The 57,671-nt window shown below is 27.9% G+C and carries 47 protein-coding genes and 2 tRNA genes (1 of these 49 running past the window's edge); 37 read left to right on the plus strand and 12 right to left on the minus strand.

Annotated features, from left to right (window positions below; genetic code table 11):
* The first annotated feature begins 40 nt into the window (after positions 1–40).
* Positions 41–116 (plus strand) — tRNA-Phe (locus BUB01_RS20055).
* Between the two features lie 97 nt (positions 117–213).
* Here the strand turns inward: BUB01_RS20055 and BUB01_RS20060 are convergent.
* A complete protein-coding gene (locus BUB01_RS20060; RefSeq protein WP_072992659.1) occupies positions 214–1,932 on the minus strand; it encodes a Cof-type HAD-IIB family hydrolase in 1,719 nt (572 codons plus the stop codon).
* A gap of 688 nt (positions 1,933–2,620) precedes the next feature.
* Positions 2,621–3,082 carry a peroxiredoxin gene (locus BUB01_RS20065; RefSeq protein ID WP_072992662.1) on the minus strand — a complete coding sequence of 154 codons (462 nt, stop codon included), beginning with the start codon at positions 3,080–3,082 and terminating at the stop codon, positions 2,621–2,623.
* 156 nt (positions 3,083–3,238) lie between these two features.
* Between BUB01_RS20065 and BUB01_RS20070 the strand changes: the two genes are divergently transcribed.
* Positions 3,239–3,985, plus strand: a complete 747-nt coding sequence (locus BUB01_RS20070) for a peptidylprolyl isomerase (protein WP_072992665.1) — start codon at positions 3,239–3,241, stop codon at positions 3,983–3,985.
* Between the two features lie 73 nt (positions 3,986–4,058).
* Here BUB01_RS20070 and BUB01_RS20075 read toward each other — a convergent pair whose 3' ends face one another.
* Together BUB01_RS20075 and BUB01_RS20080 are read right to left on the minus strand one after the other, a co-directional pair.
* The gene (locus BUB01_RS20075; RefSeq protein ID WP_072992668.1) at positions 4,059–4,715 is read right to left on the minus strand and encodes an HAD family hydrolase; all 657 of its coding nucleotides are present in this window, start codon (positions 4,713–4,715) and stop codon (positions 4,059–4,061) included.
* A 77-nt stretch (positions 4,716–4,792) separates the two neighbouring features.
* Positions 4,793–5,308, minus strand: a complete 516-nt coding sequence (locus BUB01_RS20080) for a phosphatase PAP2 family protein (RefSeq protein WP_084109069.1) — start codon at positions 5,306–5,308, stop codon at positions 4,793–4,795.
* A 428-nt stretch (positions 5,309–5,736) separates the two neighbouring features.
* Here BUB01_RS20080 and BUB01_RS20085 point away from each other — a divergent pair, with 428 nt between their 5' ends.
* Complete coding sequence (locus tag BUB01_RS20085; RefSeq protein ID WP_072992671.1) at positions 5,737–7,125, plus strand: N-acetylmuramoyl-L-alanine amidase; 1,389 nt, start codon at positions 5,737–5,739, stop codon at positions 7,123–7,125.
* Between the two features lie 33 nt (positions 7,126–7,158).
* On the opposite strand, the gene BUB01_RS20090 is transcribed toward BUB01_RS20085, so the two are convergent.
* Positions 7,159–7,234 (minus strand) — tRNA-Pro (locus tag BUB01_RS20090).
* Positions 7,235–7,356: 122 nt separating this feature from the next.
* Between BUB01_RS20090 and BUB01_RS20095 the strand changes: the two genes are divergently transcribed.
* Positions 7,357–7,662 (plus strand): hypothetical protein, encoded by a 306-nt coding sequence (locus BUB01_RS20095; RefSeq protein WP_072992675.1) that lies wholly within the window; start codon positions 7,357–7,359, stop codon positions 7,660–7,662.
* 127 nt (positions 7,663–7,789) lie between these two features.
* Here the strand turns inward: BUB01_RS20095 and BUB01_RS20100 are convergent, their stop codons facing one another.
* Positions 7,790–9,127 carry a peptidoglycan bridge formation glycyltransferase FemA/FemB family protein gene (locus tag BUB01_RS20100; protein ID WP_072992679.1) on the minus strand — a complete coding sequence of 446 codons (1,338 nt, stop codon included), beginning with the start codon at positions 9,125–9,127 and terminating at the stop codon, positions 7,790–7,792.
* A 321-nt stretch (positions 9,128–9,448) separates the two neighbouring features.
* Here BUB01_RS20100 and BUB01_RS20105 point away from each other — a divergent pair, with 321 nt between their 5' ends.
* From BUB01_RS20105 to rsmI, 3 genes are all read left to right on the plus strand, one after another.
* Positions 9,449–10,723 carry a C40 family peptidase gene (locus tag BUB01_RS20105; protein WP_084109072.1) on the plus strand — a complete coding sequence of 425 codons (1,275 nt, stop codon included), beginning with the start codon at positions 9,449–9,451 and terminating at the stop codon, positions 10,721–10,723.
* A 218-nt stretch (positions 10,724–10,941) separates the two neighbouring features.
* Positions 10,942–11,724: a tRNA1(Val) (adenine(37)-N6)-methyltransferase gene (locus tag BUB01_RS20110; RefSeq protein ID WP_423231132.1), complete on the plus strand. Its 783-nt coding sequence runs from the start codon at positions 10,942–10,944 to the stop codon at positions 11,722–11,724.
* A gap of 8 nt (positions 11,725–11,732) precedes the next feature.
* Positions 11,733–12,572, plus strand: coding sequence for a 16S rRNA (cytidine(1402)-2'-O)-methyltransferase (gene rsmI, locus BUB01_RS20115; RefSeq protein ID WP_072992686.1), 840 nt, complete (start codon positions 11,733–11,735; stop codon positions 12,570–12,572).
* Between the two features lie 136 nt (positions 12,573–12,708).
* Here rsmI and BUB01_RS20120 read toward each other — a convergent pair whose 3' ends face one another.
* Positions 12,709–12,948, minus strand: a complete 240-nt coding sequence (locus BUB01_RS20120; RefSeq protein WP_072992689.1) for an AbrB/MazE/SpoVT family DNA-binding domain-containing protein — start codon at positions 12,946–12,948, stop codon at positions 12,709–12,711.
* An 840-nt stretch (positions 12,949–13,788) separates the two neighbouring features.
* On the opposite strand from BUB01_RS20120, the gene BUB01_RS20125 reads away from it, so the two are divergent.
* Complete coding sequence (locus BUB01_RS20125) at positions 13,789–14,382, plus strand: DUF1836 domain-containing protein (RefSeq protein ID WP_072992692.1); 594 nt, start codon at positions 13,789–13,791, stop codon at positions 14,380–14,382.
* 535 nt (positions 14,383–14,917) lie between these two features.
* On the opposite strand, the gene BUB01_RS20130 is transcribed toward BUB01_RS20125, so the two are convergent.
* A complete protein-coding gene (locus BUB01_RS20130; RefSeq protein ID WP_159433284.1) occupies positions 14,918–15,658 on the minus strand; it encodes a M15 family metallopeptidase in 741 nt (246 codons plus the stop codon).
* A gap of 276 nt (positions 15,659–15,934) precedes the next feature.
* Between BUB01_RS20130 and BUB01_RS20135 the strand changes: the two genes are divergently transcribed.
* Both BUB01_RS20135 and BUB01_RS20140 read left to right on the plus strand, forming a co-directional pair.
* Complete coding sequence (locus BUB01_RS20135) at positions 15,935–18,295, plus strand: helicase C-terminal domain-containing protein (RefSeq protein WP_072992695.1); 2,361 nt, start codon at positions 15,935–15,937, stop codon at positions 18,293–18,295.
* A gap of 94 nt (positions 18,296–18,389) precedes the next feature.
* Complete coding sequence (locus BUB01_RS20140) at positions 18,390–20,402, plus strand: PAS domain S-box protein (RefSeq protein ID WP_072992698.1); 2,013 nt, start codon at positions 18,390–18,392, stop codon at positions 20,400–20,402.
* 76 nt (positions 20,403–20,478) lie between these two features.
* Here the strand turns inward: BUB01_RS20140 and BUB01_RS20145 are convergent, their stop codons facing one another.
* Positions 20,479–21,357, minus strand: a complete 879-nt coding sequence (locus tag BUB01_RS20145) for an aldose 1-epimerase family protein (protein WP_072992701.1) — start codon at positions 21,355–21,357, stop codon at positions 20,479–20,481.
* A gap of 330 nt (positions 21,358–21,687) precedes the next feature.
* On the opposite strand from BUB01_RS20145, the gene BUB01_RS20150 reads away from it, so the two are divergent.
* Entirely contained in the window at positions 21,688–22,524 is an 837-nt protein-coding gene (locus BUB01_RS20150) for a YihY/virulence factor BrkB family protein (protein ID WP_072992704.1), read from the plus strand.
* 41 nt (positions 22,525–22,565) lie between these two features.
* Here BUB01_RS20150 and galE read toward each other — a convergent pair whose 3' ends face one another.
* Entirely contained in the window at positions 22,566–23,546 is a 981-nt protein-coding gene (galE, locus tag BUB01_RS20155) for a UDP-glucose 4-epimerase GalE (RefSeq protein ID WP_072992707.1), read from the minus strand.
* A 181-nt stretch (positions 23,547–23,727) separates the two neighbouring features.
* Between galE and BUB01_RS20160 the strand changes: the two genes are divergently transcribed.
* Entirely contained in the window at positions 23,728–24,084 is a 357-nt protein-coding gene (locus BUB01_RS20160) for a single-stranded DNA-binding protein (RefSeq protein WP_072992710.1), read from the plus strand.
* 44 nt (positions 24,085–24,128) lie between these two features.
* Here BUB01_RS20160 and BUB01_RS20165 read toward each other — a convergent pair whose 3' ends face one another.
* On the minus strand, positions 24,129–26,771 hold the full coding sequence (locus BUB01_RS20165; RefSeq protein WP_072992713.1) for an FAD-dependent oxidoreductase: 2,643 nt from the start codon (positions 26,769–26,771) through the stop codon (positions 24,129–24,131).
* 500 nt (positions 26,772–27,271) lie between these two features.
* Here BUB01_RS20165 and BUB01_RS20170 point away from each other — a divergent pair, with 500 nt between their 5' ends.
* The 19 genes from BUB01_RS20170 (at position 27,272) to BUB01_RS20260 (ending at position 47,764) form a co-directional block, all read left to right on the plus strand.
* Positions 27,272–28,228, plus strand: a complete 957-nt coding sequence (locus tag BUB01_RS20170; RefSeq protein WP_072992716.1) for an AAA family ATPase — start codon at positions 27,272–27,274, stop codon at positions 28,226–28,228.
* Between the two features lie 9 nt (positions 28,229–28,237).
* The gene (locus BUB01_RS20175; RefSeq protein WP_072992719.1) at positions 28,238–29,371 is read left to right on the plus strand and encodes a DUF58 domain-containing protein; all 1,134 of its coding nucleotides are present in this window, start codon (positions 28,238–28,240) and stop codon (positions 29,369–29,371) included.
* The gene (locus tag BUB01_RS20180; protein ID WP_072992722.1) at positions 29,361–30,572 is read left to right on the plus strand and encodes a hypothetical protein; all 1,212 of its coding nucleotides are present in this window, start codon (positions 29,361–29,363) and stop codon (positions 30,570–30,572) included. Before BUB01_RS20175 ends, BUB01_RS20180 begins: the two co-directional genes overlap by 11 nt.
* A gap of 232 nt (positions 30,573–30,804) precedes the next feature.
* Complete coding sequence (locus BUB01_RS20185) at positions 30,805–31,134, plus strand: DUF6514 family protein (protein WP_072992725.1); 330 nt, start codon at positions 30,805–30,807, stop codon at positions 31,132–31,134.
* A 138-nt stretch (positions 31,135–31,272) separates the two neighbouring features.
* On the plus strand, positions 31,273–31,641 hold the full coding sequence (acpS, locus tag BUB01_RS20190; protein WP_072992728.1) for a holo-ACP synthase: 369 nt from the start codon (positions 31,273–31,275) through the stop codon (positions 31,639–31,641).
* A 191-nt stretch (positions 31,642–31,832) separates the two neighbouring features.
* Complete coding sequence (locus BUB01_RS20195) at positions 31,833–32,438, plus strand: germination lipoprotein GerS-related protein (protein WP_072992732.1); 606 nt, start codon at positions 31,833–31,835, stop codon at positions 32,436–32,438.
* A gap of 43 nt (positions 32,439–32,481) precedes the next feature.
* Positions 32,482–33,642 (plus strand): alanine racemase, encoded by a 1,161-nt coding sequence (gene alr / locus BUB01_RS20200; protein WP_072992736.1) that lies wholly within the window; start codon positions 32,482–32,484, stop codon positions 33,640–33,642.
* 119 nt (positions 33,643–33,761) lie between these two features.
* On the plus strand, positions 33,762–34,004 hold the full coding sequence (locus BUB01_RS20205; RefSeq protein WP_072992740.1) for a hypothetical protein: 243 nt from the start codon (positions 33,762–33,764) through the stop codon (positions 34,002–34,004).
* Between the two features lie 7 nt (positions 34,005–34,011).
* On the plus strand, positions 34,012–34,365 hold the full coding sequence (locus BUB01_RS20210; RefSeq protein ID WP_072992743.1) for a type II toxin-antitoxin system PemK/MazF family toxin: 354 nt from the start codon (positions 34,012–34,014) through the stop codon (positions 34,363–34,365).
* 526 nt (positions 34,366–34,891) lie between these two features.
* Complete coding sequence (locus tag BUB01_RS20215) at positions 34,892–35,716, plus strand: transketolase (RefSeq protein ID WP_072992747.1); 825 nt, start codon at positions 34,892–34,894, stop codon at positions 35,714–35,716.
* Entirely contained in the window at positions 35,716–36,657 is a 942-nt protein-coding gene (locus BUB01_RS20220; RefSeq protein ID WP_072992750.1) for a transketolase family protein, read from the plus strand. Before BUB01_RS20215 ends, BUB01_RS20220 begins: the two co-directional genes overlap by 1 nt.
* A gap of 155 nt (positions 36,658–36,812) precedes the next feature.
* Positions 36,813–37,679, plus strand: a complete 867-nt coding sequence (locus tag BUB01_RS20225; RefSeq protein ID WP_072992753.1) for a YitT family protein — start codon at positions 36,813–36,815, stop codon at positions 37,677–37,679.
* 65 nt (positions 37,680–37,744) lie between these two features.
* Complete coding sequence (locus BUB01_RS20230) at positions 37,745–38,599, plus strand: YitT family protein (RefSeq protein WP_072992756.1); 855 nt, start codon at positions 37,745–37,747, stop codon at positions 38,597–38,599.
* Positions 38,600–38,973: 374 nt separating this feature from the next.
* On the plus strand, positions 38,974–39,660 hold the full coding sequence (gene ftsE, locus BUB01_RS20235; RefSeq protein WP_072992759.1) for a cell division ATP-binding protein FtsE: 687 nt from the start codon (positions 38,974–38,976) through the stop codon (positions 39,658–39,660).
* Positions 39,650–40,540 carry a permease-like cell division protein FtsX gene (gene ftsX / locus BUB01_RS20240; RefSeq protein WP_072992763.1) on the plus strand — a complete coding sequence of 297 codons (891 nt, stop codon included), beginning with the start codon at positions 39,650–39,652 and terminating at the stop codon, positions 40,538–40,540. Before ftsE ends, ftsX begins: the two co-directional genes overlap by 11 nt.
* Positions 40,541–40,707: 167 nt before the next feature.
* Positions 40,708–41,982 carry a S41 family peptidase gene (locus tag BUB01_RS20245; RefSeq protein ID WP_084109078.1) on the plus strand — a complete coding sequence of 425 codons (1,275 nt, stop codon included), beginning with the start codon at positions 40,708–40,710 and terminating at the stop codon, positions 41,980–41,982.
* A 13-nt stretch (positions 41,983–41,995) separates the two neighbouring features.
* Positions 41,996–43,252 (plus strand): PDZ domain-containing protein, encoded by a 1,257-nt coding sequence (locus tag BUB01_RS20250; RefSeq protein ID WP_072992767.1) that lies wholly within the window; start codon positions 41,996–41,998, stop codon positions 43,250–43,252.
* 144 nt (positions 43,253–43,396) lie between these two features.
* Positions 43,397–45,370, plus strand: a complete 1,974-nt coding sequence (gene uvrB, locus BUB01_RS20255) for an excinuclease ABC subunit UvrB (protein WP_072992849.1) — start codon at positions 43,397–43,399, stop codon at positions 45,368–45,370.
* Between the two features lie 396 nt (positions 45,371–45,766).
* A complete protein-coding gene (locus BUB01_RS20260; protein WP_072992770.1) occupies positions 45,767–47,764 on the plus strand; it encodes a methyl-accepting chemotaxis protein in 1,998 nt (665 codons plus the stop codon).
* Positions 47,765–47,847: 83 nt separating this feature from the next.
* On the opposite strand, the gene BUB01_RS20265 is transcribed toward BUB01_RS20260, so the two are convergent.
* Complete coding sequence (locus BUB01_RS20265; RefSeq protein WP_072992773.1) at positions 47,848–48,618, minus strand: hypothetical protein; 771 nt, start codon at positions 48,616–48,618, stop codon at positions 47,848–47,850.
* A gap of 260 nt (positions 48,619–48,878) precedes the next feature.
* On the opposite strand from BUB01_RS20265, the gene uvrA reads away from it, so the two are divergent.
* The 6 genes from uvrA to murB form a co-directional block, all read left to right on the plus strand.
* Complete coding sequence (uvrA, locus tag BUB01_RS20270; protein ID WP_072992776.1) at positions 48,879–51,701, plus strand: excinuclease ABC subunit UvrA; 2,823 nt, start codon at positions 48,879–48,881, stop codon at positions 51,699–51,701.
* 216 nt (positions 51,702–51,917) lie between these two features.
* Positions 51,918–52,364, plus strand: a complete 447-nt coding sequence (locus tag BUB01_RS20275) for an FHA domain-containing protein (RefSeq protein WP_072992779.1) — start codon at positions 51,918–51,920, stop codon at positions 52,362–52,364.
* 13 nt (positions 52,365–52,377) lie between these two features.
* Positions 52,378–53,622 carry an FtsW/RodA/SpoVE family cell cycle protein gene (locus tag BUB01_RS20280; RefSeq protein ID WP_072992782.1) on the plus strand — a complete coding sequence of 415 codons (1,245 nt, stop codon included), beginning with the start codon at positions 52,378–52,380 and terminating at the stop codon, positions 53,620–53,622.
* Entirely contained in the window at positions 53,622–55,097 is a 1,476-nt protein-coding gene (locus BUB01_RS20285) for a peptidoglycan D,D-transpeptidase FtsI family protein (protein ID WP_072992785.1), read from the plus strand. The genes BUB01_RS20280 and BUB01_RS20285 overlap by 1 nt, the downstream gene beginning before the upstream one ends.
* Positions 55,098–55,148: 51 nt before the next feature.
* A complete protein-coding gene (uvrC, locus tag BUB01_RS20290; protein WP_072992788.1) occupies positions 55,149–57,020 on the plus strand; it encodes an excinuclease ABC subunit UvrC in 1,872 nt (623 codons plus the stop codon).
* A 190-nt stretch (positions 57,021–57,210) separates the two neighbouring features.
* Positions 57,211–57,671, plus strand: the 5' portion of a protein-coding gene (gene murB / locus BUB01_RS20295) for a UDP-N-acetylmuramate dehydrogenase (protein WP_072992790.1). 460 nt of this gene lie beyond the right edge of the window; the window shows 461 of its 921 coding nt (coding positions 1–461); the start codon lies at positions 57,211–57,213; its stop codon lies beyond the right edge, outside the window.

Consider the following 57,671-nt stretch of genomic DNA (forward strand, 5'->3'; position numbering starts at 1 on the left):
GGGAGACTGTGTGGGAGAGTAAGTGGTTGCCAGGTCATGTGGCTCGATAGCTCAGTCGGTAGAGCAGAGGACTGAAAATCCTCGTGTCGCTGGTTCGATTCCTGCTCGAGCCACCAAAAAAGAAGATTATACAATTAAAAGTTGACTCCTGTATTTTACAGGAGTCAACTTTTTTAAGTTCTATTAACATTATTTCAAAATAAATTTTTAGATTTAAATCATAAATTTTTCTATTATATGGGCTACTCCATCTAGTGAATTAGCTATTGTAATATAATTAGCTTCTTTAATAATATCTTTATGAGCATTTGCAACAGCTACTCCAAGACCTGATTCTCTTATCATGTCTAAATCATTAAAGCTATCTCCTACAGCAATTACTTTATTTTTTCTAACGCCTATTCTTTCAGTCAATTCTGTTAATGCTCGACCTTTATTGATATTCTCGTTTGTAATTTCAATGTTATTAATATATGAAGAAGTAACTGTTATTCCAAATATTAAACTTAAATTTTCTTTTAATTTTGATAATATACTTCTATTGGTTGTTAAAATTTCAATCTTATAAATAGGAACTTTATTTATCAATAATTCATCAATATTAGTAATTATTTCTGAATTATTAAAAAAACTGTTGTAATACAACGTTTTTCCTTCATCAATTCTAGAAGAATCATTGTATTTATACATTGCAAAACCTTCTAATATTGTATCTAAGTATTTTGGATTATTTATATATATTTTTTTCTTAGTGTAAAATTGTACAATAACTTGGTCGAAATCTATTTTAGCAATAATTTCTTTAATATTATCCATTTTAATGATTGACTCCCAAATTATTTCGCCATTTTCATCAAATATTTGAGCTCCATTCAAGGCTATTATATCTAATTTAAGTTTACTTTTCTTTAAAAAATCTTTTATAAACCAGATATCCCTACCAGTTGCAATTACAATTCTTTTTCCATTTTTTTTGGCTATATTAATACAATTAACGGTAATATTTGAAATAGTTTTATCAGAATATAATAATGTTCCATCCATATCTGTTAATAAAAGGTCATATGAGGCTTTTTTATTTAAACTATTATTTTTCATAAGTATATTATTTAGTTCAAATAGTGAAAAATTATATAATAAGAGTATCTCATTTAAATGGTATTTTTTGTGCAAATATTTAATTTTTTCTAACCTATTATTATCAAATAATTTATAATCCATAATTTCTTTTTTAGGGTTGAAATCGGTACTTTCAATTCCAATGAGGTTTCTTTCTAATTTAAAAATTCCTCCATTTTTATAAAGATTTATTCCTAAATCTATGTCACTTTCAAAAAAGTTTTCATAATTATTGTCAAAACCTCCAACAGATAAAAGAAATTTATGTTTTGCCGAAACATTACATGTATCAAATACAACCCAAGGGGCAGGCCAATCATTTAATTCATCTCCAAGAGTAGAATATAAAATATCTCTTTGATTATTTAAATAAGAACTATAATTTTTAATATTTGGTATATTATTCTCATATTCAAATAGCATATTTAAATTTTTATTTTGACTATATGTATATCCAATAATAACATTTTTATCACTATCTTGATGAGATAATATATGGTTTTTAATAAAATCTTTTTCTAAAATCATACCTGATTGAATAAAAATACAAATTTCTCCACTTGCAGTGTGTATTGCTATATTTCTATCTATTGAAATTTTTAAATTTAAATTACCTTGATATAAATATTTAATATTTAACTGATGTTTATATTTACTTAAAATATCTAAAGTATTATCATAGGTACCATATTCACAAACTATCACTTCATATTGATTTATAAATATATTCTGCTTTATTAATGAATCTAATGTATTTTCTAATAAAATTTTTTTATTACAAGAGTTTATTATTATACTTGCCTTAATATTCATAATTAATATCCTTTCACAGTTTAATTTAATAAAATAAATTTTAAAATATTTATTTGAAGGTAACAAATAATAATATGAAAATAAATTAAGTCTTTCATTTATTGTATAGTAGAAAATCCTTAGTATTTTTATTCGAATTAATATACAAAAATGTATATTTTAAATAAATTATTAACTAAAAATTAATTACAATGTTTCTTTATAACTACTATATTACATGTTATTTGAATAATATCAAGTATTTACTATAAGGGCATATACTTTATATAACACTATGCTTTAAAAATATACTATATATTGAAAAAGGTAATTATGATATAATAAAATTTAAAAAGTTTATAAGTTCTTGTATTGACATTGTTATGGAAGATTTAATTAATGAAATAAAAATAAATGCAGATTATATAACTTGCTTAAATGAGGAAAATGGAGTTGGATATGCAATTAATAAGTTTGTATTGAATAATACATAAAAGTAATATATTAAATTTTCTATTTTTATATATTATATAAGAGATTAAATAAACTATAAAAATTATATTAAATTTTAGTAATTATAAAATTTATAAATAATTATGTGGATTATTGTAATAACGGGAGCAGTTTAACCTCTTTTAATAATAAAGGCGAATAATAATAAAGACAAAAAAGAATATTAAACTTTTTTGCCTTTACGGATAAATCAATTTTATTTTAAAAGGTTAAGAATTTCTTCAACATGACCTTTAACTTTAACTTTTCTGAATTCTTTAATCAATATACCATCCTCATCGATTATAAATGTACTTCTTTCGATTCCTAATACTTTTTTGCCATACATATTTTTCTCTTTTATTACATCATATAGTTTGCATAATTCTTCATTTTCATCGCTTAAAAGAATAAAAGGAAGACCTAATTTACTTATAAATTTATCATGTGATGCTAAAGAGTCCCTTGATACTCCAAGAACTATTGCATTTAAATCTTTAAGGTTTTCAAAGTATTCTTTAAAATCACAAGCTTCAGTAGTACAACCTGGTGTATTATCTTTAGGATAAAAATAAAGGATTACTTTTTTACCTCTATAATCAGTTAATTTATGAATATTATTATCTGAGCCGATTAATGAAAACTCAGGGGCTTTTTTGTTAATTTCAATAGATGACATAAGTTATACCTCCATAATTATTATTATAAAATTATTATATAATAATAATTATTAATTATCAAGTTTTTACTTAATAATATATAGAAAAAATGTATTTTATATATATTATCAATGTGTTATTATAAAGTAGTATTAAATTATAAAAGGAGATATATTATGGACAATAAGGTATTAGCAATTGTAGGAGGACAAGAAATTACAGAAAGTGATTTACAAGAAATATTAGCTAGATATCCTCAGCAACAACAAGCTATGTTAGGGACTGAAGATGGTAAAAAACAATTATTAGAACAAGTAATAGGCTTCGAGCTAATGTACAAATTTGGTAAAGAAAATGATTATGAAAATCTTGAAGAGTATAAAATTCAAATTGAAAAATTGAAAAAAGAAATTTTAACTCAAGTAGTTGTTAATAAAATATTATCAAAGGTTACAGTTTTAGATAATGAAGTTTTAGATTTTTATAATGAAAATAGTCAAATGTTTAAAGAACAAGAATCAGTAGTTGCAAAGCATATATTAGTAGATAGTGAAGATTCTTGCAATACTATAAAAGAAAAAATAGTAAATGGAGAATTAACTTTTGAAGAAGCTGCTACTAAGTATTCTAGTTGTCCATCGAAAGAACAAGGTGGTAATTTAGGATCATTCTCAAGAGGTATGATGGTTCCTGAGTTTGAAAAAGTTGCTTTTGAATTACCAGTTGGAAAAATAAGTGATGCAGTACAAACACAATTTGGATATCATTTAATAAAAGTAGAAGAGAAAAAGGAAGCTGTTGTTAAGCCATTTGAAGAAGTTAAACAAATGATAGTTAATCAATTACTTCAACAAGCTCAACAACAAAAGTACTTAGAGTTTATAAAAGAATTAAGTGAAAAGTACACAGTTGAAAGAAAATAAAGATATAGAAATGGACCTGTTTATAAAGCAGGTCTATTTTTATTATAATTTATAAATTAAATTTAGAAATCAATTATTTCAAATATATATCTAAATCAGAATAAGTATATATGAATTTTGAAGAATGAGCTTTTAATAATTCAATATGATTATGAGAAGCTTCATCATAAACTGCAACAACTTTCATGCCAGCAGATAAGGCGCCTTTTACAGCTGGTAATATATCTTCGAAGACTATACAATTTTCTGGAGCAACAGAAAGTTTCTGAGCACTTAGTAAATAAATATCAGGATAGTTTTTTCCTCTAGAGACTTCAGCAGTTGTGGTTATTACATCAAAAATATCAAAGATTCCATTACTTTTTAAGCATATTTCTAAAAGTTCAGGTGAACTACTAGTAGCTAAAGCAATTTTTATATTTCTTTCTTTTAATACAGTTAGAAGTTCAAGAGCACCTTCTTTTAATTTTATAGTATCTTTATAATGCCTATAGGCCATATCATGCCAGGTAGTTATTATATCATTAATGGTAGCATCTATTTTAAATTTATTTTTAAAATAGTAAGCTGTTTGCTCAAAGCTTAAATGACATATCTCATCCTTTAAATTATCAGGTTTTTTAAAGCCTAGTTCAGCTAAATAATCATTATCTATTTTGTCCCAGACCCACATAGAATCTATTAGAGTTCCATCTAAATCAAAAATAGCTGCTTGTACATTAGTAAACATAGAAATCCTCCTTGGTTGAATTTACGTAATTATATTATAGTATTAATTTAGATGCTTACCAAGTAATAAAAATATAATTATAAAAAACATATTAAAATAGGACAAACAGTGCCTATAAAAGCACCTATAAAAACATCCGTTGGATAATGAACGCCTAAATATATTCTAGATAGTCCTACTAACGTTGCTAAAGTTAAAAATATTATTGAAAAGTTAGAAAATGAAAAACAAAGGCAAATTGCTATAGAGAAAGCTAAGGTTGTATGACCAGATGGGAATGAATAATCATCTATACCTATTTTTTTTATATTTAAATCTTCTATTAATAAGAAGGGTCTAATCCTGTTAACTAAATGTTTCAATATATAGCATATTAAAGTGCTTAATAGTATAGAGGTCAATAGATTAAAAGTAAGATTATTTTTATAAATACTGTATTTATAAAATGAAATTATAATAACGATTATAGAAAAGCTTGGTGCGCCTAGATAAGTTAATATAGGCATTAAAATATTTAGAAGTGAACAATTGAGTTTTTTATTAAGTTTTTTTAAAAGATTAGAATCTTTTATTAATAAGTTTTGTATATTCACAAATATCACATCCTATTTATAAGTATATTTTTATTATATAGTTAGTAGTTTAAAATGCTATTAAGATTAGTTAATTGTTGTTTAAAATTAATTACTATAGAATAGTTTATCCGTATAGGAAATTTGTATAACTCAAAATTAGAATAAAAAATTTTTTTTTAGGCAATATATTAATATCTATGAATATAATTGTAGAGAAAGAGGTGGATATATATGTTATATATATTTATATTTATGATTACTTTTTTTATGGTTACGTTATGTTTTGCATTATGTAAAGCTGCAGCTAGGGAAGAAATTTTTTCAGCAGAGATTGAAGAAAAGAGGGAATAAATCAAAAAATACTTGTAAATACGTTAGTTTTTTAGCATAAATACTTCTATAAATAATATATTTTAATTGAAATTAATTTTTTATAGAGGTATTTAATGAGCGATGTAGTTTTGGATGCTGGACATGGAGGAAAGGATCCTGGAGCAATAGGTCCCACTGGAATTCAGGAAAAGGAATGTACACTTTATATAGCTAAAAAGTGTGAAGAAATATTAAAGAGTCAAGGGATAACAGTAAAACAAACAAGAATGGACGATAGCTATGTTGGTTTATCAGAGAGGGCACAAATAGCTAATAGTGAAGGAGCAAAACATTTTATTAGTATACACATAAATAGTGCTGATATTACAGCAGCAAATGGAACTGAGGTATATGCATTAGCACCAGGTGGAGAAGGAGAAAAATTAGCAGGTAGCGCTCTTAAATATTTAGTAGAGGATATTAACTTAACTAACAGAGGCGTTAAATTTGCTAATTTTGCAGTTCTTAGAGAAACTGATATGCCAGCTATATTGGTAGAGGTTTTATTTTTAAGTAATCCTAAAGAAGAAAATTTATTAAAGAGTGATAGCTTTAAAGATAGGATAGCTTTAAATATAGCAAAAGGCTATTTAGATTATATAGGTAAACCTTATACTGAAGGAGATAAGACGCAGGTTAAATCAGATACACTCACACCTATAATTGAAGAAGCAACAGAGCTAAAAGATCAGGCTAAACAATGGGCTAAGAATAAAAATGCCACAGATACATTTATTGCTTTGGCAGATTTATATTGGAAGTTGGTTTCTAATCATGGAGGAGTTAATCCAGTAGTAGCATATGCACAAGCTGCATTAGAAACTGGTTTTGGAAAATTTGGTGGAATTTTAGATGAAAGTTTCAGAAATCCATGTGGACTTAAAAATAGTATAGGTTCTGATGATAAAGTTACTTCACATGCTAAGTTTAATACTTGGGAAGAAGGCGTAAGTGCTCATCTAGATCATTTAGCTTTATATGCAGGAGCTAATGGGTATCCAAGAAATGATACAAATGATCAGAGACATTTTCCATATTTATTAGGGACAGTTAAATATGTTGAGGAGCTCTCAGGTAAATGGTCGCCGACTCAAGACTATGGTGTGAAAGTTATTAATCTAATGTTTCAGATTTCAGATACTATTATAGTTGACAATTTTAATATAGTGGATTTGGATAATGATATTAGAAAAGACAATAGTAATGTTGTAGATAAAGATGTCTTAAGTATTAATTTAAGTAGTATAAGAGAAAAACTAAATAATAAAAATGCTGAGTTAGATAAACTTAAAAACGAATATGAAGAAATTAAGAATTTATTAAATGGTGTAGACTCAGAAATAGAAAAACTTCAAAAAGAAAATAAGGAATTAAAGCTTACAGTAGATACTTTAAATCAAAAAAATAAAAAATATCAAAATGTAATAGAGGAAGTTTTAAATATTGTAAACAAATTTAAATAAAAAAAGGAATTGCTATTTGCAATTCCTTTTTTTTGGTCGGGGTGACAGGGATTGAACCTGCGACCTCATGGTCCCAAACCACGCGCGCTCCCATCTGCGCCACACCCCGAGGTACATATATTATTATATGAGGTATGCCTGCTTTTGTCAATACAATTTATAAAAAATAATCAACGTTTACTAAACATATTTGGTGGTATATAATAGAAGCTATGTAAAGGAGTTGAGAAAATGAACATAACAGCTACAACAATAGTATTGCTTATACCTAGTATTTTTATGATTTTATTAGGAATTATGTTATTATTAAATAAATCAACAATAGAAAAATTTAAAGAAGGAACTAAATATAGCAATAAACAAGAATATGTTGCCTTCAATGCAAAGTTTAACTTAATTATGGGGTTTATTGGACTAGGATTAGTTATATTAAATATATTTTTATCACAATATAAAGATATCATAGTAATAGCTTATATAGTATTAATGTTTTTAGCTTCTATATTACAAAGAATATTAAATAAAAAATATAGATAAAAATAGAGTTTGGAAATCTTCCAAACTCTATTTTTCTTATTATTAGCAGTCTAAGGGAATTTATAGAAGTTTTTAACGGATCGAATTTATTAGAGTGAAGTAAAAAACTTCTATAACTCCACCTTTTTTATTGCTTCTTATTTAATAAATTATTTCTGATTTCTTTAAATTTAGGAAAAGCTTTTTTGTATAAAGAATAAATAAATTTATTTATAACTAAATCAAATTCACCTATGAATTCAACAAAATTTCCATTAAATCCTTTTTTAAATCTATAAAGACCATATAGTGGATTTTCAGGGTTCAGATCACCAGATACGCCTCTAAAATCATATATAGAACAACCTAAGTCTATAGTATCTGTTATCATAGCCCATTGCATAGCAGAACTTGGCATAGTATCTCTAAGCACATTTTCTGATGCACCATAAAGGTACCAAGCCTTATTGCCATAGTAAAGGTATATAGAACCAGATAAATAGAATTCCTGTCCTTTAAATTGCTCTATATCTTTTATTTTATTAGTGAAACCTTCTGCTTGTCTTTCAGCCTCTTTTAATTTGGTTTCTTGGTCTGAAATTCTTTTTTGGATTCTTGCTTTTTTATCTTCGATAGTTTCTTCAAGAAGTTTTTTATTTAGTTCTTCAATTTTAGCAATAGCTTTAACTTTATTATCTTGTTGTTTACTTAACTTTTCATTTAATCTATTAAAGTCTTTTTCATAACTATATTTAACCATATATAGTCTACAATATGGGTAAATATATTCCACCATATCTCTAAAATATTCTTTATGTCTGACTATGAAATTATCTCGTTTACCGGTTGTAACCATTATGTCATGGAATTTAGTTAATATATCTTCTGTAATATTCTTTTTATCATAAACTTCTACAGAAAGACCTCTATCTTCAGCAACTTTTATATTATATCTTGTTTTTGAAGAGAAATTTTTGAAAATCATTTTCTTAATATCTTCTTTTTCACCTTCAGTAGGTAGTGGTAACCTGAAAACAAAGTTTGGTTGAATAGCTTCAAAATTTTTAGAATCAGTATTGTTATAACCTAAACTTTTTAGAAAATCTTTAATAGCTTCACCAGATTCTAAAGTATTCTCATTTTCAGATAAATGAATATCAGGATCTACTGTTAAGAAACTAATATTATTTTCCTTTGAAAAAGTCCTTAGAAATTCAGTAAATTCAATTAAAAGTTCTTTATTAGTATAATCACATATAAAGCCTCTAGGTATATATCCCATATAAGCATTTACATATGGGGCCTTCCTAAGTAAAATAGTTGCTGATAAAACCATATTATCATTTTCATCAAAGGCTCCTAAAAATTTTACATTCCAATCTTTTTTTACTTTAGACCAAAAAGATGTTTGAAATATATGACCTTTATCATTATCAGCATTAAATTTATCTATTATTGAATAATCAACTTCTTTAAAATTGTACAAAAAAATTTCCTCCCTTTAGTAAGCATAGGATTTATATTCATATTAAAAGAAAATGAACATAAATATATTGTAATATGAAAAAGTGGAAGGTTCAAGGGAAAAGAATGTTTTACAAAAAGTTAATAAAAAGAGGATTTTGATGTGAAAAGAAATAATATAATAGTATAAACTGTTGAAAATGCTAGGTTTGCTGGATGTAATATTATGTAAAATTATACGATAAAATCAAATATGGAAATTTTTTATATTAGTATTTTTGATAGTTTGATGTTATAATGCAGATATTAAGATTTTAATTCTTAAGGGGGAAGGAGGAAGTTCTTGTATACCATAATCAATACAAGGACAATTCAAAGAATGAAAAAGAGAATACTTTCTACAGTAATTGCTGTAAGTTTAATTATGGGAACAGGAATTCAATCAATTGCTGCTCCGTTAACTGATGCTCAAAAACAACAAAAGATAGAGGATACTAAAAAGTTAGATGATATAAATTCTAAGGTTAAAGATTTAGAAAAGCAAATGAACGATTTAACAGATCAAATAGAATTAGTTTATTCTCAAATAGAAAAAAATAAAAATGAAATAGCAAAAGTAAAAAATGAAATAAAATCTACTCAAAAACAAGTTGACAAGCTAAAAGAAGACCTTAAGGAAAAGGAAACTGTCTTAGGGGATAGAATGAGAGCAGTATATAAAACTGGTACTACAGAGAATTATTTAGGAGTTATTTTAAGTTCAACTAGTTTTAGTGACTTGATAACAAAGTTTCAAGCGGTTGGAAAAGTTGTAACTCTGGATAATAAAATAATCGATGAGCTAAATTCTAAAAAAGCAGAATTAGATGATAAAGTTAAAAATTTAAATACTAAAAATGAAGAATTAGATAAGCTTAACATTGAAAATAAAGCTAAGTTAGATGAATTTAATAAGAAAAAAGACGAACAAAAATCTGTTATAAGTCAATTGAATCAGGAAAAGGGTAAAATAGAAGTTGACTTAGCTGCTGTTGAGAAACCTATGGTACAACCATTTATAGATGTTATAAATAATTCAGGCAGTTCAATTGATGATTTAACGAGTGCAAGAGATGCTTTAAGAAATATTAGAACTCAAATAAAGAGTCCAGCTGTAGATGCAGATTTAGTTAAAGCTATTGAAAAGGCTAAATCACTTATAGAAGAAAAACAAAAAGTGGCAAGTTCAACATCATCAGTACCAAGTAGAGGTGGAAATGGGACAGCTAGTTCGAATTCTATATTAAATTACGCATCACAATTCCTAGGAAGGCCATATGTTTGGGGTGCTCATGGACCAGGTTCTTTTGATTGCTCAGGATTTACATCTTACGTATTTGGACATTTTGGATATGGCGTATCAGGAACAACATATGATCAAATAAATCAAGGTACACCAGTATCATATAATGATTTACAACCAGGAGATTTAGTTTTTGAAAGAGGTTCGGCTTCAGCGCCATCTCATGTAGCTATATACTGGGGAAATGGACAAATAATTCATGCTTCAAATCCAAGAGATGGTGTAAAAATAGGACCGATATCGGATTATGTTGCAGCAAGAAGAGTATTAAGATAATTATAAGAGTTAGCGTAGTTGCTAACTCTTTTTTTTAAGACTAATATAAAGGCATACATAGTTAAAATTAATTTTTATAATAAATTGAAACTTTAAGATATTAACTTAAAGTTAAATTTTAGAATGTTATCTAGGGTTGTATTAAGAAAGTACAAGCTTTGAATACTTAGGTATATGTAGATTTATCGTTGTAGGTTGGGTATAATAAAAAATATTATATGTTGATAGGAAGAGAAGAAGATATGAGCAAAGAAAAAGATTTAGACATAAAATTAGTGAAGGAAGATGAGAGTTTAGATGATCTACAACTAGATGGTATACATTTGATACAAAAAAAAGATGCTTTTAGGTTTGGAGTGGATGCGGTTCTTCTTGCTAATTTTGCAAATGTAAAGAGAAGTCATAGAGTTATGGATTTATGTACAGGAACAGGAATAGTTCCATTTATTTTATTTGGTAAAAGAAAACCTAAGGAAGTTGTAGGTTTAGAAATACAAGAAGAAATGGTTGAAATGGCATATAGAAGTGTACAAATAAATTCAACTTTTGAGACTATAAAATTTATAAATGGAGATTTAAAGGATAAAAGCTTGTTAAAATCTCTAGATAAGTTTGATGTAGTTACTGTTAATCCTCCTTATAAGCTTCAAAATGCAGGAATATTAAATCCTAAGGATAAGACTGCTATAGCAAGGCATGAGATAATGTGTACTTTAGAAGACGTTATTGAAGCTTCTAGACTGCTTCTGAAGGATAATGGTAGATTATATATTGTACATAGACCTGAAAGATTAGCTGATATATTTTGTCTTATGAGAAAATATAAAATTGAACCTAAAAGAGTAAGAATGGTTCATCCAAATACAAAAAAAGCTGCAAATATAGTATTAGTAGAAGGACAAAGAGATGGTGGAGCATTTTTAAAGTGGGAACCACCATTATATATTTATAGCGATGAAGGTAGATATAGTGATGAAATAAATAATATATATGGGAGGTAGGGAAGTTTATGGCTAAATTATATTTAGTACCAACACCTATAGGTAATTTAGGAGATATTACACTTAGAGCATTAGAAGTTTTAAAAATGGTAGATTTGGTAGCTGCTGAGGACACTAGACAAAGTTTAAAGCTTTTAAATCATTTTGAGATAAAGAAAACCTTAATAAGTTATCATATGCATAATGAGCAAGGAAAAAGTGAAGATCTTATAGCTAGAGTTAGAAATGGAGAAAATATTGCATTAGTAACAGATGCGGGAACACCAGGTATTTCTGACCCAGGCACTATAATGGTTCAAAAGTGTATTACCGAAGGGATTGAATTTGAAGTTTTACCAGGAGCAACTGCTTTTACAACTGCGTTAGTTTATTCTGGGTTAGATACAAGTAAGTTTTTATTTAGAGGCTTTATACCTAGAGAAAACAAGGAAAGAAATGAATTATTGGATGATATTAAAGATAGAACAGAAACTCTAATTTTTTATGAATCACCATATAGAGTAGTAGATACATTAAAAATTCTTAAAGATAGTTTAGGAAACAGATCTATTGCTGTATGTAGAGAACTTACAAAGCTTCATGAAGAAATATATAGAGGTTCTATAGATGAGTGTATAGTTTATTTTAATGAAAAGGTACCAAGAGGTGAATTCGTGCTTGTTTTATCAGGAAAAACAAAAAAAGAAATAGAGCAAGAAAAAATTTCAGAATGGGAATCTCTAAGTATTGAAGAACATATAGTAAAGTTTATAGATGAAGGTTTCACTAAGAAAGAAGCAATAAAAAAAGTTGCTAAAGATAGGGGTGTTCCTAAATCAGAGATTTATAAACACTCAACAGAAATATAAATCCATAAATATGATATGATTATTTTATATTAAATTTAGAAAAATTGGAAAGTTAAATAGCATAAAGCGGAAAAGCACTTTAATAAATTTAAAGTGCTTTTTCGCTATAAATATATATTATTTATAAAATTATATATTATTTTTTAAATTCTTCTAAGCAGTTTTTACAAATGTTTTTACCTTTGTAATTTATAACATCTCTTGCGTCTCCACAGAAGATACATGCTGGTTCATATTTCTTTAATATGATTTGTTCACCATCTACATAGATTTCTAAAGCATCCTTTTCAGCTATATCTAATGTTCTTCTTAATTCTATAGGAATAACAATTCTTCCTAATTCATCCACTCTTCTTACTACACCTGTTGATTTCATTACTTTCTCCTCCTTGTTTTTACACCTTTCGACAAATTACAATGTAATATTAGCAAAGTTGTAATATTAAGTCAATACCTTTAATAAATAAATTTGATTATTTACAATTTTTTTACTTAAATTTTGTTTAACAAAATGTATATATAAAATATACTACCAATTTTTTGAAAAGTCAATACCTAAAAATGTAAAGTGTTTGATAAAAAATATATAATTTTAGTAAGATATTATTAAAAAAATATGGAATAAAGTATTAAATTTATTAATTACATGATAAAAGTATAGTAATTTGTAATAAATCATAATATAAGATAGAAATAAAAATAAAAAAGTAATTTTATGGGATGTCCTATTTTTTCTGTCGAAAACATATTCAGTAATAAATTTATTGAATAATTTCTAATAACATTATATGTTAGTAATATGATTTTGGATAACTAATTTATCGAAATATGTAATAAAAAACAAATAAAGAATGAATGCTTAATTCAAAACTATTGAATAAATGTAAAAAAAGTGCATAATTTATTTTCGTGATTTTTATTCTAATTCTAAATAATTAAATATAAAGTTTAATTTTTAACAGGTAATCCACAGTAAATAAACATGTTATCAACATGCTGACTGTGGATAATGTTAATAATTTTAAAAAAAACTAATAAATTTTGGAATAAGGACAACTTTATGCACAATTAATGTTATTAAATTGTGCATAAGTGTGAATAATTATAAAGAAAAGTAATAAATTTTAATACAATGCATTAGAAAGTAACTTGTAATATGTTTATGCATACTATATAATTGAATTAATAAATACTAAAAAAATTGAGGTGTAGTCAAATGGAAGGAAAAAAAATTGATTCTAGTTATGTTATGAGACTAGCAGAAGAAATGTCAAAAAACAATATGGTTTCATATGATGATCTTCCAAAATATGATTTGTTTTTGTCTCAAGTAATAGATTATTTAAATGATAAATTTACAGAGGATAAATATACAAATAATATTGTTCAGAATTATATTAAAAGTGAAGTAATATCTAAACCAGAGGATGGTAAGAAGCGAGGTTATACAAAAGTTCATTTAGCGCAATTGGTGTTATTAAGTCATATGAGACCCATACTTACAACAGAAGAAATAAAAAAGGTTTTTGCACTAGCATTTAATGAAATTAATGATAGAGATGATGATATAATATCTTGGGAAGATGCTTATAAAGTATTTTCTGAGATACAAATGGAAAGTTTCAATGAATTTTTAACAGCACCTATTTTAAATGAGGATAAACTTGAAAAATTAATTAAAAATTCAGATTTAAAAGAAGATGATGAAGAGAAAATAAGATTATTTCTTATAGTTATGGCTTTAATAGCACAAGCTAGTGTTATTAAAAAATTAGTTCAAAAGTTGGTAAATGAGTATCATTCAGAATAATAAATGAAACTCTTCATAGGAGTATTGTTACAAAGTAAGTTGTATTAGCCAAATTAAAATTTGGATACTTAAAGGAAACTCCTTCTCATGTACATTCGAATGAGTAAGTTCGAATAACCAAATCTAAGATTTGGATTCTTACTTAAAGGAAACTCCTTCTCATGTTCATTCGAATGAGTAAGTTCAATTAACTAAATCAAAGATTTAGAATTTCACTTAAGTTCGAATAACCAAATTAAAAATTTGGATTATTACTTATAAGTAATAAATTATTTGTAATAGTATAATATAAAACGAAATTAACCTTGGAATGTAATTCTAAATATATTCCAAGGTTAATTTCGCTTTGTTATAATTATTAGATGGTATTTAAGTAGAGAGAACATTAATCATAATTTAATAAACAAATAGTAGTAACACTTATAAAAATTGCACAAAATATCATTAAAAGTTAATGCAATATACGGTGTATATGTGGATAAGTGTGAATAAATGTGGATAAAATCTGTGGATATGTTGATAAAGTGTATAATTACTATCTTAAATTTTCAAGTTCCTCAAATGTAATATTCAATATAGGATAAGAATCAGCATCAGTATCATCATAATGCCACCATTCAGTTTCTATAGTATTAAAACCATGTTTTTTCATAATACTAGTTAATAAGTCCACATTTTTTCTTGCTTCATCACTCATAGGTGCATTTCTATAAGCTTTTTCTGTGAAGGCATCAAAACCAGTAGGCATAATTAAGTTATTATTATTATTATCAACTAATGTTATATCAACAGCAGCACCTCTATTATGTCTAGAACCAGCAGCATTAGGATTTGCTATAAAACGTGAATCACTTACAAAGCTCCAAAGATATTTTTGAACATCATAAGGTCTATAAGCATCCCAAATTTTTATAGTATAACCTAGAGTTTTAAATTCTGCATTTGCTTCTTTTAGTTTTTTTGCCGTATTTTTTTGAAGAAGACATGCGGAAAATGGATAGATTTTTGTATGAGTAAAATTATCAGTGGTCGCATATCTTAATTCTTTTATTATAGATGGATCTACATCAATAACATAAACTAAACCAGATTTTGAAGTAGGAATCTTAACATATAAGCTTTCGTGATCTTTTATGTCAAATTTAGCTATATCTAATTTACTTTGATTAGGTGCAGAATTAGAAAATATTATAGAAATAAGAGCTCCTAATACTAATCCAGAGGCTATAATTAAAATAATAGCAATAAAATAAAGAGGTTTAGTAAGTCTTTTCAAAATAAATTACCTCCTTCTTAAGTAAAAACCAAATCTAAGATCTGGGTATTTGAAATTAATAGACATTTTAAATGATTTATTTTAAGTCAAAACCTAAACCGTTGATTTAGTTATTTAAAAGTACTCCTTGAATGCTAAAGAATAGAAGGTTCCTTTAATGGAAGTTATTTTGTAAAAGTATTTCTACGAATGAGCATAAGTAGAAGTTTCATTTTAAATGTCTTATACTTATTATATCGAATAGTTCGAAAAAAAATCAAACTTTAAGAGGTAAAAATGGTAAATGAAATTATTAAGATATCAGTCAGAAACTTAATAGAGTTTATTCTTAGAAGTGGTGATATAGATAGCGAGTATAGGGGTGCTAATAGAGCGGTATTAGGAACTAAGGCACATCAAAAGTTACAAAAAGCTAATGAACAATCCTTTGATGATTATAGAAAGGAAGTTTATTTAAAATGTGAGCTAAGTTATGGGAAGTTAAATTTAATTATAGATGGAAGAGCTGATGGGATATTTAGAGAAGGAGACTTTTATATAGTTGAAGAGATAAAAAGTACTAATTCTAAATTAGATTTGATAGATGAAAATTATAATGAACTACATTTGGCTCAAGTGAAGTTTTATGCTTATATGTACTGTATAGAAAATAATATTAGAGATATAAAAATTCAACTTAGCTATTTTCAGCTAAGTACAGAAGAAGTTAAAAGCTTCAGACGTGAATACAATTTAGAAGAGTTACAAGAATTTGTGATGTATGTAGTTAAGCAGTATGAAAAATGGGCTAGTTATAAATCAGACTGGGTAGATAAAAGAAATGAGTCAATAAAAGTTTTAGAGTTTCCGTACAAAAGTTATAGGCATAGACAAAGGGATCTAGCTGTAGCTGTTTATAACACTATAAAAAATGAGGGAATAATATATGCAGAAGCACCTACAGGTATAGGAAAAACAATATCAACAACATTTCCAGCTATTAAATCAATTGGAGAAGGGTTAACTGATTGTATTTTTTATTTAACATCAAAAACTATAACAAGGACTGTTGCAGAGGAAGCTTTTATTAAAATGAAAGCTAATGGTCTTAAAATTAAAAGCATAAGCTTAACTGCTAAGGATAAAATCTGCTTTAATAACGAAAAGAGTTGTAATGCTGAAGAATGTGAATATGCTAAGGGATATTATGACAGGATAAATGATGTAGTATATGAAATGATTAAGAAGGAGGATACCTTTTCTAGAGAGGTTATAGAGCAATATGCGCAAATGTATAGGGTGTGTCCTTTTGAATTATCATTGGATATTAGTTTGTTTTGTGATGCTGTTATTTGTGATTATAATTATGCTTTCGATCCAAGGGTAAATCTTAAAAGGTTTTTTCAGGAAACTGTGAAAGAGAATTATGTATTTTTAGTGGATGAAAGCCATAATTTAGTGGATAGGGCTAGAGAGATGTATTCTTCTAGTTTATCGAAAAATAAAATTTTAAAAGTAAGAGGTATTGTTAAAGCAAAATCAAAGCTATTATATAAATATTTAAATAGTATAAATAGATTTTTTAATGATTATAAAGGGGAAGTTCAAGGTACTGGTGGGAATAGTTTAATTATTAAAGAATCACCTACAGATATAATACCCCTTTTAAGAAATTTTTTAAGAGAAGCTGATGAATATTTAGTTAAAAATAAAGGAACGGAAGATTATGATTGTATCCTAGAATTATATTTTGATATAAATAATTTTATAAATATTTTTGAAATATATGATGAAGGATATTATACATATTTTACTTTTGAAAATGGAGATTTTATAGTTAAATTATTTTGTATAGAGCCTAGAAATCAGTTAGAAAAACTATACAAAAATGCGAGAGCTATAGCTATGTTTTCAGCGACCTTAACTCCTAAAAATTATTATATGGATATGTTAGGAAGAAAGGAAACGTTATATAGTTTAACTTTACAAAGTCCATTCCCTCAAGAAAATTTAAGTGTAAGTTTAGCTCCTATAGCTACTAAATTTGTATTAAGGGATAAAACTAAAAGTATAATAAAGGAATATATATATGAGTTTATCAAAAATAGAAAAGGAAATTATATGGTGTTTTTTCCCTCTTATGCATATATGAAATCTATATATGATGGATTTAGGGGTGAGTATGTAGATATAGATATAATTATACAAAAAGAATCTATGAATGAAGATGAACGTGAAGAATTTTTAAAAGAATTTGATGAGAATAATGTAAATACTAAAATAGCATTTTGTGTAATGGGAGGTGTATTTTCAGAGGGAATAGATCTTATAAGGGAGAAACTTATAGGAGCTATAATAGTAGGAGTTGCATTGCCACAGATATGTTTAGAAAGAGACCTTATTAAAAAGTATTATGATGACAAGGATTTAAGTGGTTATGATTATTCTTATACTTATCCTGGAATGACGAAAGTTTTACAGGCGGCAGGCAGGGTTATAAGAACAATGGAGGATAAAGGAGCAATATTATTAATAGATAATAGATTTTATACTAAAAAGTATTTTAATATTATGCCACAAAATTGGAACCATATTAAGCTTATAAAGAATAAGGAACACCTAAATATCGTTTTAAAAGAATTTTGGAAAAATGTGTAGTATTTTATAGAAATAATTCAAAAAAAAGGATATAATAAAAAGTATGTAATTATATAATATTATATGCTTTTTATTTTACGTTTAGGGGGCTATCATGGGTAATTTAATAAAAGGGGAAAAAAGAATAGAAGAAAGATATAGAATACTATTTGAAAATAGTATGGATTCAATTATAATACATGAAGATTTTAAAAGTATTTATCTAAATAATAATACTATTAATATGTTCGGAATTAAAAAAAGTGATAATATTGTTGGCAGGAATATTCTAAGTTTTATACATCCCTATTATCGTGAAATTTTAAAAGAAAAAATAAAAGAGAGTCATGAGGAAGAGGGAGAAGTAGAAATTTTAAAAGAACAATTGATGAAACCTAATGGAGAAATTATAGACGTTGAAATCAAAATGACATATATGAATTTAGAAGGACAAAAATATGATATATGGTTCATAAAGGATATAACAAAAAGTAAGAGTATTGATAAAAAATTAAAGAAAAGCGAAGATTATTTTAGAAAATTATTTAATAATGTAAATGATGCTATTTATTTAAATAAAATAGAAGTAGATGGACTACCTTCAAAGTATATTGAGGTTAATGATGTTGCTTGTAAGCGAAGTGGATATAAAAGAGATGAGTTTTATAACTTGACAGTTTATGATACTAATCTTTCATTAAATCAAGAAAAGGTTAAAAAGCTAATAAAGATGCTTAATGAAAGAAATAACGTAATTTATGAGAGTATAGAAAAAACTAAGAATGGAAAATTTATAGATGTTGAAATAAACAGTATGCTATTGATACTAGAAGAGGAAAAATATATATTAGCAATATCTAGAGATATCTCTGAAAGAAAGGCAAATGAAGTATTGGCTAAAAAAAGAGAAGATTCGTATAAACTTCTTATAGAAACTCTTCCTTATGGAGTGTATATATGGAGCGGGGCGCGTTTAACTTTTGCAAACAAAGTAGGATTAGATTATTTAGGCGCTAAAGATTTATTAGAAGTAAAAGATAAGGGGTATAGACATATAGTAGAGCCACATGAAGACTTTGCCGAAGAACATTATAAAGATATAAAGTTTGTGGAGAAGAATGGCTATATGCCGCTTAAGGAAGGAAAATTCATAAGAAGAAAAGATAATAAGGTTCTAGACTTAGAAACAATAGTAACAAAATATGGTTATGAAGAAGGCGAGAAAACTTATCTTATAGTTGCGAGAGATATAAGTGATAGAAAAAAAGCAGAAAGTTTAGAACGGGATATGGGTGAAAAAATAAGAATGCTAAAAGAAATTTCTGAATATGAAAAAATGAGAACAGAATTTTTTGCTAATATATCACATGAATTAAGAACTCCTGTTAATGTTATATTTAGTGCATTGCAGCTTATTAATAGTAATATTGAAACTTTTGATGATTTGGGTGAGAATATTGAAAAATATAAGAGACATATTAATACTATGAAACAAAATTGCTTTAGGCTAGTAAGGCTTATTAATAATTTAATAGATGTAACAAAAATAGATTCTGGATACTTTAGTATAAACCTAGTAAATGCAGATATAGTAAGTGTAGTAGAGAATATTACACAATCGGTAGCAGAATATATATCAAATAAAGGGATTGATCTTATATTCGATACCGAAATTGAAGAAATGGTAATAGCTTGTGACCCTGATAAGATAGAGAGAATAATATTAAATCTTATATCTAATGCTGTTAAGTTTACAAAGTCAGGAGGAAGCTTATTTGTAACTATGAGTATAAGGAATGGTAATGTATTAATATCAGTTAAGGATACTGGAATAGGTATACCAAAAGAAAAACAAGCCGTAATATTTGAAAGATTTGTGCAACTTGATAAGTCACTTACTAGAAGGAATGAAGGTAGTGGTATAGGTTTATCACTTGTTAAATCATTGGTAGAAATGCATAATGGTAAGGTAAGTATTAAAAGTGAGGAAAATAAGGGAAGCGAATTTATTATAGAACTACCAATAGTTAGGTTGGAAAATCGGGAAAATGATATATTTCAAGCGGATTATAGAATACAAGATAATGTGGAAAAAATAAATATAGAGTTTTCAGATATTTATTTTTAGAAATACTCCCATAAATTTATGATTTATGGGAGTTAATTATTTATAAAGTAAACTTACAATTGAAGTACTTTATTTTTTATTCATGTATTGTTACATTGTAATCACATTTAAAGCTTTTATTAATATTTAATTTTATTATACCTGCTTTTTCTTTGAAATCAGCATTAAAATCCACAAAATCAGCATGACCAAACCAAGGTTCTATACATACAAAAGGAGCTCCTGTTGGTTTAGACCAAAGTCCTAAATGAGGAAAATTCTTAAAATTGAATTCTACATATTTATTATGATTTTTAGATTTTAAATTTATTATACGAGAATTTAAATCATAAAAAACTAAAGCATCATTTTTAAAAACTTCTGAAGTTAAAGGAATTATATTCTCATTATTTAAGTATGGAATTTCATTATGAGTGAAGTAACCTAAAGGTGATAATTCCATTATAGATTTAGTTTCTTTCTTTTCAAATTCAAAATAATAATCTTCAAAGTTTTCATTTTCTAAAATAGGACACATAAATGCTGGATGAGCACCTATTGAGAAATAAATTTCTTTATCATCTATATTTATAACCTTATATTCAATATTGACAGTAGAATTTTGAAGAGTGTATGTTATTTCAAGAGAAAATTTAAAAGGATAAACCTTTAAAGTGTCTTTAGAATAATTAAGTCTGAAACTTATACTAGATTCTGTTTCAGCTATTTTTTCAAAATTGGAAATTCTAGCAAGACCATGTTGAGGTAATTCATAAGTTGTTCCGTTAACGGTATATTTATTATTAAGAACTTTGCCTACTATAGGAAACAGAATTGGAGAGTGATATTTCCAATATTCTGCATTACCATTCCATAAAAATTCGGTATTAGTTTGTTTTCCTTGTATGCTATGAAGCTCTGCACCAGCATCACAAACTTCTAATTTTAATAATTCATTTTGTAAAATATAATTCATATTGACCATCCTTTCATAAATGAGAATATATAAATAAAAATGTATTTAATTTTAAGGGTATTTCTAATAAAATAGTAATAGAAATTTCCTTATAAATCAATTATACCATTACAAAAACTTATATTACAAAATTTACTGGTGTTATTTTTATTGAAAATATAAATACTATTTAGAGTGTTTATATAGTATTCATTTAATATATGGTTTAATATGCTTTTTACAAATTAAATTTAGTATTACTTTATGTTTAGAAATTGTATTAATATAAATGTAAATTTTGAAATGCAACATGTATAATTAAAAAGTAATAAAAATAAAAGAGGAGGACAAATGAAAAAATTAACTTTAATTAAGATTAAAAAGTATATAAAGTTATCTAAGACTCTATATACAAAGATTTTAGAGGATGATATTTTTGCTTTGGCAGCTCAATTATCGTACAATTTAATACTTGCTTTCTTCCCATTTCTAATTTTTTTATTAACATTAATAGGTTTTAGTAGTTTAGATAGTAACTCTGTACTTGAGCTATTGAAACCAGTAATACCGCACTCATCTTATTATTTAATTAAAGAAATTGTAGTAGAAGTGGTTGATGTTCAAAGAAGTGGTTTATTATGGTTTAGTATAGGATTATCTATATGGACTGCCGCATCAGGATTTAGTGCTGTTATAAACGGATTAAATAAGGCATATTCGGTTAAAGATAAACGTTCCTTTATAAAGATAAGAATTATTTCAATAATATGTACTTTTATATTAGCAATACTTATTATTTTAACTTTATTTTTATTAGTTTTTGGAGATTTAATAGGTCAGTACTTATTAAATACATTTCATTTTGATTTAGCTATACACTTTATTTGGAATGTGTTAAGAATAATAATAATAATATCTATGATGGTAATCACGTTTGTTGCTCTATATAACTATACTCCTAGTAAAAGACTTGGATGGCGTAAGGTCTTGCCGGGAGCAATAACCACAACAATAGGTTGGATAATAAGTTCATATGCATTTGCTTTTTATGTAAATAATTTTAGTAATTATTCAAGATTATATGGAAGCCTTGGGGCTGTTGTAGTATTAATGACTTGGATATTTATAACTTCTTTAATACTAATAGTTGGTGGAGAAATAAATGCAGTTTTAGCTAATAAAAATTAATGACTTCTAAAAAGAAGTCATTAATTTTTTATTTCTTATTTTTAATAACCATTTGGATGATTGCTATGCCAATTCCAAGCAGTTTTTATTATTGTTTCTAAAGAGTCAAATTTAGGTTTCCAGCCAAGTTCAGCTATAGCTTTTTCAGAAGAAGCTATAAGTACAGCAGGATCACCAGCTCTTCTTGGTGCTACTTCAGCAGGGATTGGATGATTTGTAACTTTTCTTGCTACATCAACAACTTCTTTAACAGTAAACCCAGTACCATTTCCTAGGTTATAGATTCTACTTTCTCCACCATTTCTTAATCTTTTTAGGGCTAGAGAGTGTGCAGAGGCCAAATCAGATACGTGAATATAATCTCTTACACAAGTACCATCTTTAGTATCATAATCATCTCCAAACATCATTATCTTATCTCTTTTTCCAAGAGCAACTTGAAGAATAAGAGGGATTAAGTGAGTTTCAGGTGAATGATCTTCGCCTATTTTACCATTTGTATGAGCACCAGCTGCATTAAAGTATCTTAAAGCAGTATACTTAATGCCGTAACATTCGTCACACCATTTAAGAATTTTTTCGACTAAAAGTTTCGATTCTCCGTAGGCGTTAGTTGGTAAATTTTTATCCTCTTCTAAAATAGGAATATTATCAGGTTCTCCATAAGTTGCGGCTGTAGAAGAGAATACTATGTATTTAACATTATGATCTTTCATTGCTTCAAGAAGACTTATTGTTCCAGATACGTTATTATTAAAGTATTTTAGTGGGTTACTCATACTTTCACCAACCAAAGAATAAGCAGCAAAATCTATAACTGCATCTATTTTATTTTCGGTGAATACTTTATCTAAAATAGCTCTATCCCTTAAATCTCCATTGTAAACTTTTCCGCCAAGAATTGCATCTTTGTGGCCCTTTTCAAAGTTGTCCAAAATAACTACTTCTTCGTTATTTTCTAAAAGTTCTGCTACCATGTGGCTACCTATATATCCAGCACCGCCACAAACTAAAATTGCCATAAAATTACCTCCATAAAATAAATATACAAGTACATTATAAACCTTTTCATTAATATAGACTATATAGTTTGTAAATTAATAAGAAATAAGAATTTTATTTACAAGATAATTTTAAATAAAATGAATAATATAGAAAAATGTGGTTAGAATTAACAATGAGTAATTTCAGGAGGTATTAATTATGAATAAAATTGTTTTACTTGGAAAACTTATAAGAGACCCTGAACTAAAAGTATTAGATGATAGTGACAAGGTATACTCAAAGTTTATAATTGCAGTTGAAAGAAGTTTCAAATCAAGTGACGGAGAAAGAAAGTCTGACCTTATACCTGTAACTATATGGGGTAGGAAGGCAGAGGTTGTATGTAAATATCTTCATAAGGGTGATTTAATAAGCTTAAGTGGAAGACTTATGACTGGTAGCTACGAAGATAAGCTGGGGGAAAAGAAGTACATAGCTCAAGTAGTTGCTGAGGATTTTAGATTTGTAGGAAATAAGAGAAATGTACACCAAGATGGAGAAGTTAAAGTAGAATAGATATAAATTAAGCTGGCTTTAATTATTTAAAGCCAGCTATATATTTATGCCAGAATATTTGAAGCTAGACATTGTGATTTAGAATATTTTTTGTCTAATGCAGCAATTATTTTACCCGCATTAGATAAATCACCTATTAATATTCCACCTATTAATGTGTTATCTTTAAAGAATAATTTTTTGTACTGTTTATTTTTAATATCTTTAGAAGTTATTTCTTCTAAAGATTCATCGTTATAGTCTAAAGTTCCAGCAGAGAATACATCTGCACCTAAAGCGTTGAAGACTAAAGATGAAACAAAATTTTTAAAGTTCTTAGAAGCCATAGTAGCATTAGCGCCGGCAACTTTACCCATTTCAACTGCAGCAGGCCAGTTTCCATAAACTATATCGTTAAGTTCAGCTACATCACCGCAAGCATATATATCAGTAATATTTGTTTCCATCTTTTCGTTTACTTTAATACCTTTATTACATTCTATTCCATTATCTAATGCTAACTTAGTATTACTTCTAACACCTACTGAGAATAAAACTATAGAACAATCTATAATTTCGCCACTTTCAAGTTTAATAGCTTTCACAGAATTATTTTTAACTATAATTTCACTACAGCTTTTACTTGTAAGAATTTTAACTCCAGATGAAGAAATTATATTGTTAAATATTTCAGAACCTTCTATATCAAGCTGACGAGGTAACAATCTAGGTAAGAATTCTATAACTTTAACATTATTACCTTTTTGCTTAAGTTCCCATGCAGCTTCAAGGCCTAGAAGTCCACCACCTATAACAACTATATCTTTATTATTTTCAGCAAATGAATTAACTTCATTTACATCATTTAAATCTTTAATAGTAAATAAACCGTTTATAGATTTATAATTAAATGAGCTTAAAGTCATTAGTTCAGTTTCATTACTTGTTACTTTTAAAGGTGGTATAAAGTTGTAACTACCGTTAGCTAATATTAGTTTGTCGTAGTTAATAGAAGTACCATCTCCTAATAAAATAATTTTATTGTCTTTATTTATAGATTTAACTTCTACACCAAGTAGTTGCTCTATTCTATTTTTATGATACCATTCATTAGAAACTATATAAAATTTGGTTTCATTCATTTTTTCGCTCAATAAATCAGATAATTGAGGTCTAAAGTAAGAAGGTACTTTTTCTTTTGAAATAAGCTTTATAGAACATTTTGGGTTTCTTTCTCTAATTGTCTTAGCAGCATAGAAGCCAGCAGCACCATTGCCTATAATGACAAAAGTTTCATCAGTAGGTACTTGTTCTGTAACTTCATTTTCAACTTGTATAAATTGTTCACTTGTAGCGCCACATACGGGGCAAATTTCTGGTACAACTTCACCTTCAAAAATTTCACCACAAATTAAACATTTCCAAAGTTTAATTTCACCATCTCCACCTTTAATTTCTTCTATATTGGTTTTAGAATTTGGATTATAAGAAGCTGATTTTTTTCCTAAAACTGTTTCAGCAAAGCCTATACCAAAATTAAAGGCTGCTTTTAAATCATCTTCAGAAGGTTTAAAATTTATTTTTAATCCAGGACCATAAAGTTTCATTTTTAATTCTTGAAGTCTAGTTTCAATTCTAGGAACAGCTTCACCACTCCAACCAAAAGAGCCGAAGCCAGCAGCTATTTTTCCACCGTGAACAATTGGATTTAGCTTAGACATTAAATCTCTAATTGGTTCTAATAATTCACCAACTATAGTTGGTGAGCCAAATAAAATACCATCTGATTCACCTATATCCTTTAGTATATTATTTACGTCATTGTGAATTACATTATATAGTTTAACTTCAAAGTTACCCACTGATTTAATTCCGTTAGCTATGGTATTTGCTAATTCTTCGGTATAGCCATAAGCTGAGACATAAGAGATGGTAACTTTTTTATCACCATTAATTTCAGGACTAATTGGAGTACTCCATTCTTTATAAAGGTTAACTATCTTATGTGGATTACTTCTTAAAACGGGACCATGACCAGGACAAATAGTTTTAATTTCTAAATCTTTAATTTTATCCAAGGCTTTTAAAACATAAGGTTTAAAAGGGCCCATAATACAATCAAAATAATATCTTAAAGCCTCCATGTATTCTTTTTCATTTGGAATTAGGTCATCAAAAACTCCTTCAAAGCAATAATGACTACCAAAAGAATCACAAGTTATTAATGTTTTATCTTCTTCTACATAAGTGTACATTGAATCAGGCCAATGCAACATTGGAGCTGAAATAAATCTTAAAGTTTTATTACCTAGGCTTAAAGTATCATTATCATTTACTATTATTGAATCAAAATCTTTATTAGCTATTTCTTTCATAAATCTTATAGCTGATGCAGAACCAACAACCTTAGCTTTAGGTGAAAGTTCTAATAATTTTGCAACTGAACCTGCATGATCTGGCTCAGTATGATCAAGAACTATATAATCAATTTTATTTATATCAACGCCTAATGAGTTAAGTCTTGAAATATATTCATCAAAAAATTGTACTTTTACAGTTTCAAAAATAGCAACTTTTTCATTTCCTTTAACAACATATGAATTATAGGTTGTTCCATAAGGAGTATACATAATTATATCAAAAATCCTTAAACCATAATCTAGAGCTCCAACCCAATGAATATCTTTTATTACCTCTAATGATTGCATAGTAAAATACCCTCCTAATAACATAAAAAAATTATGAAATATTTTATTAATTAATAATTATTATTTGTTATAATATTAATTATACATCAATAATATTAAAAGTAAATATATAAAGTAATAAAATTTGTTAAAAATTTATTTAAGGTATATGTTTTTTAGTAAGTATAATATTTGTTGTTATAAATTACCAATAATATAGTTTTATATTCTAACTTTTTAAATAAGCAAAATAATAGTAAAAGTTAATTATTATTTGAATTTGGAAAATGGTTGAAGTTTTTAATTTCTATGATATAATATAAATATAGTTGATAACGTATTCAAAACCATATTTCAATTATGGAAAATAGAGATTTATGAGAGAAAAGAAGAGTTGATGGGTAGACTCTTCTTTTCTTTTTATGTACAGGAATTATATAACATTAATTTAAATTGATGGTATAATATAAGAAAATAAAATATTCTATAAAGATTATATAAATGGGGAAGGGGCTAAAATTATGGAGATAAGAAACTTTGTAGAATTTAGAAGTAAGTTGCAGAGTAACATTTCTAAAGTAATAATAGGAAAAGAAAGAGAAATTGATAAGATTATAGTAGCATTAATATGTTCGGGACATGTTTTATTAGAGGATATGCCTGGATTAGGTAAAACTAAGTTAGCAAAGAGTATATCTAAATCTTTAAATTGTGATTTTAAAAGAATACAATTTACCCCCGATATATTACCATCAGATTTAACGGGGATATATTTTTATAATCAAAAGTCAGGGGATTTTGAATTTAAAAAAGGGCCATTAGTAACTAATATAATATTAGCTGATGAAATAAATAGAGCTACACCTAGAACACAATCTGCTTTACTGGAATGCATGGAAGAAAGACAAATAACCGTAGAGGGAAATTCTATTGCATTAGAAAAACCTTTTTTTGTTATAGCTACTCAAAATCCTATTGAGCAATTTGGAACATTCCCATTACCAGAAGCGCAATTAGATAGATTTTTTATAAGGATTTCATTGGGATATCCAGAATATCAAGAAGAAAAGAAAATTATGGATACATATATAAGTAATGACCCATTAGAAATACTAGATTCGGTAATAAGTAACAAAGAAATAGATTATGTTCAAAATAATTATAAATATGTTGAAGTAAAAGATGAAATAAAAAATTATATTTTAGATATAGTTTCAGAAACTAGAAAAAATTATGAAATAGAGTATGGAGTTTCTCCAAGAGCTACCCTTGCTTTAATGAAAGCAAGTCAAGCTCATGCTGCTATAAACGGAAGAGATTATGTGGTACCAGAGGATGTCAAAGTTATGGCTACGGCAGTTTTAGCACATAGGATACAAGTGAAAATAAATAAGTTAAAAGCTGTAAGTAATCCAGAAGAGGATATAATAAATTCAATATTAAATAAAGTTACTACACCTTTAGAAAGTTTAGAATAAGGAGTTATCATGTGGAGTGTAGTAATAGCTTTAATAGCTATGTTTGTTATAGTTTTTGCAAGCGATAAAATTAGAGAGAATGCAGTAGATAACATAACTATAAAAAGAGAATTAGATAAAAGAGCAATTTTTAAGGATGATAGTTTAATGGTAACTTTAAAAATAGAGAATGCTTCTAAAATTCCTGTAGAATTCTTACACATAGAAGAACAATTTGATAAAAATATTATAAAAATAAAATCAATTTTAGATGGAAAACCTATAGGAAATTGTAACTATTACGCAACAAACCTTTCAATAAATGGAAGAGAAAGAGTGAAAAGAAAATATTATATTACTGCTTTAAAAAGAGGTGCATATATTATCTCAAATATTACAATAGAAGTTGGTGATATTTTTGGAATAAAAGAAAACAAGAAATGCATAGAAGATTTTAAGGAATTTTTAGTCTATCCAGAAATAAGAAACTTAAAACAACTCAGTATAGCAAGTAATAGTCTTTTAGGAGCGAACCTTGTTAAGCGTCTAATAAATGAGGATACCTTAATTACTAAAGGGTTAAGAGATTATACAACAAATGATAGAATGAAGGATATACATTGGAATTCTTCGCTTAAACTTAATAAACTAATGGTTAGGGAATATGACTTTACTTCAGATATTGATGCTATATTTATATTGAATGTTCAATGTTCCGAGATATTTTGGAATTCAATAGATGAGGAGGTTGTAGAAAAAGGTGTTTCTTTAATGTGTTCATTAGCTTTACAAACAATCGAACAAAGTATTCCAGTGGAACTTTGGACAAATGCGAGTATAAGAAGTTATACTGGAAATTTTAAAGGTAATGTACGATGCAATAAAGGCCAAGCTAATAAAATACTTGAATTTGGGGCGAGGATAGATAATCTCCCATATTGTGGTTTTAATGATTATTTAAAAGAAAAACTTAAAAATTTTAGAAGTAATAGTGTTTATGTAATATTGACTTCGTATATTAATAGTGAGATAGAGAATATAATTATAAATCTAACAAAGCGAGGCTATATAATAAAATTAATAGATTTGTCTAAAGATCAGGCCCTTAATATAGCTTATATAGAGAAGATAAGCTATAGTTGGGAGGAAAATTATGAACAATAAAATTATATTTAAATTTTTATATGGAATAATTATTGCATTAGGAGTATATATACCCTATTCACAAATAATAAGTGCAACTATTAAGCTAGAACCTAATGAAAATATATTTTTTTTGGTGGCATTAGTGACTTTGATTTATGTTTTTTTAGATGATAAGAATATTAAAAATAATATAATATTATTTTCACCCATTTTAATGTTTATAGTTGGAATTCTAATATTTAATAGTTCTGAATATTTAATTTATATAGGGGTACCTGTGATTCAGATAACTTTTTTAATAAAAACCAGCTACACATATATAAATAGAAATTATTTTGAAGATAACATAAAAAAGATAATATATATATTACTTTTGAGTAGTATATTATATTTAGTTGTTGAAAATGAAATGATTAGACATTTAGGTAAGTTTTATTTTATATTTATATTTTTCTCATTAATACTTTTAAGACGAGCTAGATTATATCAATATAAACTAAAGGATAAAAATATTTATAAAAAAGACATTATAGCTTTTTTGATTGTGTTGATATTAACGATTGATAGAATTTATGAAGTAATACTTGAGTTAATAGGTATTCTATTATTTAAATTGAATTTTGTTATAGATAAAATATTATATGTTATTGTATATATAGGACAGTCAATCTATGATTGGTTTATTAGTATTTTTGGTGAAACACATAAGCCAAATTATAACTTAAAAAGACAACCTACTGGTACTAGTGAGGAAAAGAAAGAGATTGCTAAACAATCTTTAGATCCAACAATATTAAAAATATTGTTTATATTAATTTTAATATTTATAATATATAAAATTGTGAAGTTTACAGGTAAAAAGAGGTTAAAGTTATATGATACTGAAGGGGAAGAGGAAGAAAGAGAGAGGTTAGAAGTTTCAAATAAAAAATCTATACTTAAAAATTTACAATACAAATTTTTAAATTATAAAAATGAAAATAAAGTTATATTTATTTTTTATAAGGTTGAAAAAGCATTTTATAAAAAAAATATTTTTAATAAAACTATGACGGCAACTCAAATGTATAAAGTTGGAAAAAACTCTATAAGTTCCAAGGAAGAATTAAAGTTAGTTGCTAATGTTTATAATGAGGTTAAATTTTCTAATCATAATATAGATGCAAGGGTAGTAGAAAATGTAGAAAAAGCTTATGAAAAAATAAAAAAAGAAATTTAACAAAAAATAAACCAAAATAAAGCAGGCTTCGACAAAGAAAATTGATTATAAATACATTAATTTCCATATAAGTTTCCAATATGGAAATTTGAAAGGATAAAAAAATAAATTAATGTCATTAAATAAGGATAAAAAAATTTTCCACTTATCAGAATTCTACACATTTTTTTTATTATGAGTGATAGTATAAATTTAAAGAGTAATATATGGTATAAATAAAAAGGGGTTTGTTATGATGATAGTAGAAGATTTATGTAGAAATAATACAATAGGCGACGTAGATTATAAGTATTCGTATAGAATTACAAAAAATAATTATAAAGATATACAGGTATATGGGATAGAAGTTGAAAGATTAGATTATAGGGGTAACCTTTTAGTTAATATAGAGAGGGATTCTGTAAGGTTAATATCTCCACAAATTAAAAAAGTACAAGACCTTTTAAAGCTTTTATATGATAATTTAATTTCACCAATACATTTAGTAGACATAATAGGAGTTTATGTAGATGAATATGTAAAGGATTTTGAGATTAATAATTTAGAGGCTATAATAAATTGAGAAATTAAAAAGAGAAAGTGAAAACTATAGTAAGTACACTTTCTTTTTTAGTTTAGGAATATATTATAAAATAGTATATATTTTATAATTAGGTTTTATCTACAGAGTGAAAAGATTTGTTTTTAAGGAGTTTTATTTATGATAATTGGAGTAGGTACAGACATTATAGAAATAGATAGAATAGAAAAAGCAATTAAGAATGAGAAGTTTCTACAAAAGTATTTTACAGAAAATGAGGTTGAATATTTTAAAAGTAGGAATTTAAGAGCTCAAACTATAGCAGGAAATTTTGCAGGAAAAGAAGCTATAAGTAAAGCTTTAGGAACTGGGTTAAGGGGTTTTTCGTTAAAAGAGATAGAGATACTTAGGGATGAACTTGGAAAACCAATAGTTTTTCTTTATGGAGGGGCAAAACAGATATTTGATGGAAATAGTTCTATTAATATACAAGTGTCCATAGCACATAATAATACTGTAGCTACAGCTTATTGTATAATTGAGTGTTAGAGAAGGTTTTTATTCATGATTTCAAGTGAAGGAAATATAAAGATAATTAATATTTTATTTGTACAAAATATTATCAATCACAGTTATGGAATAAACGTAATGTTATTAAAATAAAATTAAGTAAAATTAGAATAATTTTAGACTGATTTTAATAATAGTAGTAATGTATATTATTTAGATTTGGAGGATTTATGCGAAATAAACTATTACTAATATTATTAGCTGTTATTGTGATTGTTGTAAGTGGACTAGCTATTTATCAGTTTAAGTTTAAACATTCAATAGAGGATGATTTAAATAAGTTAAGATCTATGAAATCATATTCTACAGATGTAAGTTACACTTTCAAAAATTATAGAACAGAATTTAAGGAAGAGGGAAAGCAATACTATAATGAAAAATATGGTATGAAGTTAAACGTTGGTGATAAAGAACAAATATACAAGGAAGATAAAATATTTATAAGATATCCAAAGGATAATAAAAGTTATGAGGTAAGTCCAGATTACGATAATTTTTACAGATACACTTTTGTGAATGAACTCAATAAATTTTTAGTTCCTGGAGAAAATACTAAATATAAGTATGATACACACGAAGGCAAAAAATGTATCGTGGTAGAGTTTGAGAATCTAAATGGAAATGAGAACATGAGTAAAGAGATTTTATTTGTTGATGCTAGCAAGCTTGTTCCATTAGAAATAAATATTTTCAATAAAAAGGGAGATGATAAAGTAACCGTGTATTTCAAAAATTTCAGTACAAGTGGTACTGTACAGAAGGAGATTTTTGATTAATACTTAAACTAAAGATGATGTTAATAAATATGAGGTGAGTTTAATGAATGATAATATAAGACCAGTATGGGCAGAAATAGATTTAAATGCAATTGCACATAATATGAAAGAAATTAAAAGGTGTGTTAAAAGTAATGAAATAATTGCAGTTGTAAAAGCTGATGCCTATGGTCATGGAGCTGTTGATGTTGCACCTGTATTAATAGAAAATGGTGCTAAGAGGCTTGCAGTAGCTGTTATAACGGAGGCTATAGAACTTAGAAATGCTAATATTACAGCTCCTATAATGATTTTAGGATATACTCCGCTAACTTTTGCAGAAGATATCATAAATAATGAGATAGAACAAACAGTTTATAATTTGGAATATGCGATGGAGTTATCTAAAACAGCGATGAAATTAGGGAAAAAAGCTAGGATACATATAGCGATAGATACTGGCATGGGGCGTATAGGTTTTATGCCAAATGAGGAAAGTTTTAATGCCGTTAAGAAAATTAATTCGTTAGAGGGAATAATAATAGAAGGGATATTTACACATTTTTCATCTTCTGATGAAGCAAATAAGGATTATACTTATGAGCAATTAGAAAAATTTAATAAGTTTAATGATAAGCTTTTAAAAGAAAACATTAATATAAAACTAAAGCATGCTTCTAACAGTGCCGCTATTATAGATTTACCTAATACTCATTTGAATGCAGTTAGGCCAGGAATTATTCTTTATGGATATTACCCATCAGATGAGGTCATAAAGGAGAATTTATCATTAAAGCCAGCATTAACATTAAAAACTAATGTAGTGCATGTCAAGAAAATGGAAAAAGATATGTACATAAGCTATGGTAGAGCTTTTAAAACTGAGAAGGAAAGTATTATTGCAACATTACCTATAGGATATGCAGATGGGTATACAAGATTACTTACTGGGAAAGCTAAGGTTATAATAAAAGGAAAGTTTGCTCCAGTTGTAGGTAAAATTTGTATGGATCAATTGATGATAGATGTTACAGATATTGAAGATGTGAGAATTGGAGATGAAGTTATACTTATAGGTGGTTGTGATGATATAAGTTTTAATGCCGATGATATAGCTAAGCTTGTAGGTACAATAAATTATGAGATAATTTGTATGCTTAAAAATAGAGTTCCTAGAGTTTATGTTAAAGATGGTGAATTTGTAAAAATAAGGAATTACGTGTAGAAGGAAATAACTACTAGGTATAAAAAAGAAAAAATATTTTGACAATGTGACATAATTTGTAATATAATTAATATGGATTTATTACTCTTTTACATTTTAGAAAAAGGAGATGTAGAACTATGTCGTATTCAAACAAAATAGAAAGCACTATAATTTTTAAAGAAAAAACTAAAAAAATTAGTCAATTTAAAAGCGAAACTGTAATATCATATATAGAGGAAAAAGAAAAGGCTGAATTATATAAGTCCATGGAACAGGGTTATATGGAAATGGCATCTATCAATCTAGAGTATGCAGAAGAAAGCTTAAGTTGTGAATGGTGCGATGCTGTTGAATACGAAACATGGCTTTTCGGAGTGTGATTTTTAAATGACAGTTGTAAATGTAAAAAGAGGAGATATTTTCTATGCTGATCTAAGCCCTGTAGTTGGTTCAGAACAGGGTGGAATAAGACCAGTAATAATAGTACAAAATGATATTGGGAACCGTTATAGTCCAACTGTTATAGTTGCAGCTATAACATCTCAAATAAATAAAGCAAAGCTACCAACTCATGTTGAAATTTCATCAGAAGAATATGGGTTAAACAGGGATTCGGTAGTTTTATTAGAACAGATAAGGACATTGGACAAGAGAAGACTTAAAGAAAAAATAGGTCATATGACTGATGATGATATGAAAAAAGTTAATAAAGCATTATTAATTAGTCTAGGATTAGATTAATTAAACTAATCGCTATCATGTGAAATGGTAGCGATTTTTATTTTATAAATTAGTTATCTTTAAGTGAGTATCTAAATTTTCAATTTGGTTAATACGAACTTACTCATTCGAATGTAATGAATAGAAGTTTCTTTTAAAATTCAAAGTTAAATTATATAAATTCTGAATAATCTAGAAGTAACATAACAGATAATAAATTTATTAAAAAAATTTAAAAATTTTTTAATAATATAGCATACATTATTAATTATTCTGTTTATTTAAATATATTAAATGAAATATAACTTTTGTGAAAATGTATACATAAAAACAAGTAAAATTTTCAGAATATTATAATAGTATACCATAATAGTGTTAATGTGATATACTATTGTATATCGTGAACTTATTAAGGTTAACACAAATACTCGAAAAATATAGGAATTTTAAAAAAACTATGGTAAAATAACTTTGGAACAGGAATAAAATTAAAATGATTTTTACAATAATATGTAATGAATTAATATAAAAGCATAGGAGGATCATTATGAATAATAAGGTGGAAGAATTACAAAATATAGCCAAGACAATAAGGAAGGATATAGTGGCTATGCTAACTGAATCAGCTTCAGGACATCCAGGTGGTTCATTATCAGCAGCAGATATATTAACAGTTTTATATTTTCATGAAATGAATGTAGATCCAAAAAATCCACATAACCCAGATAGAGATAGATTTGTATTATCTAAGGGTCATGCAGCACCAGTATTATACAGTGCTTTAGCAAGAAAGGGTTTTATACCTGTTGAAGATTTAAAAACTTTAAGAAAACTTGGGTCAAATCTACAAGGTCATCCAAATATGAATGATGTACCTGGAATAGATATGTCAACTGGGTCATTAGGTCAAGGTGTTTCAGCGGCAGTAGGTATGGCTTTAGCTGGAAAATTAGATAAAAAATCTTATAGAGTTTATTCAGTTCTTGGAGATGGAGAACTTGAAGAAGGTCAAGTATGGGAAGCAGCTATGGCAGCAGCTCACTATAAATTAGATAACTTAACTTTATTTGTAGATTTTAATGGACTTCAAATAGATGGAGATATTACAAAGGTAATGAATCCTTCACCAATAGATGAAAAATATAAAGCATTTGGTTTCCATGTAATAACTATAGATGGTCATGATATAGAAGCTATAATAAAAGCTATAGAAGAAGCTAAGAATACAAAAGGAAAACCTACTTGTATACTTTGTAACACTATAAAAGGTAAAGGGGTTTCATTTATGGAAAACCAAGCATCATGGCATGGAACTGCTCCAAGTAAAGAACAATGCGAAGCAGCTATTAAAGAGATCGGAGGGGAAAACTAATGGGTAAAATAGCAACAAGAGAAGCTTACGGAAAGGCTTTAGCAGAAATAGGATTAAAAAATGAAAATATTTTAGTTTTAGATGCGGATTTATCAAAATCAACTAAAACAGCAGATTTTAAAAATGTTTGCCCTGAAAGATTTATAAATATGGGTATAGCAGAAGCTAATATGATGTCAGTAGCAGCAGGATTATCAACTTGTGGAAAAATTCCATTTGTAAGTACTTTTGCTATGTTTGCAGCAGGAAGAGCTTTTGAACAAATAAGAAATTCAATATGTTATCCAAAATTAAATGTTAAAGTATGTGCAACTCATGCTGGTTTAACAGTTGGTGAAGATGGAGCATCACACCAAGCTATAGAAGATTTATCATTAATGAGAAGCATACCAAATATGACAGTAATTTGTCCATCAGATTCAGTTGAAACTGCAGAAGTTATAAAAGCTATAGCTGAATATAATGGACCATGTTATGTAAGACTTGGAAGAGCTGGAGTAAATACAATTAATGATAATCCAGATTACAAGTTTGAAATTGGTAAAGGTGTTACTTTAAAAGAAGGTACAGATGTTACTATAGTTGCTACTGGGATAATGGTAGATGTAGCTTTAGAAGCTTGTGAAATGTTAGCTAAAGAAGGCATATCAGCTAGAGTTATAAACATTCATACTTTAAAACCAATGGATAGTGAATTAATGATAAAAGCAGCTAAAGAAACTGGAGTCATAGTAACTGCAGAAGAACACAATGTTATAGGTGGGTTAGGCTCAGCTGTTTCAGAAGTTGTTTCAGAAGAATATCCAGTACCAGTTATAAAAGTTGGAGTTATGGACACTTTTGGAGAAAGTGGAAAACCTAATGAATTAATGGAAGCCTATGGTTTAACAGCAGAAAATATAGTAAAAGCTGCAAAAAAAGGTTTAACAATTAAAAAATAGTAGAATATATATTTAAAATGAATTAAAATAGCAGTATAGCGGAATATACTGCTATATTTTTTGGATAAAAATAACATATATGCGTAGTATGGAAGAAAGGCAGGATATATAGTGATATTTTATCATATTATATTTAAAGCTTAGGGGGACAAGAGATGAAAGATAAAATTAAAGAATTTGCTATTATTACTATTGGATTTATATTAGTATCAATAGCAGTACAGTATTTTTACAAACCTAGTCATATAACTGGTGGTGGTATAACAGGAATAGCTCAGGTTATAAATGATAAAATACCAGCACTTTCAATTGGACTTTTAATGGCGGCTATGAACATAATACTTTTTGTAATAGCATTTATAGTTTTAGGAAGTGGTTTTGGTGCTAAAACATTATATGCAGCATTTGGACTTTCAGGAGCTATGTGGTTTATAGAATCATTTATGCATCCTCATGCACTTACAAATGATGTTATGCTTGCAGCTATAATAGGAACTATGTTGCTTGGAATAGGACTTGCACTAGTGTTTTCTCAAAATGCATCTACAGGGGGAACTGATATACTTGCGAAGATATTAAATAAGTTTTTCCATATAGATATGGGAAAATGTATGCAGGTTGTTGATATGTTTGTTGTAGCATTAGTTATGATTAATTTTGGCGTAAATAGTGGGTTATATGCAATTGTTTGTGTTACTTTTAATGGGTTTATAATAGATAAGGTAATACAAGGTTTTAATTCTTGTAAAGATATAAGAATAATAACAAAAGATGTAGAAAACATCAGAGAGTACATAACGGTAGAACTTGAAAGAGGATGTACCGTTTTTAATGCAGAAGGTGGATATACAGGAAGGGAAAATCCTGTAATATACTGCGTGTTAGAAAGAGGAGAACTTATAAAACTAAGAAACTATATAAAAAAGGTGGATCCAGCAGCTTTTGTTATAGTTGGAGATGCCTATGAAGTAATGGGAAGGGGCTTTGGAGACATTCCTAAAAAGTATATTGCTAAAAAATAAATGGTATATTAATTTAAACCCTCGGAAAATATAAAGCCGAGGGTTTTTTATAAGGAGTTGAATTTATGAGTTTAAAGATTTTAAAAGATTATGTGGTAATAACTATAGGTATTATTTTGGTTGCTGTGGCAGTGGAGTACTTTTTTGCGCCGAATAATATAGCAGCTGGCGGGGTTACAGGTATAGCTATAGTAATAAATTATTATATTAGTTTTCTTAGTACTGGTGTTTTAGTTTTTATTATGAATATAATACTCTTTATAATAGCATTTATATTTTTAGGAAGTAACTTTGGAGGAAAGACTATATATGCTTCCTTTGGATTATCAATAATAATGGCTTTTATGGAAAAGTTTATGCATCCTGTAGCGATAACAAATGATTTGATTATTGCTACATTGTTCGGAACAATAACTTCTGCTATAGGGATGGCTCTAGTATTTAATGCGAATGGATCAACTGGTGGAACTGATATTATTGCTAAAATTTTAAATAAATTCATTCACACAGATATTGGGAAATCACTTCTTGTAGTAGACTTTTTGGTAACATTAGCAGCAGGAGCTACCTTTGGGGTTAATGTAGGATTTTATGCTTTACTTTCTGTAATAATTAATGGATTAGCTATAGATGAATTTATAGAGGGCTTTAGAACTTGTAAAGCAATAACTATAGTTAGTGAAAAACATGATGGTATAGCTAATTTTATAATGGAAGAGCTAGGAAGAGGATGCACTTATGTAAAAGGAGTAGGAGTTTATTCAAAAAGAGATATATATATAATTTATACGGTCTTAGGACGTACAGAGTTCATTAAGCTTAAAAACTATATGAAACAATTAGATCCAAAAGCTTTTATTACAGTCAGTGATGTTCATGAAGTATTAGGAGAAGGATTTACACAAATAATAGATATGTAAGATTTATAAGGTTAAAAAGGATATGTTAAAATATTTAGGATTATTTTAACATATCCTTTTTTGTTTTATAAAATGGTTAGAGTAAAAAAACTACAATTACAAGTTATTAATGATAAAAATGTAATATATAAACGATTAATGTAATTCATTGATTGTTTATAGTAGCACTTTACAAAAATAAATTATTTTATTATATTTATAATTGTAGTATAATGGGAATTTACCTTGTAATATATAGGTATTTAATTATATTAATAAAGTTTTAATAAATTAAATTATAAATTAGAGGTTCATTATGTTATAATAAAAAAGTACAATTTATAAAGAAAATAAAATTAAGAAGTCGAATTTAATACTATTTAAGGAGAGTTTATATGATAGAATTTAAGAATGTAACTAAGGTTTATAACAATAATGTTAGAGCTCTTACAAGTGTAGACGTAGAGATACAGTCAGGAGAGTTTATATTTTTAGTTGGCCCAAGTGGAGCTGGTAAGTCTACTCTAATAAAGATGTTATTAAAAGAGATTGAACCAACATCAGGAAAGATACTTATGAATGGAACAAATTTATCAAATATAAAGAGAAGTCAAGTTCCTTATTATAGAAGAAAAATAGGGATGGTTTTTCAAGATTTTAGACTTATACCAACATTAAATGTTTATGAAAATGTAGCATTTGCTATGAGAGTAGTAGAGGCATCACAAAAAGAAATAAGAAGAAGAGTTCCTATGGTGTTATCATTAGTAGGGCTTTCAAATAAATATAAAATGTTTCCAAATGAATTGTCTGGTGGAGAACAACAAAGAGTATCTATAGCGAGAGCTATTGTAAATAATCCACAAGTACTTATTGCTGACGAACCAACAGGAAATCTTGATCCTGAAACAGCTAAGGAAATAATGGAATTAATAGATGATATCAACAGAGCTGGAACAACAGTTGTTATGGCAACACATGCTAAAGATATAGTTGATAGCATGAAAAAGAGAGTAATAGCAATAGAAAAAGGTGCTGTTGCTAGAGATGAAAAGAGAGGTAAATACGAGGATGAAAATTAGTACTATTGGTTATTTTATATCAGATGCGTTTAAAAGTTTAAAAAGAAATACAACTATAAGTATAGCTTCTATATTAACTGTATTTGCAACATTATTTGTTTTTGGGGTATTTTTACTTGCAGGACTTAATGTAAGTCAGGGAATAAAAGATGTTGAGTCAAAGGTTCAAGTTAAAGTTTTCTTAAAAGATGACATAAATATGATGGATCAAAGAGAGATAGAAACAAAATTAAAAGATATATCTGGAGCTAAAGAAGTTAAATATGAAGATAAATCACAAGGACTTAAAAATCTTAAAGAGCAGTTTAAGAATAGACCTGAAATCTTAAAAGGCTTTGATGAAAGTAACAATCCACTATTAAATTGTTTTGTAGTTACACTTGAATCAACAGAAGCAGCTCCAAAAGTAGAAACAACTGTTAAAGGTATGACTGGACTTGATGAAGTTGTAAATGATCAAGAATTAATAAATAAAATTGCTTCTTTTGCAAAAACTATAAAGTGGGTAGGAGTAGGTTTATTTGCAGTATTAATAGGTGTATCTTTATTCCTAATAGTAAATACCATAAAATTAACTGTATATTCAAGAAGAAGAGAAGTAGGTATAATGAAGTTTGTAGGAGCTACAGATTGGTTTATAAGATGGCCTTTTATTATTGAAGGTGTAGTTATAGGAGTACTAGGAGCTGTTGTATCTAATGTAGCATTATTTTTTGGATATAAAGGTGTGTATGGTTGGATTACAAAGACTATATATACAATACAATTAGTAGATCCTATGTATGTATTAACAACAATGTCATGGCAATTCATCCTTGCAGGTATGTTTATAGGTGTTTTTGGAAGTATAATAGCCTTAAGGAAATTTTTGGTAGTATAATTTTGAAAATAGGTATACAATATAGTTAATGATAAAACTCCTACTGAAATATAATTTTAGTAGGAGTAATTTTACAAATTGAGGAAAAATAAATTTTTGATTTTTCCCTAATTTTATATAATAAACTGTGATTACTAACTTATTAACTATTTGGAAGGGTGATAATAATGGATATAGGGAATGAAGATGATAAGCAGATTAAAACTAATAAAAAATCCAGCAAGATTATAATAACTATAGTAATAACTGCCTTAATAATATCAAATATAGGAGCTTTTTATGCTGGAAATAAGTTAGCTTTTAAAGGAGTATCTTTAGGAGCTACTAATGATGGTATAAAAAATTTGAAGAATATAGAAGATGTTTCTAAGTATGAAAAGCTTTTTAAAATAAGAGCTTTAATTTATAAACTTTATGATGGGAATATAAAAGAAGATGATTTAGTAGAAGGTGCAATTAAAGGTATGACTGAATCGCTTAAGGATCCATATACAGTATTTATGAATAAAGATGAATATGAGGATTTTAGTGAGAAAAGTGAAGGAAACTATATGGGTGTAGGAATGCAAGTAGGCGAAAAAGACGGTAAAATGGAGGCTGCAACTGTATTTGAAGGTTCACCAGCAGAGAAGGCTGGTATAAGACAAGGAGATTTTATAGTAAAAATAAATGATATTCCGATAACAGGGAAAGATATAGATAAAGCTGTTTCAATGATGAAGGGAAAAGAAAAAGCAGAAATAAAACTTACTATTTTAAGAGAAAATAAGTTGTCAGAAGTTAAAGTGACAAGAGATATAGTTAAAATGATAAATGTAAAAGGTGAAATGTTAGATAAGTCTGTAGGCTATATAAGAATTTCTAGCTTTGATGAAGATGTAGCAAAAGATTTTAATAAAAATTTAAAACAGCTAAAAGATAGAGGTATGAAAGGTTTGATACTAGATTTAAGAGGAAATCCTGGTGGATATATGAATGAATGTGTAAATGTAGTTTCTAACTTTATACCAAAAGACAAAGTTATAGTATCTACTATAAATAAATATGGAGATAAGGATGAAAGTAAATCTGTTGGAGGTATGGCTATAGGCATGCCATTAGTAGTATTAACAGATGGAGGTTCTGCTTCAGCATCAGAAATAGTATCAGGAGCAATAAGAGATTATAAGATAGGTACATTGATAGGAAAGAAAACGTATGGTAAAGGTGTTGTTCAAACTGTAATAGATAAAACTAGACTTAATTTATTTGATGATGGAACGGCTTTAAAAGTAACAATATCAAAGTACTACACACCAAATGGTGAAAATATTCATAAAAAGGGAATAGCACCTGATATAGAAGTAGACTATCCAAAAGAATTAGCTGAAAAACCATATGATAGGAATGTAGATCCACAATTTAGCAAGGCATTAGAGGTTATACAAGAAAAGATTAAATAGGAGGATCTAACAAATGGAATTAGCATTATATACATTAAGAGCTGTGGCTTATGCTATTATTGAGCCATCTATGGCATTAGTTATGCTTGCTATAGGAATAATGTTTTACATGCAAAATAAGAAAGTTGCTGCAATGCAAAGAATGATAATTGGAGAGCGTCTTTGCTCTCCATTAGAGTTAACCTTATCACAAATGGTTTTAGGAATATTTGCAGGGACATTAGCAAGTCTTATGTTAACTAGTTTAGGAGTAGTTTTTAATGAAAACTCAGGTATAGAAATTTTATTTATAATTTCAGTACTACTAATGCTATATAAACCAAGATTTTTTTGTTTCTCATATTCAGCAGCAATATTAGGTATGATAAGCATAATAAGTTCTATAATATGTAGTAATATTGGTCAACCCTCTCCTATAAAAGTAAATATTACTAGTTTAATAACCTTTGTAGGGATATTACACGTAGTTGAAGGATTACTAGTTATGTTGGATGGTACTAAAGGTGCAGTACCAGTATTTACAAATAGAGATGATAAGATAATGGGTGGATTTGCCCTAAAAAGAAACTGGGCATTACCAATAGCTATAATTATAGCAGGTTCAGGCTATGGCAAAGTAGGATTTGATAGTTTGCCAATTTTAAATAGTAAAGAGTTAATACTTGCATTAGCAACTGCTGCAATGACAATAATACCTTATTACGGAGTAGTAGGTTATAATACAGTTACATTTACAAGAACAAAAAGAGAAAAATCACTTCAAGTAGGTTTTACAATACTTGTATATGGTGCTATTATAACTTTAGTAGCTCAAACTTGCAGATTGGGATTACCGTTTGAGATATTTGCAGTACTAATTACACCAATAGCTCATGAAGGTGTAATGATTCTCCAAAGGAATCTTGAAGCAAAGAGAAAGCCTAAGTTTGTGTCTGATGAAAATGGGGTTGTAGTTTTAGAAGTATCACCAAACTCACAAGCATATATAGAGGGTATAAAAAGTGGGGATAGAATATTAGAAATAAATGACAATAAAGTGAACTCTGAATTAGAAGTATATACTGCAATTAAGCAAAGTTATATGGGAACATCTATGAAGATAAAAAATTCAAAGGGTGAGATTGTAGATAAACTATTTAATTTTGATAAAACTAAAAGAATAGGTGTTGTATTAGTACCATTGATGGTAAAACAAGATGATGTTATAGATTTTAATGCAGAAAAGTTTAAAGATGTATTAGATAAAATAAGAAAAAAAGATGAACATTAAAAGCTATCCACAGAAATGATAATTTTAAATATTATTTCTGTGGATATTTTTGGCTTAAATGATGGAAAGTATAAGTTGAATTTGATAAGATGATAATTAGAAAATAATTAAAAATAAAAAATAGATATTATGAAAGAGGTGAAAATTATGGAATTTAAAATAGAGTCAAAATTTAAGCCAACTGGTGATCAACCACAAGCTATAGAGAGTTTAGTAAATGGAATAAATAAAGGTGAGAGATGTCAAACCTTACTTGGTGTTACTGGGTCAGGTAAGACCTTTACTATGGCAAATATAATAGAAAGAACTCAAAAACCAACATTAATTTTGGCACATAATAAAACCTTAGCAGCTCAACTTTGCTCAGAATTTAAGGAGTTTTTTCCAAACAGTATAGTTGAATACTTTGTGTCTTATTATGATTATTATCAACCAGAAGCTTACGTTGCTCAAACAGATACCTTTATAGAAAAGGATGCATCTATAAATGATGAAATAGATAAATTAAGGCATTCAGCTACATCAGCACTTTTTGAAAGAAGAGATGTTATTATAGTGGCTTCCGTCTCATGTATTTATGGTCTTGGTAACCCAGAAGAATACAAAAATCTTACTATTTCATTAAGAGAAGGAATGGAAAAAGATAGAGATGAAGTTATAAGAAAACTTATAGAAATTCATTATGAAAGAAATGATATAGATTTTGCAAGGGGAACATTTAGAGTTAGGGGAGATAATTTAGATATTATTCCAGCATCATCTTCTTCAAAAGGAATTAGAGTAGAATTCTTTGGAGATGAGATAGAAAGAATAAGAGAGTTCGATGTACTTACGGGCAATATATTAGGGGATAGAAAACATGTGTCTATATTCCCAGCATCTCACTTTGCTACCTCACAGGAGAAACTAGAGGGAGCGATTAGAGTTATTGAGGATGAGCTTGAAGAACGCTTGAAGGAATTGAATGCTCAGGATAAGCTTTTAGAAGCACAAAGACTAAAACAAAGAACTAATTATGATATAGAGATGATGAGAGAAATGGGATATTGTACAGGAATAGAAAACTATTCAAGAGTGCTTGACGGAAGAGGTCAAGGAACGCCACCTAAGACCCTTATAGATTACTTCCCAGAAGATTTCTTAATGTTTATAGATGAAAGTCATGTAACACTTCCACAAGTAAGAGCTATGTATGCTGGTGATAGATCAAGAAAAGAAAATTTAGTAGAGTACGGTTTTAGACTTCCTTGTGCTTATGATAATAGACCTCTTAAGTTTCATGAATTTGAGAAGAAAATAAATCAAGTTGTATTTGTGAGCGCTACACCAGCACAGTATGAAATAGATAATTCTAATAATATAGCAGAACAAATAATAAGACCTACAGGACTTTTAGATCCTGAAATAATTATACAACCAGTAACAGGGCAAATAGATGATTTGTATGGAAGAATACAAGAAACCGTTAAAAAAGGTTTTAGGGTTCTGGTTACTACACTTACGAAGAGAATGGCTGAAGATTTAACTAAATATTTAAAGGAACTGGGTGTTAAAACTACTTATATGCATTCAGATATAGAGACTATAGAAAGAATGAAAATTATAAGAAGTCTAAGGCTTGGAGAAGAGGATGTGTTAGTAGGTATAAATCTTCTAAGAGAAGGATTAGATATACCAGAGGTAGCTTTAGTCGCTATCTTAGATGCAGATAAGGAAGGCTTTTTGCGCTCAGAAACTTCACTTATACAGACAATAGGTAGGGCTGCGAGAAATTCTGAAAGTAAGGTTATAATGTATGCTGATAGAATAACTAATTCTATGGATAAAGCTATAAAAGAAACAAATAGAAGAAGAGAAATACAGATGCAATATAATGAGGAAAATGGAATAACTCCAACTACTATAATAAAAGATGTAAGAGAAGTTATAGAAGCAACAACAGTAGCAGAGAAAACTGCCGAATATGAAGCTAAAAAGGCGGTAGAGGAAAATGATGTACCTGTAGAAGTTTTAATAAAGAAATATGAAAAAGAGATGAAGGAAGCAGCTAAAAATCTACAGTTTGAAAGAGCAGCAGAACTTAGAGATGCAATTAACAAGTTAAAAGAAAAAATGTAATTTTTCAATAGTTAGTATTGTAGGTTATTGAAAATTGCTTTGGTATAAAATTATAAATAGACAAAAGTTGAGTTTTGAATTATTGAAATTTCAACTTTTGTTTTTTTTTGTTATATTTTCAGGGAAATAATAAATAGAAAAATAATATTTATAATTAATACAGAGTCGTAAGAATTATTATATTAAAAAAATTATTTTTAAATAAAGTGTGAAATTTTAATTATAAGGCATGTTAATTGTAATGTAAGTTAATGAAAGGTCTCGCTGGAAAATTTAATTTTAAAAAAGATGAACTTTAATATTAATTTGTTTCTAGGTATGACGATAGTTATATTGAAATGATTTTACGGTAAACAAAAGACGAAAAAACAACAATTTACAGAGGAGGATTAAATCTTGAAACTAAAATCTAAATTTATTACTTTCTTTATAGTATTTGCTATTGTACCAATATTGTTAGCAGGAATTATAGTTGAAATCGCCATTTCAAGGAATATTTATAATGATGAGGAGACGCGATTGAAAGTACAAAGTGAAATGTCTAAAAATAGTATTGTTGATACTATTACTTTGCTGCAAAAAATAGGCATCGATATTTCTACAAGAAATGATATTAATAAATATCTAACTAATGTTAATAGTGGAATAATCAATGAGGATGATAAGAATAAGCTTATAACAAGATTCCAAGGTGATATTAAGCGTTATACTGATTTTGACGATATAGTTTTAATCAATAAGAATGGTACAGCGTTATTAAATGCAGTAAATACATTAGAAGGTAAAGACTTATCTCAAATGGAATACTATACAAAAATGAAGTCTAGTAAGGCTATAACAGTCTCCAAAGTTAAAAAGAGTGTAGCTAGTGGAAATCCTATAGTGATAGTGGCTATTCCAATACTAGAGAATAATGAACTTAAGGGTTCTTTACTAACTTCAATATCTTTAACTAATATTTCTAAAAATTACATTAATAATGTTAAAATAGGGGAAACTGGATATGTATATGTTGTAGAAAGTGATGGAACTATGTTGGCACATCCTAAACCTGAAGAAATATTAAATCAAAACTTTAATAAAGTAGAAATATCTAAAAAGGTTTTAAGTGCTAAAAATGGTTTTGATGAATACACGTATAATGGAGTATCAAAAATAATATCATATTCTACGGATGAAACTCTTGGATGGACTTTTATTGCTAATGTACCATTAACGGAAGTTAATAAAATTAGTGATCTAACAATGAAAATAATGTTAATAATAGGGGCTGTAACTATAGTTGTAGTAGCATTTTTTGCGTCACTTATAGCTAGAAGACTGTCTAATCCAATTGTTAAAGTTTCAGAGGCTATGCGCAAGATATCTGAAGGTGATCTTACTGTTACTGTAGATATAAAAGGTAAAGATGAAATTGCTAAAATGACTGAGAATATTAATAACACCCTTAATAGCTTAAAAGGTTCTATAAGTGGAGTACAGGATACGTCAGTTGTTGTTGAAGAAAATGCAAGTAGCCTAAAAAATAGTGCTGGGCAAATGTCATCTTCTGCTGGGGAGGTTGCATCTGCAATACAAGAAGTGGCGAGAGGTGCAACAGATCAAGCTGCTGAACTTGTGGATATAGCTTCTGTATTAACTACATTTAGTGAAGAATTAGCTATAGTTGAACGTAGTCTTTTAAATGTAAGTATGAAAACAGATGAATCACAATATAAAGCTGTAAATGGTAAGGATAAAATAGATATGTTATTAGAATCTATAACTTCTATTACAAGCTCATTTAATGTTGTTACAAGTAAGATAAATGGTCTTTCATCTACAGTTTCTAAAATAGGAAATATTACAGATGCAATAAATGCTATTTCTGAACAAACAAACTTACTTGCACTTAACGCCGCTATAGAAGCAGCTAGAGCTGGGGAGCAAGGAAAAGGCTTTGCAGTAGTAGCTGAAGAGGTAAGAAAGCTTGCAGAAGAATCTAGAAATTCTTCAGAAGAAATTTTATTACTTATAAAAACTATTGCAAATGAAACAAATGATGTTATAACTACAACTGAAGATGTTAAAGTATTGCTAACACAACAAAAAGGTATTGCTGAAGATACAACAGATTCATTTAATAATATTATAACATCTATAAATGATATAACTCCATTAATGAATGAAACTAAAAATTCATTAGATAATGCTAATAAATCAAAGGATGTTGTAAATAATAAGGTTCAAGGTATTTCAGCTGTGTCAGAAGAAGTTTCAGCTTCAGCAGAAGAAATTGCAGCTTCAGCAGAAGAGTTAATGTCTTCAAGTGAACAACTTGCTGAAATGGCAGGTAAAATGGATGACGCATCTGAAAATTTAAAAACTAAGATTGATGTATTTAAAATTAATTAATTTTATAAAAGTGTATATTTAAAATATAATTAAACACCATGGGATTTCGTTAATCAATGAAACTCATGGTGTTTTAGTTAGTTTTAGTTTTTACCGACTGTACTTTTAATTTGTAAAATTTCCAGGGATAATGTATCTATTTCGAAAAACATTTTGTATTTTTCAATTATTTTTGTAGTTGCCTTTGGAAAAATTGTAGATATTATATTGTCAACATCTACTGAATTTGAATTTATATAGTATACAAATACTGTATCAGAAGGGAAATGGCTTTGTATAAGGGCTAATACTTTTTCATCAAAATCTGGAACTAAAATTGCATATCCAATCTCAGCATTAGTATTTTTTTTGTGTAGAAGGTATAATTTATTAAAATTATCATTATCAATAGCAGTTAAATCATACTTTTCTTTTAGAAAACTCAGTATTGCATTATATTTGTAGGACTCATCATTTTCAATAAGTTCCTTATGTTTACTTAAAACCTGTTCATTATAGGATTGGATAATATTATAGAGATCCTCGTATTTTAAATTAGAATATATGTTTTTGGTTTCTGGAAAGTTTTCATTAATTTTGTTTGATGCAATCAAAATATCTTTATTTGAATTAATTTTAGAGTTTTTATCTAAAATATTAGGCTTAAAATTTTTTGATTTATTAACTTCGACAGTAGTATTATTTGAGATAGTTTTATTAGTTACTTTTGATCCCGATAATTTAATTTTCTCAGATTTATTAATGGCATCTTTAAGATCCGATATTGGCACTTTAGGATACCATGTTCGAATGGCATCTAAAGAAACTGATCCTACGCTTGAAACCATTGTTTCTATTTTGCTTATATTTAACATTTTAACAGCCCCCTTATTAAATAATATAGCTTAATTTTAGTATAAATGGATAAAAATGTAAATAGGAAGTGAATAATTAATATATAACGAATGAATTAAATAAATGTGGACATAAATAAAAGGTATATTAGCGTACTTTTTAGTTGACTTTAAATTATTAATTAATTAAAATTATTAGTATAGATATGAGAACTGATGTTCACTACAAGAACGAAAAAATATATTGACAATAAAAACAGATAAAATAGAGGAGAGAAAATATGAAGGACAAGATAGTTATAAAAAATGCTAAGGTTCATAATTTAAAAAATGTATCTCTTGAAATACCTAGGGATAAACTTGTTGTTTTTACTGGCCTTTCAGGTTCAGGTAAATCTTCTTTAGCTTTTGATACTTTATATGCAGAAGGTCAAAGAAGATATGTAGAATCACTTTCAGCCTATGCTAGGCAGTTTTTAGGACAAATGAATAAACCGGATGTAGAAGCTATAGAAGGACTATCACCAGCTATTTCTATAGATCAAAAAACAACTTCAAAAAATCCAAGATCTACAGTAGGGACAGTAACAGAAATATACGATTATTTAAGGTTGCTATATGCTAGAGTGGGTATACCACATTGTCCCAAATGTGGAAAGGAGATAACTCAGCAAACAGTTGATCAAATAGTAGACCAAGTGATGAGTTTACCTGAAAGAACTAAAATACAAGTTTTAGCTCCTATAGTTAGGGGAAGAAAAGGAACTCATGAAAAAATGCTTGAAAATATAAAGAAAAGTGGTTATGTAAGAGCTAGAATAGATGGGGAAATTTATGATTTAACAGAAGATGAGATAAAATTAGAAAAAAATAATAAACATAATATAGAAGCTGTTATTGATAGGCTTATAGTTAAGCCAGAAATAGAAGGGAGATTAACAGATTCTATAGAGGCTTCATTAAAATTAGCAGATGGGTTAGTAGTAATAAATATTATAGGGGAAGAAGACAGACTTTATAGTGAAAATTTTGCTTGCGCAGATTGTGGCATAAGTATTGATGAGTTAGCACCAAGATTATTTTCATTTAACTCACCATTTGGAAAATGTAATCATTGTGATGGATTAGGTACTCTTCTAGAGATAGATGAAGATTTAATTATTCCGAACAAAGAGTTAAGCATAATGGATGGGGCTATAGCTTCCTGGGGAGAAGGAAGGCTTAAAGAGGATTCTTGGACGTATGCAATACTTAAAGCATTAAGCAAGAAATATAAATTTGATTTAAAAACACCCATTAAGGACTTGCCAAAAGAGATCTATAATATACTTTTATATGGAACAAAAGGCGAAAAGGTTATTGTAGAGTATACAAAAGAAGGTATAAAGGGAAAATATAATCATTCTTTTGAGGGAGAAATAAACGGTTTAAGAAGAAGATATATGGAAACAAATTCAGATTATATTAAATCTGAAATAGAGCAATATATGAGTAATAATCCTTGTCCAAAATGTAAAGGAGCAAGATTAAAGCCGGAAGCACTAGCAGTTACTGTAGGTGATAAAAATATTAATCAATTTACTAGACTTTCTATAAGAGATGAACTCGAATTTATAAATTCCATAGAATTCTCGGAAAAAAATAAAATAATAAGTAATCAAATAGTAAAAGAAATTAATTCAAGATTAAAATTTCTTATAGACGTAGGATTAGATTATCTAGATTTGGCTAGAAATTCAGGTACTTTATCTGGAGGAGAAGCTCAAAGAATAAGACTTGCAACTCAGATAGGATCTCAACTTATGGGAGTCTTATATATACTTGATGAACCTTCAATAGGTCTTCATCAAAGGGATAATGACAGGCTTATAGCTACTTTAAAGCATCTTAGAGATATAGGTAATACCTTAATTGTTGTAGAGCATGATGAAGATACTATGAGAGCAGCTGATTTTATAGTAGATATAGGACCAAGAGCAGGAGAACATGGTGGTGAAATTATAGCAGCAGGACCTTTAGAAGTAATAGAGGCTACAGAAGAATCACTAACAGGTCAATATTTGACAGGGAAGAAAAAAGTAGAGCTACCTGAAGATAGAAGAAAAGGTAATGGGAATTTCTTAACTATTAAAGGAGCTAAGGAAAATAATCTGAAAAACGTTAATGTTAAATTACCTTTAGGAACGTTAACTATGGTAACTGGTGTATCTGGTTCAGGTAAGAGTACGTTAATTAATGAAATTCTATTTAAAGGGTTAACAAAGATAATAAATAAATCAAAAGTAAATCCAGGTCAATATAAAGAGATTATAGGGTATGAAAATATAGATAAAATAATAGATATAGATCAAAGTCCAATAGGAAGAACTCCAAGAAGTAATCCAGCTACCTATACAGGAACCTTTGATATAATAAGAGAATTATTTTCAAATACAACAGAAGCTAAGATGAGAGGTTACAAGCAAGGAAGATTCTCTTTTAATGTAAAAGGTGGAAGATGTGAAGCCTGTTCAGGTGATGGAATAATAAAAATAGAAATGCAATTCTTATCAGATGTTTATGTACCTTGTGAAGTATGTAAAGGTAAGAGGTACAATAGAGAAACATTAGAAGTTAAGTATAAGGGAAAGAATATAGATGATGTTTTAAATATGACGGTAGGAGAGGCACTAGAATTTTTTGAAAACATACCTAGAATTAAGAATAAGCTTCAAACGCTTTATGATGTAGGTCTTGGCTACATAAGATTAGGTCAACCATCAACTCAATTATCAGGTGGAGAGGCTCAAAGAATAAAGTTAGCTTATGAACTGTCAAAGAGAAATACTGGAAAGACTTTATATATCTTAGACGAGCCAACCACAGGACTTCATGTAGATGATGTTAATAGATTAGTGCAGATTCTTCAACGTTTGGTAGACGGTGGAAATAGTGTAGTAGTAATAGAACACAATTTAGATATGATAAAATGTGCAGACTATATTGTTGATTTAGGACCAGAAGGTGGAGATAAAGGTGGTACTATAATTGCAACAGGAACTCCGGAAGATATTTGTAAGGTAGAAGAATCTTATACAGGCAAATATTTAAAGAAATACTTGTAAAATAAAACTCATGGAATTTATCCATGAGTTTTATTAATGAATAAAGGCTTCTAAATATTTAAAGTGTAATTGTAGTTATTTTGAATATAATATTAATAAATATTTAAGGTTTTCCAAGCTATATTCAAATGAATTCTTCTTTTTTTTGTTGTATAATCATTATAGAACAATTGAAAAAATATAAATTAGACAGTATTAAGAATTTGAGGTGAAAAAATGAATTTTACAAAGTTAATTAGTGGGGCATTTGCTCTAGTATTTATAGTTATTTTATATTCAATCATATATTATGCCCTAAAAATTATGTATAGGGATGTAAAAGGGGGAGGACGTAAAAGGTCTTCTGCTGTTAATAGTAAAAAAGCTCATGGATTAGAGGTTATGGCTACTGATAATAGTGAAACTTTAAAAATAGGTTCTGTAATTCCTGTAAGAGGAACTCTAAGCATAGGAAGAAAGGGAGATAATTCTATCTGTCTTAATGATCAATTTGTATCTTCTCATCATGCGAAACTATATGTTAGAAATAATGATTTTTATTTAGAAGATTTAGACAGTACTAATGGTAGTTATGTTAATGGAGGACAAATAACAGGAAGAGTAAAGCTTAAGGTTGAGGATGAAGTTAAGCTAGGAAGTACCATATTTAAAGTTATAGGATAGTAGGGGTGACAAGATGAATCATGTAAAATACGAAAAAAGGCTTTTGTTTATGACGTATCTATTATGTGTAGGTCTATTTGGAAACCTAGCGTTATTAAAATCGCCTGTAGATAAGGGCGCCTTAGTTATGGGTGGTATCCTTATTGTATTAATAGGATACTCTCATTTTATTATAAGAAAATTTTTCCCAGATGGAGATAAGTTTATATTAATATTCTCATCAGTTTTAGCAACTATAAGTGTAGCTATTTTATATAGATTAGATCAAGGTTCAGCTACACATACTAGCTTAGCTATAAAGCAAATGATTTGGTTTGCAGCAGGTATAACAGCATACATATTAATAGTTGTCTTAATGCCAGATTTAAAAAGCTTCGCTAAGTATAGATATTGGTATTTAGGAGCTACATTAGTATGTATGTCTTTGGCTCTTACTCCATTAGGTAAGGAGATTTTAGGAGCTAGAAACTGGGTTAAGCTAGGGCCTATTAGTTTTCAACCATCAGAGTTAGGCAAGATATTGTTAGTTCTATATCTAGCTTCAGCACTTATGAATTATGAGGATAAAAAGAACATAAAGGAAGACTTTAAACAATTAATAGAACCAGCAGGTGTTGTAATGGCTTCACTGGGATGTATGGTTTTACAAAGAGACTTAGGTTCTGCATTAATATTCTTTGGAATAGCAGTAACTATGTTATTTATAGCCACATCAAAGTTAAAATATGTAATGACATGCCTAGGGTTGTTTGGTATAGGTTCAGTAGCAAGTTTCAATATGTTTGGACATGTAAGAAAAAGAGTTTTAATATGGAAAGATTTATGGACGTATGAAAATAATCAAAGTTATCAACTAGCTCAAGGATTATATGGAGTATCATCTGGTGGACTATTTGGTTCTGGTTTAGGTCAAGGATATCCAGGATTTATTCCAGTAAACGAGAGTGATTTTATATTTGCAGTAATATGTGAAGAGTTAGGTGTTATATTTGGTATAGGAGTATTATTAGTATATTTCTTACTATTTTATAGAGGTATGAGATCAGCACTAAAAACAGATGATAAGTTTTCACAATTAAGTGCAGTAGGTTTTAGTGCTATGATAATCTCTCAGGTTTTAGTTATAGTAGGGGGAGTATTTTCTGTAATACCATTAACAGGTATAGCACTACCACTTATAAGTCATGGTGGAACATCAATGCTTACAATGTTTTTTGCACTTGGAATATTGCAAAAAATATCTGAGGAGGCCGTTTAATGAAACAAACAGAATTATCAAGTAGTATAGCTAAAGTAATGGTAGTGTTTTTGGCATTAATACTTAGCTTAATATCTTATATAGCATATTTTCAATTATTTAAAGCTGATACTATTGCAAATAGAACAGGAAATAAAAGATTATGGGCCGTTAGAAATGAAGTCCTTAGAGGAACCATTTATGATAGAGATGGAAATGCTTTAACTACTAGTGCAAGAAAAGATGCTTTAAATCAAGAAAGAACTTATACAAATGGAGAATTATATGCACATGTTTTAGGGTATGTAAATCCCAAATATAGCCTAGCAGGTTTAGAGAATAAGTATGATTATGAACTTAGAAATTATAAGAATGTTAACTTTAAAACTTTCCTTAAATCTTTAAATTTTGTAGAAGCTTTTAAAAATAGAGGACAAAAGGAAGAAAAGATTGGAAATAGTGTATATACAACTTTATCTCCTAAGATACAACAGGCAGCATTTGATGCATTAGGAGATAAGAAGGGTGCGGTAGTAGCTTTAAATCCAAAAACGGGAGAAATTTTAGCTATGGTATCAAAACCGACCTATAATCCTAATGATTTAGATAATGTAATGAAACAAGCAAAGGAGAATCCTAATGATATAATACTTTTAAATAGAGCTGTTTCAGGTATGTATCCCCCAGGATCTACATTTAAAACTGTAACTTTAGCTTCAGCTTTAGAAAATATCCCTGGTGTTACAAATAGGACTTTCCAAGATAATGGTAAAATACAATTTAATTCAAAGCAATCTTTAAGTAACCTTAATGGTAATGCATATGGAAATATAGATCTTAAAAAAGCATTAGCTGTATCTAGTAATGTGGTTTATGGTGGGCTTGCTATGGAGCTTGGAAATGAAAAATTAAAAGCTACAGCTGAGAAGTTTGGATTTAATAATAGCATACCATCTGATGGTATAGTTATAGATAAAAGTAAGTTTCCTACTTTAAAGAGTTCCGAAAAAGGTAGTATAGCTCAAAGTGGGATAGGGCAAAGTAGTATATTAGCAACGCCTATACAAATGGCTTTAGTTGCTAGTACTATAGCTAATGATGGTGTTATGATGGAGCCTAGACTTGTAAATGAAGTTAAGGACAAAAATGGTGAGTTAGTAAGAAAGATAGCTCCAGTAACAGTGAAGTCTGTAATATCTAAGTCAGATGCAAATCTGATAAGGGATTATATGAAAAATATAGTTGATCAAAGAGTGAATGGTGACTGGGGAATTTTTAGAGGAACAAATGCTGCAGTAAAGACAGGTACAGCTGATTATCAACTTCCAAATGGTCAAGATGGTGAGCCTCATGCTTGGACTATAGGATTTGCACCAGCAGAAAATCCTCAAATAGCAGTAGCTATTATTATAGAAGGTGGCGGACAGGGAGGCTTAAAGGCTGCACCAGTTGTAGGAAAGATATTTCAAGCTGCTTTGTCACAATCAAATAAATAGTAGACCAGTATTTATTTTCATGTGCTTTAGCAAAATAGGAGGTGGATTAAAATTTTTGACTTCGAATATCAGTTGAAGATTCTACCAGATAAGCCTGGAGTATATATAATGAAGAATAATTTAGGAGAAGTTATATATGTAGGAAAGGCTAAGGTTTTAAAAAATAGAGTAAGACAATATTTTCAAAATTCAAAGAATCATTCTACTAAGGTAAGGGCTATGGTAAAGAATATAGCTGAGTTTGAGTATATAGTTACAGATTCAGAAATGGAAGCATTATTATTAGAGTGTAATCTGATAAAAAAGTATAGTCCTAAATATAATATAGCCTTAAAGGATGATAAGTTTTATCCATTTATAAAGATAACAACAAATGAGGATTTTCCAAGAGTATATGTTACTAGAAATTATGCTAAGGATGGCAATAAGTATTTCGGACCTTATACTAATGGAACAGCAGTTTATGAAGTTATAGATTTAATAAAAAAGACTTTTCCTCTCAGGACCTGTAAAAGGGTTATATTAGAAGGTGGAGAAAAAACAAGACCTTGTCTAAACTATCATATTAAGCTATGTGATGCACCTTGCGGAGGTCTTATTTCTAAAGTAGAATATGGCAAAATGATAGAAACTATAATAAGTATATTAACAGGAAAAGATGATGATATAATTAAAAAGTTTAAGGTAGAAATGGAAAAAGCATCAGAAGAATTGGAATTTGAAAAAGCTGCAATGTTGAGAGATAAAATATTATCTATAAATACTATAGTGCAAAAACAAAAGATGTTTACAGCTAAGGATGGGGATGAAGATTTTATAAATGTTTATTCAGATGAGGTTCATAGCTGTGTACAAATCTTCTTTGTAAGAGAAGGGAAGGTAACTGGTAGAGAGCATTTTATGTTTAAGGATACTGCAACTACAGGAACAGCTAATATAATAACCGAGTTTATAACTAGTTTTTATGGAGGGACAGCTCAAATACCTAAGAATATATATGTTCCAGAGGTTGAGGATATTGAATTATTAGAAGCATTTTTAACTGCAAAAAGGGGTTCAAAAGTTTGGCTTAAAATTCCTAAAAAAGGTGATAAAAAAGATATGCTAGATATGGTATATAATAATGCTAAACTTATGATGGAGCAATTCAAAGATAAAATGCTTAAAGAGAATGAGATAAATAATATTGCATTAACTGAACTTCATAATATTTTAGAGCTTGAAGAGTTTCCAAGAAGAATAGAGGCTTATGATATATCAAATATACAAGGTGTTGATTCTGTTGGAACAATGGTAGTTTTTGAAGATGGTAAAGCTAAAAACTCAGACTATAGAAGGTTTAAGATAAAAACAGTTAAGGGTGCTAATGATTATGATAGTATGAGGGAGATATTATCTAGGAGATTTTCACATGGTATAGAAGAAATAAAAGCTATACAAGAAAGAAATCTAGAATTTTCAAAGGGAAAGTTTTCAATATTTCCAGATTTAATTCTTATGGATGGTGGAAAAGGTCAAATAAATGTTGCATTAGAAGTTCTTAAGGAATATGGTATAGACATACCGGTTTGTGGTATGGTTAAGGACGATAAACACAATACTAGAGGGCTAATTTATAATAATGAGGAATTGATAATTAGAAGAAGTTCTAACCTTATGCATCTAATAACTAGAATACAAGATGAGGTTCATAGATTTGCAATAACTTATCATAGATCACTTAGAGATAAGAGAACTCTACATTCCATATTAGAGGATATTCCATATATAGGTGAGAAGAGAAGACGCGCATTACTTATTAAGTTTGGAAATGTAGAAAATATAAAAAAAGCAAACTTTGATGAATTAATGAATACACAAGGCATAGATAAAAAGGCAGCTGAAAGTATAGTTAAGTATTTTAGTGGGGAAGGAAATTCCTAGTTATATAGGTAAAAAAAGAAGTTACCAAAACTACATATATGGAATATAATGGTTTATAAGTAATGAATGAGGGGTATAATTAAAAAAAATAGTATAAAATGCTTAGTTTTAGCTTGATTAATTGGTAATATTTAATTTATACTATTTAATTGAACGATGCTTAACTAATATTTAATCGAGGAGTTTTAATATGAATCAATATATGGAATTTAGCAAGTTGTTTTATGAATTTTATAGTGAAGATGAAATAGAAATAGATTCTCTTATGAGTGAACATATTTATTTTAAAGTTGGAGGTCCTGTAGATATATTATTAAATCCTAATAATACAGGACAGATTGTTAAAACAATTGCATTATGTAAAGAACATAAGGTACCTTATTTTATAATTGGAAATGGTTCTAACCTTTTAGTTAAAGATGGAGGAATCAGAGGTGTAGTAATAAAACTATGTAAGCTTAATAATATAAGCGTAAATGATACAGAAATATATGCAGAGTGTGGAGCTTTATTAGCAGATGTTTCAAAGGTAGCATTGAAAAATAGTTTAACAGGTTTCGAATTTGCTTGTGGAATACCAGGAAGCATAGGTGGAGCTGTGTATATGAATGCAGGAGCTTATGATGGAGAAATATCATTTATAATCAAGGA

It is taken from the genome of Clostridium cavendishii DSM 21758, from assembly GCF_900141845.1.
In the GTDB taxonomy this organism is placed as follows: Bacteria; Bacillota; Clostridia; order Clostridiales; family Clostridiaceae; genus Clostridium_AG; species Clostridium_AG cavendishii.

Bases quoted from the DNA above. Each gene is read 5' to 3' on its own strand.
- BUB01_RS20075 (WP_072992668.1), bottom strand. From the start codon at position 4,715: ATGTTTACTAATGTACAAGCAGCTATTTTTGATTTAGATGGAACTCTA.
- BUB01_RS20205 (WP_072992740.1), top strand. From the start codon at position 33,762: ATGTCGTATTCAAACAAAATAGAAAGCACTATAATTTTTAAAGAAAAA.
- BUB01_RS20165 (WP_072992713.1), bottom strand. From the start codon at position 26,771: ATGCAATCATTAGAGGTAATAAAAGATATTCATTGGGTTGGAGCTCTA.
- galE (WP_072992707.1), bottom strand. From the start codon at position 23,546: ATGGCAATTTTAGTTTGTGGCGGTGCTGGATATATAGGTAGCCACATG.
- acpS (WP_072992728.1), top strand. From the start codon at position 31,273: ATGATAATTGGAGTAGGTACAGACATTATAGAAATAGATAGAATAGAA.
- alr (WP_072992736.1), top strand. From the start codon at position 32,482: ATGAATGATAATATAAGACCAGTATGGGCAGAAATAGATTTAAATGCA.
- BUB01_RS20285 (WP_072992785.1), top strand. From the start codon at position 53,622: ATGAAACAAACAGAATTATCAAGTAGTATAGCTAAAGTAATGGTAGTG.
- BUB01_RS20095 (WP_072992675.1), top strand. From the start codon at position 7,357: ATGAACATAACAGCTACAACAATAGTATTGCTTATACCTAGTATTTTT.
- BUB01_RS20265 (WP_072992773.1), bottom strand. From the start codon at position 48,618: ATGTTAAATATAAGCAAAATAGAAACAATGGTTTCAAGCGTAGGATCA.
- BUB01_RS20120 (WP_072992689.1), bottom strand. From the start codon at position 12,948: ATGAAATCAACAGGTGTAGTAAGAAGAGTGGATGAATTAGGAAGAATT.
- BUB01_RS20110 (WP_423231132.1), top strand. From the start codon at position 10,942: ATGTTGATAGGAAGAGAAGAAGATATGAGCAAAGAAAAAGATTTAGAC.
- BUB01_RS20175 (WP_072992719.1), top strand. From the start codon at position 28,238: ATGTGGAGTGTAGTAATAGCTTTAATAGCTATGTTTGTTATAGTTTTT.
- BUB01_RS20060 (WP_072992659.1), bottom strand. From the start codon at position 1,932: ATGAATATTAAGGCAAGTATAATAATAAACTCTTGTAATAAAAAAATT.
- BUB01_RS20225 (WP_072992753.1), top strand. From the start codon at position 36,813: ATGAAAGATAAAATTAAAGAATTTGCTATTATTACTATTGGATTTATA.
- BUB01_RS20140 (WP_072992698.1), top strand. From the start codon at position 18,390: ATGGGTAATTTAATAAAAGGGGAAAAAAGAATAGAAGAAAGATATAGA.
- BUB01_RS20125 (WP_072992692.1), top strand. From the start codon at position 13,789: ATGGAAGGAAAAAAAATTGATTCTAGTTATGTTATGAGACTAGCAGAA.
- uvrA (WP_072992776.1), top strand. From the start codon at position 48,879: ATGAAGGACAAGATAGTTATAAAAAATGCTAAGGTTCATAATTTAAAA.
- BUB01_RS20085 (WP_072992671.1), top strand. From the start codon at position 5,737: ATGAGCGATGTAGTTTTGGATGCTGGACATGGAGGAAAGGATCCTGGA.
- BUB01_RS20145 (WP_072992701.1), bottom strand. From the start codon at position 21,357: ATGAATTATATTTTACAAAATGAATTATTAAAATTAGAAGTTTGTGAT.
- BUB01_RS20215 (WP_072992747.1), top strand. From the start codon at position 34,892: ATGAATAATAAGGTGGAAGAATTACAAAATATAGCCAAGACAATAAGG.
- ftsX (WP_072992763.1), top strand. From the start codon at position 39,650: ATGAAAATTAGTACTATTGGTTATTTTATATCAGATGCGTTTAAAAGT.
- BUB01_RS20065 (WP_072992662.1), bottom strand. From the start codon at position 3,082: ATGTCATCTATTGAAATTAACAAAAAAGCCCCTGAGTTTTCATTAATC.
- BUB01_RS20275 (WP_072992779.1), top strand. From the start codon at position 51,918: ATGAATTTTACAAAGTTAATTAGTGGGGCATTTGCTCTAGTATTTATA.
- BUB01_RS20220 (WP_072992750.1), top strand. From the start codon at position 35,716: ATGGGTAAAATAGCAACAAGAGAAGCTTACGGAAAGGCTTTAGCAGAA.
- rsmI (WP_072992686.1), top strand. From the start codon at position 11,733: ATGGCTAAATTATATTTAGTACCAACACCTATAGGTAATTTAGGAGAT.
- BUB01_RS20195 (WP_072992732.1), top strand. From the start codon at position 31,833: ATGCGAAATAAACTATTACTAATATTATTAGCTGTTATTGTGATTGTT.
- BUB01_RS20150 (WP_072992704.1), top strand. From the start codon at position 21,688: ATGAAAAAATTAACTTTAATTAAGATTAAAAAGTATATAAAGTTATCT.
- BUB01_RS20230 (WP_072992756.1), top strand. From the start codon at position 37,745: ATGAGTTTAAAGATTTTAAAAGATTATGTGGTAATAACTATAGGTATT.
- BUB01_RS20070 (WP_072992665.1), top strand. From the start codon at position 3,239: ATGGACAATAAGGTATTAGCAATTGTAGGAGGACAAGAAATTACAGAA.
- BUB01_RS20180 (WP_072992722.1), top strand. From the start codon at position 29,361: ATGAACAATAAAATTATATTTAAATTTTTATATGGAATAATTATTGCA.
- BUB01_RS20250 (WP_072992767.1), top strand. From the start codon at position 41,996: ATGGAATTAGCATTATATACATTAAGAGCTGTGGCTTATGCTATTATT.
- BUB01_RS20170 (WP_072992716.1), top strand. From the start codon at position 27,272: ATGGAGATAAGAAACTTTGTAGAATTTAGAAGTAAGTTGCAGAGTAAC.
- BUB01_RS20160 (WP_072992710.1), top strand. From the start codon at position 23,728: ATGAATAAAATTGTTTTACTTGGAAAACTTATAAGAGACCCTGAACTA.
- BUB01_RS20185 (WP_072992725.1), top strand. From the start codon at position 30,805: ATGATGATAGTAGAAGATTTATGTAGAAATAATACAATAGGCGACGTA.
- BUB01_RS20280 (WP_072992782.1), top strand. From the start codon at position 52,378: ATGAATCATGTAAAATACGAAAAAAGGCTTTTGTTTATGACGTATCTA.
- BUB01_RS20245 (WP_084109078.1), top strand. From the start codon at position 40,708: ATGGATATAGGGAATGAAGATGATAAGCAGATTAAAACTAATAAAAAA.
- BUB01_RS20135 (WP_072992695.1), top strand. From the start codon at position 15,935: ATGGTAAATGAAATTATTAAGATATCAGTCAGAAACTTAATAGAGTTT.
- ftsE (WP_072992759.1), top strand. From the start codon at position 38,974: ATGATAGAATTTAAGAATGTAACTAAGGTTTATAACAATAATGTTAGA.
- BUB01_RS20210 (WP_072992743.1), top strand. From the start codon at position 34,012: ATGACAGTTGTAAATGTAAAAAGAGGAGATATTTTCTATGCTGATCTA.